Source organism: Virgibacillus sp. W0181, from assembly GCF_051846915.1.
Classification (GTDB): domain Bacteria; phylum Bacillota; class Bacilli; order Bacillales; family Amphibacillaceae; genus JBPYCR01.
This window is the reverse complement of sequence record NZ_JBPYCR010000019.1, coordinates 1-51,303: the sequence shown is the minus strand read 5'-3', so window position 1 is coordinate 51,303 and position 51,303 is coordinate 1. Positions and strand designations below refer to the sequence as shown.

46 protein-coding genes, 1 other RNA gene, 1 riboswitch and 1 other annotated feature are annotated in these 51,303 nt (G+C 38.7%); of the genes, 13 read left to right on the top strand and 34 right to left on the bottom strand.

All coding sequences use genetic code 11. The annotated features are described in order from the left end of the window. From ACLIBG_RS09935 to queG, 6 genes are all read right to left on the bottom strand, one after another. Positions 1–469: DUF4372 domain-containing protein (locus ACLIBG_RS09935; RefSeq protein WP_439312565.1), on the bottom strand; the 469-nt coding region annotated here is incomplete at its 3' end. Positions 470–682: 213 nt separating this feature from the next. Beyond that, positions 683–1,942: a 2-oxoglutarate dehydrogenase complex dihydrolipoyllysine-residue succinyltransferase gene (gene odhB / locus ACLIBG_RS09930; protein WP_439312606.1), complete on the bottom strand. Its 1,260-nt coding sequence runs from the start codon at positions 1,940–1,942 to the stop codon at positions 683–685. Continuing rightward, positions 1,929–4,796, bottom strand: a complete 2,868-nt coding sequence (locus ACLIBG_RS09925; RefSeq protein WP_439312605.1) for a 2-oxoglutarate dehydrogenase E1 component — start codon at positions 4,794–4,796, stop codon at positions 1,929–1,931. Before ACLIBG_RS09925 ends, odhB begins: the two co-directional genes overlap by 14 nt. 455 nt (positions 4,797–5,251) lie before the next feature. Continuing rightward, positions 5,252–5,725, bottom strand: coding sequence for a tRNA (cytidine(34)-2'-O)-methyltransferase (locus ACLIBG_RS09920; protein ID WP_439312604.1), 474 nt, complete (start codon positions 5,723–5,725; stop codon positions 5,252–5,254). Between the two features lie 51 nt (positions 5,726–5,776). After that, positions 5,777–6,646, bottom strand: coding sequence for an amidase domain-containing protein (locus ACLIBG_RS09915; protein ID WP_439312603.1), 870 nt, complete (start codon positions 6,644–6,646; stop codon positions 5,777–5,779). Between the two features lie 77 nt (positions 6,647–6,723). Then, the gene (gene queG / locus ACLIBG_RS09910) at positions 6,724–7,860 is read right to left on the bottom strand and encodes a tRNA epoxyqueuosine(34) reductase QueG (RefSeq protein ID WP_439312602.1); all 1,137 of its coding nucleotides are present in this window, start codon (positions 7,858–7,860) and stop codon (positions 6,724–6,726) included. A gap of 380 nt (positions 7,861–8,240) precedes the next feature. Between queG and dat the strand changes: the two genes are divergently transcribed. Next, complete coding sequence (gene dat, locus ACLIBG_RS09905) at positions 8,241–9,110, top strand: D-amino-acid transaminase (RefSeq protein WP_439312601.1); 870 nt, start codon at positions 8,241–8,243, stop codon at positions 9,108–9,110. 252 nt (positions 9,111–9,362) lie between these two features. Here the strand turns inward: dat and ACLIBG_RS09900 are convergent, their stop codons facing one another. The 3 genes from ACLIBG_RS09900 to coxB all read right to left on the bottom strand — a co-directional run bounded on the left by ACLIBG_RS09900 (position 9,363) and on the right by coxB (position 12,745). Then, positions 9,363–9,935 (bottom strand): cytochrome c oxidase subunit 3, encoded by a 573-nt coding sequence (locus tag ACLIBG_RS09900; RefSeq protein WP_439312600.1) that lies wholly within the window; start codon positions 9,933–9,935, stop codon positions 9,363–9,365. Then, positions 9,928–11,712: a cytochrome c oxidase subunit I gene (locus ACLIBG_RS09895; protein WP_439312609.1), complete on the bottom strand. Its 1,785-nt coding sequence runs from the start codon at positions 11,710–11,712 to the stop codon at positions 9,928–9,930. The genes ACLIBG_RS09900 and ACLIBG_RS09895 overlap by 8 nt, the downstream gene beginning before the upstream one ends. A 334-nt stretch (positions 11,713–12,046) precedes the next feature. Beyond that, positions 12,047–12,745, bottom strand: coding sequence for a cytochrome c oxidase subunit II (gene coxB / locus ACLIBG_RS09890; protein WP_439312608.1), 699 nt, complete (start codon positions 12,743–12,745; stop codon positions 12,047–12,049). Positions 12,746–12,995: 250 nt separating this feature from the next. Here coxB and ACLIBG_RS09885 point away from each other — a divergent pair, with 250 nt between their 5' ends. Beyond that, complete coding sequence (locus ACLIBG_RS09885; RefSeq protein WP_439312599.1) at positions 12,996–13,877, top strand: c-type cytochrome; 882 nt, start codon at positions 12,996–12,998, stop codon at positions 13,875–13,877. A gap of 190 nt (positions 13,878–14,067) precedes the next feature. Here ACLIBG_RS09885 and ACLIBG_RS09880 read toward each other — a convergent pair whose 3' ends face one another. The 4 genes from ACLIBG_RS09880 to ACLIBG_RS09865 form a co-directional block, all read right to left on the bottom strand. After that, a complete protein-coding gene (locus tag ACLIBG_RS09880) occupies positions 14,068–15,024 on the bottom strand; it encodes an alpha/beta hydrolase (RefSeq protein ID WP_439312598.1) in 957 nt (318 codons plus the stop codon). Positions 15,025–15,341: 317 nt separating this feature from the next. Next, complete coding sequence (locus ACLIBG_RS09875; protein WP_439312597.1) at positions 15,342–17,501, bottom strand: YhgE/Pip family protein; 2,160 nt, start codon at positions 17,499–17,501, stop codon at positions 15,342–15,344. 197 nt (positions 17,502–17,698) lie between these two features. Continuing rightward, on the bottom strand, positions 17,699–18,991 hold the full coding sequence (locus ACLIBG_RS09870; protein WP_439312596.1) for a M20 family metallo-hydrolase: 1,293 nt from the start codon (positions 18,989–18,991) through the stop codon (positions 17,699–17,701). A 481-nt stretch (positions 18,992–19,472) separates the two neighbouring features. Next, positions 19,473–20,312 carry an SAM hydrolase/SAM-dependent halogenase family protein gene (locus tag ACLIBG_RS09865; RefSeq protein WP_439312595.1) on the bottom strand — a complete coding sequence of 280 codons (840 nt, stop codon included), beginning with the start codon at positions 20,310–20,312 and terminating at the stop codon, positions 19,473–19,475. Positions 20,313–20,425: 113 nt separating this feature from the next. After that, positions 20,426–20,689 (bottom strand) — a binding site (T-box leader). 173 nt (positions 20,690–20,862) lie between these two features. Between ACLIBG_RS09865 and ACLIBG_RS09860 the strand changes: the two genes are divergently transcribed. Beyond that, a complete protein-coding gene (locus ACLIBG_RS09860; protein WP_439312594.1) occupies positions 20,863–21,810 on the top strand; it encodes a DMT family transporter in 948 nt (315 codons plus the stop codon). 237 nt (positions 21,811–22,047) lie between these two features. Here the strand turns inward: ACLIBG_RS09860 and ACLIBG_RS09855 are convergent, their stop codons facing one another. The 4 genes from ACLIBG_RS09855 to sspL form a co-directional block, all read right to left on the bottom strand. Further along, positions 22,048–23,481 (bottom strand): MDR family MFS transporter, encoded by a 1,434-nt coding sequence (locus ACLIBG_RS09855; protein WP_439312593.1) that lies wholly within the window; start codon positions 23,479–23,481, stop codon positions 22,048–22,050. Positions 23,482–23,711: 230 nt separating this feature from the next. Further along, positions 23,712–23,894, bottom strand: a non-coding RNA gene (gene ssrS, locus ACLIBG_RS09850) — 6S RNA. Between the two features lie 51 nt (positions 23,895–23,945). After that, complete coding sequence (locus tag ACLIBG_RS09845) at positions 23,946–24,206, bottom strand: sporulation protein (RefSeq protein WP_439312592.1); 261 nt, start codon at positions 24,204–24,206, stop codon at positions 23,946–23,948. Positions 24,207–24,222: 16 nt separating this feature from the next. Next, positions 24,223–24,363 (bottom strand): small, acid-soluble spore protein L, encoded by a 141-nt coding sequence (gene sspL, locus ACLIBG_RS09840; RefSeq protein WP_439312591.1) that lies wholly within the window; start codon positions 24,361–24,363, stop codon positions 24,223–24,225. A gap of 134 nt (positions 24,364–24,497) precedes the next feature. On the opposite strand from sspL, the gene ACLIBG_RS09835 reads away from it, so the two are divergent. Both ACLIBG_RS09835 and ACLIBG_RS09830 read left to right on the top strand, forming a co-directional pair. Next, entirely contained in the window at positions 24,498–25,682 is a 1,185-nt protein-coding gene (locus tag ACLIBG_RS09835) for an RtcB family protein (protein ID WP_439312590.1), read from the top strand. Between the two features lie 119 nt (positions 25,683–25,801). Beyond that, on the top strand, positions 25,802–26,197 hold the full coding sequence (locus tag ACLIBG_RS09830; protein ID WP_439312589.1) for a general stress protein: 396 nt from the start codon (positions 25,802–25,804) through the stop codon (positions 26,195–26,197). Between the two features lie 173 nt (positions 26,198–26,370). Here ACLIBG_RS09830 and ACLIBG_RS09825 read toward each other — a convergent pair whose 3' ends face one another. Together ACLIBG_RS09825 and ACLIBG_RS09820 are read right to left on the bottom strand one after the other, a co-directional pair. Continuing rightward, on the bottom strand, positions 26,371–27,024 hold the full coding sequence (locus ACLIBG_RS09825) for a lysozyme inhibitor LprI family protein (RefSeq protein ID WP_439312588.1): 654 nt from the start codon (positions 27,022–27,024) through the stop codon (positions 26,371–26,373). A 114-nt stretch (positions 27,025–27,138) separates the two neighbouring features. After that, positions 27,139–28,506 carry a hypothetical protein gene (locus ACLIBG_RS09820; protein ID WP_439312587.1) on the bottom strand — a complete coding sequence of 456 codons (1,368 nt, stop codon included), beginning with the start codon at positions 28,504–28,506 and terminating at the stop codon, positions 27,139–27,141. A 313-nt stretch (positions 28,507–28,819) separates the two neighbouring features. Continuing rightward, a riboswitch (SAM riboswitch) is annotated at positions 28,820–28,927 on the top strand. Positions 28,928–29,051: 124 nt separating this feature from the next. Between ACLIBG_RS09820 and ACLIBG_RS09815 the strand changes: the two genes are divergently transcribed. Genes ACLIBG_RS09815 through ACLIBG_RS09795 form a run of 5 tightly spaced genes read left to right on the top strand, consistent with a single transcriptional unit; the run spans position 29,052 to position 33,560 of the window. After that, on the top strand, positions 29,052–29,870 hold the full coding sequence (locus ACLIBG_RS09815; RefSeq protein ID WP_439312586.1) for a MetQ/NlpA family ABC transporter substrate-binding protein: 819 nt from the start codon (positions 29,052–29,054) through the stop codon (positions 29,868–29,870). Between the two features lie 56 nt (positions 29,871–29,926). Then, the gene (locus ACLIBG_RS09810; RefSeq protein ID WP_439312585.1) at positions 29,927–30,943 is read left to right on the top strand and encodes a methionine ABC transporter ATP-binding protein; all 1,017 of its coding nucleotides are present in this window, start codon (positions 29,927–29,929) and stop codon (positions 30,941–30,943) included. Beyond that, a complete protein-coding gene (locus ACLIBG_RS09805) occupies positions 30,944–31,615 on the top strand; it encodes a methionine ABC transporter permease (protein ID WP_439312584.1) in 672 nt (223 codons plus the stop codon). It abuts the gene before it with no gap. Between the two features lie 15 nt (positions 31,616–31,630). Further along, a complete protein-coding gene (locus ACLIBG_RS09800) occupies positions 31,631–32,407 on the top strand; it encodes an enoyl-CoA hydratase/isomerase family protein (protein WP_439312583.1) in 777 nt (258 codons plus the stop codon). Positions 32,408–32,414: 7 nt separating this feature from the next. Next, positions 32,415–33,560: an alpha-hydroxy-acid oxidizing protein gene (locus tag ACLIBG_RS09795; protein ID WP_439312582.1), complete on the top strand. Its 1,146-nt coding sequence runs from the start codon at positions 32,415–32,417 to the stop codon at positions 33,558–33,560. A 136-nt stretch (positions 33,561–33,696) separates the two neighbouring features. Here ACLIBG_RS09795 and wrbA read toward each other — a convergent pair whose 3' ends face one another. The 14 genes from wrbA to ACLIBG_RS09725 form a co-directional block, all read right to left on the bottom strand. Next, entirely contained in the window at positions 33,697–34,308 is a 612-nt protein-coding gene (gene wrbA, locus ACLIBG_RS09790) for an NAD(P)H:quinone oxidoreductase (RefSeq protein ID WP_439312581.1), read from the bottom strand. 628 nt (positions 34,309–34,936) lie between these two features. Beyond that, on the bottom strand, positions 34,937–36,586 hold the full coding sequence (locus ACLIBG_RS09785; protein WP_439312580.1) for a catalase: 1,650 nt from the start codon (positions 36,584–36,586) through the stop codon (positions 34,937–34,939). A 133-nt stretch (positions 36,587–36,719) separates the two neighbouring features. Further along, positions 36,720–37,157, bottom strand: coding sequence for a HicA family toxin-antitoxin system (locus ACLIBG_RS09780; RefSeq protein WP_439312579.1), 438 nt, complete (start codon positions 37,155–37,157; stop codon positions 36,720–36,722). Between the two features lie 153 nt (positions 37,158–37,310). Beyond that, complete coding sequence (locus tag ACLIBG_RS09775; RefSeq protein ID WP_439312578.1) at positions 37,311–38,759, bottom strand: ABC transporter ATP-binding protein; 1,449 nt, start codon at positions 38,757–38,759, stop codon at positions 37,311–37,313. Positions 38,760–38,763: 4 nt separating this feature from the next. Beyond that, entirely contained in the window at positions 38,764–39,618 is an 855-nt protein-coding gene (locus ACLIBG_RS09770; RefSeq protein ID WP_439312577.1) for an ABC transporter permease, read from the bottom strand. Beyond that, positions 39,618–40,610, bottom strand: coding sequence for an ABC transporter permease (locus ACLIBG_RS09765; RefSeq protein WP_439312576.1), 993 nt, complete (start codon positions 40,608–40,610; stop codon positions 39,618–39,620). Before ACLIBG_RS09765 ends, ACLIBG_RS09770 begins: the two co-directional genes overlap by 1 nt. A 671-nt stretch (positions 40,611–41,281) precedes the next feature. Next, on the bottom strand, positions 41,282–42,880 hold the full coding sequence (locus tag ACLIBG_RS09760) for an ABC transporter substrate-binding protein (RefSeq protein ID WP_439312575.1): 1,599 nt from the start codon (positions 42,878–42,880) through the stop codon (positions 41,282–41,284). Positions 42,881–43,023: 143 nt separating this feature from the next. Further along, entirely contained in the window at positions 43,024–43,848 is an 825-nt protein-coding gene (locus ACLIBG_RS09755) for an urease accessory protein UreD (RefSeq protein ID WP_439312574.1), read from the bottom strand. Then, on the bottom strand, positions 43,841–44,461 hold the full coding sequence (gene ureG, locus ACLIBG_RS09750) for an urease accessory protein UreG (RefSeq protein ID WP_439312573.1): 621 nt from the start codon (positions 44,459–44,461) through the stop codon (positions 43,841–43,843). The genes ACLIBG_RS09755 and ureG overlap by 8 nt, the downstream gene beginning before the upstream one ends. Before the next feature lie 37 nt (positions 44,462–44,498). Beyond that, complete coding sequence (locus ACLIBG_RS09745) at positions 44,499–45,185, bottom strand: urease accessory protein UreF (RefSeq protein ID WP_439312572.1); 687 nt, start codon at positions 45,183–45,185, stop codon at positions 44,499–44,501. Continuing rightward, positions 45,178–45,633: an urease accessory protein UreE gene (gene ureE / locus ACLIBG_RS09740; protein WP_439312571.1), complete on the bottom strand. Its 456-nt coding sequence runs from the start codon at positions 45,631–45,633 to the stop codon at positions 45,178–45,180. The genes ACLIBG_RS09745 and ureE overlap by 8 nt, the downstream gene beginning before the upstream one ends. Positions 45,634–45,644: 11 nt before the next feature. After that, positions 45,645–47,363 carry an urease subunit alpha gene (gene ureC, locus ACLIBG_RS09735; RefSeq protein ID WP_439312570.1) on the bottom strand — a complete coding sequence of 573 codons (1,719 nt, stop codon included), beginning with the start codon at positions 47,361–47,363 and terminating at the stop codon, positions 45,645–45,647. Next, positions 47,360–47,683 carry an urease subunit beta gene (locus ACLIBG_RS09730; protein WP_439312607.1) on the bottom strand — a complete coding sequence of 108 codons (324 nt, stop codon included), beginning with the start codon at positions 47,681–47,683 and terminating at the stop codon, positions 47,360–47,362. Before ACLIBG_RS09730 ends, ureC begins: the two co-directional genes overlap by 4 nt. Before the next feature lie 39 nt (positions 47,684–47,722). After that, positions 47,723–48,025 (bottom strand): urease subunit gamma, encoded by a 303-nt coding sequence (locus ACLIBG_RS09725; protein ID WP_439312569.1) that lies wholly within the window; start codon positions 48,023–48,025, stop codon positions 47,723–47,725. 328 nt (positions 48,026–48,353) lie between these two features. Here ACLIBG_RS09725 and purU point away from each other — a divergent pair, with 328 nt between their 5' ends. Together purU and ACLIBG_RS09715 are read left to right on the top strand one after the other, a co-directional pair. Next, positions 48,354–49,241, top strand: coding sequence for a formyltetrahydrofolate deformylase (gene purU, locus ACLIBG_RS09720; RefSeq protein ID WP_439312568.1), 888 nt, complete (start codon positions 48,354–48,356; stop codon positions 49,239–49,241). Between the two features lie 161 nt (positions 49,242–49,402). Continuing rightward, positions 49,403–49,951 carry a shikimate kinase gene (locus ACLIBG_RS09715; RefSeq protein WP_439312567.1) on the top strand — a complete coding sequence of 183 codons (549 nt, stop codon included), beginning with the start codon at positions 49,403–49,405 and terminating at the stop codon, positions 49,949–49,951. Between the two features lie 101 nt (positions 49,952–50,052). Here the strand turns inward: ACLIBG_RS09715 and ACLIBG_RS09710 are convergent, their stop codons facing one another. Next, positions 50,053–50,499 carry a CBO0543 family protein gene (locus ACLIBG_RS09710; protein ID WP_439312566.1) on the bottom strand — a complete coding sequence of 149 codons (447 nt, stop codon included), beginning with the start codon at positions 50,497–50,499 and terminating at the stop codon, positions 50,053–50,055. 335 nt (positions 50,500–50,834) lie between these two features. Between ACLIBG_RS09710 and ACLIBG_RS09705 the strand changes: the two genes are divergently transcribed. Continuing rightward, positions 50,835–51,303: DUF4372 domain-containing protein (locus ACLIBG_RS09705; RefSeq protein WP_439312565.1), on the top strand; the 469-nt coding region annotated here is incomplete at its 3' end.

Below are 51,303 nucleotides of genomic sequence, written 5' to 3'. Positions count from 1 at the left end.
CCATGAATACAAGCCGTAAATGTAGTTTGACACCCGCTTTTGTTTTCCGAAACTTCGCCCACTTATAATGCGTTAGATTAAGTGGCAGCGTACTTGAATCAATGATTTTCAATGGCACCCGCTGGGTGCAACTGTGGTGATAACTTTTGATTTGTGCCACCAAATCCATAAAAATTGTCGCAAGAATCGATGGATCCATTTCATTATTTTTACGGGATAACTGCGAAGCACTGATCGATGCAAACCCAAGTTCTTGTTGTAGTTCCCCATTCAAAAGCGCATCACTCATTGCATGCAGACTTTCCGTTTCATGTAGCTGCGCTAGCAGCATCATCTTAATGTAGGAAGCAGTGGTTAACTTCTTTGTGTAATGATCTTGTTTGGTTAAACTTACGTGCTCATCCAATTTTTTAAAATTAATAGGGCTTATCCATTTACCAAATGATGATTTTCGTGTATTCTTGTCCATATCTGTTATCCTTTGTAATGGGATTTGGACAGGAACCACCTGTCTCTCCATTATAAAGGATTTTTTATTGGAGAAAAAGCAAATTACTGATCATTGGGAATATTAGTAATTATTTGTTTTAATTAATGCAACGCTAGTGTTCGAAAGTATAAAAATCCTCGCCATAGTAGCGACGAGGATTTTATATAGTATTCATTATTGAAAATGTAATGATTAACCTTGTAATAATAAATCGTATGGGTCTTCAAGAAGTTGCTTGATGCGTACTAAGAACTGTACGGCTTCTTTTCCATCTACGATACGGTGATCATAGGAGAGTGCTAAATACATCATCGGGCGCACTTCAATTGAATCATCCGGCATTACAACCGCACGCTTAACAATATTATGCATTCCGAGTATACCAACTTGTGGTGTATTTAAAATTGGTGTAGATAGCATAGATCCGAAAATACCGCCATTTGTAATGGTAAATGATCCACCTTGCAGGTCAGCTAATTGTAATTGTTTATTTTGTGCTTTTGTGCCCAAATCAACAATTTCACGTTCAATTCCTGCAAAATCTTTTTTATCAGCATCTCGTACAACCGGAACAACAAGCCCATCATCAGTTGAAACGGCGATACCGATGTCATAAAACTGCTTTTCCACGAGTTCATTCCCTTGAATTTCAGCATTAATCAATGGGAATTCTTTTAATGCAGCCACACTTGCTTTTGTAAAGAAGGACATAAATCCTAGTTTGATATCATTTTTCTTTAGAAAATCATCTTTTCGCTCGCTACGAAGTTTCATGATCGCTGACATATCCACTTCATTGAACGTAGTCAACATTGCTGCTGTTTGCTGTGCTTCCACCAATCGCTTAGCAATTGTCATACGACGACGAGACATTTTTGTTCGTTTCACTGGCTTTTCAAACTCGGTTTTTTCAGCTTCCGAAGCTTCTTTTTTCGCAGGTGCAGATGATTTGGACTCATTCGCTTTTGCAGCATCTACATCTTCTGGACGAATACGCCCTAAAGGATCTACAGGCTGTACTTTACTAAGATCAATATTTAGTTCTCTAGCACGTTTTCTTGCTGCTGGTGAAGCTACAATATCTTGCTTTGCTCCTGTTGAAACTTCTTCTTCTTTTACTTTCGGCTGATCTTCTTTTTTAGACGCATCTTTTGGTGTTTCTTCTTCTGTTTTTTCTTTCGGCTTTTCTTCTGCAGGTGCACTGCTACCTGCTTCACCGTTCTCATCTACTTTCGCAATGACGTCACCAACCTCAACGTCATCTCCTTCTTCACTTAGAACTTCTGTAATAACACCTGCATGATCAGCGTTCACTTCGACATTTACTTTATCGGTTTCCAGTTCAACTACCGGATCTCCAACTTCCACTTTATCCCCTTTTTTCACTAACCATTCAGAAATCGTACCTTCCGTAATGGACTCTGCAAGTTCAGGAATCTTAATTTCCTTCATTAGTATTGCCTCCCTTGGACGGATTAATTGCTTTTTTAATAATCTTATTTTGTAACACTTTATGAATGTTCGGTTCTCCAACTGCAGGTGAAGAGCGATCTGGCCTACCGATATAACGCAAAGATTGTCCCTCTTTTAATAACTCGCGTATATGGTTTGCGACAAAATTCCAGCTTCCCATATTTTTCGGTTCTTCCTGGACCCAAACAACTTCATCTACATTTGGAAGTTTATTTAATACTTTTTCCAACTGTTTTTTCGGGAACGGATAAATTTGTTCAATGCGAATTGCCCGCAACCACTCGAAGTTTTCTTCCGATCCATCGATCGATTCTTCAATATCGACCATTACTTTACCTGAACCAAGCAATAGACGTGTTGCGGATTTATCGTTTACGGCTAGATTTGGCTGATCGCGCAGTGGCAAAAAGTTGCCTTCTGTAAATTCTTTTGCTTCGGATGCAACACGCTGATTCCGCAATAAACTTTTTGGTGACATTAGAATAAGCGGTCTTGCCTCTCCAAGTCCCCGCATTTTTGCTTGTCGGCGCATTAAATGGAAAAACTGTGCCGAGGAAGTTACATTTGCTACGATCCAGTTATTCTCAGCCGCCATTTGCAAGTATCGTTCCAGCCTTGCACTGGAGTGTTCTGGTCCTTGCCCTTCATAACCATGGGGCAGTAGCATAACCATATTCGATTTTTCGCCCCACTTGGCACGGGCAGATGAAATAAATTGATCAAAAATAACTTGTGCAGCATTGGCAAAATCTCCGAACTGCGCTTCCCAAATAACTAATGTTTCCGGCGATTGCACGCTATATCCATATTCAAATCCTAGAACACCCGATTCGGATAGTGGGCTGTTACGAATATCGAATGATGCTTCCGCTTCCTCAAGTCCATGCATCGGACAGTAAGATTCGTTCGTTTCCACATCATACAGTACGAGATGGCGGTGAGCGAAAGTACCTCTTTCCGTATCTTGACCAGTCAAACGAATCGGAATACCATCCTTTAATATCGAGGCATAGGCTAATGCTTCACCCGCTCCCCAATCCGCTTTATTTCCTTCTTCCAGTATATTTTCGCGTCTTTTAAACACTCTTTCAAGTCGCTTAAATCCTTTAAAGTTTTCCGGACGCTTCAACAGTCCTTCGTTTAATTTCTTTAAGTCTTCTAGAGGAACGGCGGTTTCGAAATGATCAAGTCCATTCGTAAGACTTTTCGGCATTTCTTTTATTTCAACTACCGATTCGTCTTCTTTCATGCTCTTATATAATTCTTGTAATTTATTTTCAGCTTCCTTTTTCGCTTCTTCAAAAAAGTCAGTTTCTACAATTCCTTCCGTCTGTAGCTTTTCTGCAAACAGGGTTGCAACCGTAGGATGATTATCAATTTCTTTATATAATAGCGGTTGGGTGGAGCGTGGCTCATCCATCTCATTATGCCCATATCGACGATAACCGACCAAGTCGATCAAAAAGTCCTTATGAAATTTTCTGGAATAATCATACGCCAACCGAACTGCTCGAATACAAGCAATCGGGTCATCCGCATTTACATGGACAACCGGAATTTCAAAACCTTTAGCTAAATCACTAGCATAGCGGGTTGATCGCCCATCTGTCTGGTTCGTCGTATAACCTACAAGATTATTCGCTATAATGTGCAGTGTTCCGCCGGTACGATACCCGGGCAATCCACTTAGATTCAACGTTTCTGCAACAACGCCTTCACCAATAAAAGCTGCATCACCGTGAATGAGTACTCCAATCGCCTTGCTCAAATCCTGTTTGGGGTATCCTTTTTCCTTGCGATTGTCCTGTGCTGCGCGCTTAAAGCCTTCCACAACAGGATTAACAAATTCCAAGTGTGATGGATTGTGCGCTAGTGTGATACGTGTTGTTGTTTCGTCATTATACTTTACTTCTTTCGTCGCCCCAAAATGGTATTTCACATCCCCGGTCCAACCATAATTAATGCCCATGGATCCTTCAGATGGAACAAGTTCCTTATCAGGTGAATGATGGAATTCAGAAAAAATCCGATCCAACGGCTTCCCCAACACATGTGAAAGGACACTTAAACGACCGCGATGAGCCATTCCCATCATAATATTGTCGATTTTATCCTTGTTCGCATGTTTGACGACATGATCAAGCATTGGTACCATCATTTCTAATCCTTCAATGGAAAATCGCTTTTGTCCTACAAATGTTTTCTGTAAGAATTCCTCAAAACCTTCAACAGAAACAAGGCGCTCCAGTAGATTCTTTTTGTCATCAACCGAAACAGCTGTTAGAAATTCGCCTGATTCAATGCGATTTAACAACCATTGACGTTCATCATCATTATTTACATGGTCATATTCAAACGATATTTTTCCTGTATATAATTCTTTTAAATAAGCAATTACATCCGCACCGGTATCCACTCCATGTGGTGATTGCTCCCATAACCAGGATGCGGGCATTTGTTGCAAGTCATTTTCTGTTATTCCATATGTAGAGGGATCTACTAGACCGGACTTTTGTTTATTACCTCCGACAGCATAAATATCCGCCTCTAAATGCCCATAACGACGAATAGCCTCAACAAGTTTCATCGCTGAGGTGAGTTTTTTCACTTCTGTATCGGTAGGTTTTTCAGATGTTGATTGTGTTTGCATCGATGCAGTTTGAGTTTGATACATCCATTCAGGGGCCCCGTATTGATCAAACATTTCTTTTAAAGAAGAATCAACAGTATCAGCATCTTCCTTGTATAATTCATATTGCTCTTCAATATAACCCATGTTGGGCCCGTAGAATTTCTTCCAGAATCTTTCATTGGATTCTTCACGCTGTGCCACGTCTTATACCCCCATTAGATAGTAACTTTCTCCGCCATAAAACGGTTAAATTTCATTCAATCCTCATTATAGAACTGACGGTTAACTTCATCAACTAATATACCTTAAAATATGAAAACATTATAGAATAACATGAATAGCTCCACTAAAATATGACAATTTTTATAATAAAGCAGCTTACACTTCACTTTCTTTTATTTATTAGGTATAATAAAATCACTATTTACGATACTATTACTTAGATACTATTTGTATTTTCAAGGAGGCTGCATCACATGAAGTTATTATTGCTATTTGCGGTAATTCTTACTTTCTTGACGTCTTGTTTAACGTCTGCTTATGAATCAAAACCTGGAATTCCTAAAGATGATCAATAACTAGGCCCGTCATGCAACCGTCAGTTGTATGACGATTTTTTTCGCTTTAAATCGCTATTTTTTTCTTAACCCCGTATATTATTTCAAACCGGGAAAATTTTGCTGCCGTAGCACTTCATAAATAATAATCGCCGCTGTATTGGATAGATTCAAAGAACGAACCTTTTCATTCATGTGAACCCGAAGACAATAATCTTCTTTTCCCTCCAGCAATTCTTTTGGTATTCCATCTGTCTCTCTGCCAAAAATAAAAAAAAGTTCTTCCTCCCTATTGCTAAAGTTAAAGTCAGTGTAATGTTTTGTACCAAAGTTCTCAATATAATAATAGGTTGCCTTCGGGTACGTATCATACAATTCATCAATCGATTTGTATTCTCTAATCTGAACATCTTTCCAATAATCAAGTCCCGCCCGGCGCAACATCTTGTCTTCCGTTGAAAAGCCTAGTGGATGAACAAGATGTAAAACCGTGTCAGTCGCCAGACAGGTCCGGGCAATATTCCCTGTATTAGCCGGAATTTCCGGTTGAAATAATACGACGTGCATACTCATCTGTCATTCTCCTTGCGATTGGTTCTATTGCTGTTGAACGTTCTAATTATATCATGTTTTTCCAATTTGAAAAAATTTGTACTGTATCTCTGGTGTCCACGCTGTAGAATCTTCATATGACCAATAACGGTGCCGGCTATTATCGGTATGGGCGTTTACGAGCGGCATGCCGTTTGCATCGTTAGCAACAACAATCGTATTATGATCCCATCTGCCATCTCCTTGAAAATCATAACAAATAATGTCCCCCGGAAGCAGATTTATAGCTGTATCCGTTTCCTTCCCTTTCAGACCCTCTGTTGAACCACTTAAATACCATCTTAGGGAATGAGCTACCGCCCAGCTGTAACTCCAGTTATCACCGTTATACCACCACCCCTTGTCACGAATTGGTGCACCGCGCATCGGCGCTCCTCCAGCACGTAAACATTGCGAAATATAGTTCGTACAATCAACTGAAAATGTTCGATATTCTGGGTTGTAATCATTCCACCAACGTTCCGCATACCTGACTGCCGCATGACGGTCATAGGAAAACCGTTCTTCCGTATGATCAGTCGTTCTCACAGATGCAACAAATAATTGTGCTTGCCCCGAATGTGTAGTAATCGGCTGCGCAGGATTGTTAAAAACTGTCTTATGATCCATCAATTTTCCATCCTTTAATTGATATTGATAAGGAATAGTTTGTTCTTCGATATAAAAATAGTCATTTTGTTTAATGAAAAATGATAGGTGCAGCAAATACTCATATGTTTTTTGCTGATCATATGCAATCCCCCGTACAAAACGCCCTTCACCACGTATACGGACGATCTCGGCGTTACGTTCATGAAAAAGTTCTTTTTTTCGTACCCACCAATTTTTATTCAGGTGTTCCTTCTGAAAGAAATCGAGCCACTGTGCTTGTATTTTCCCCATTAAAAATCCCTCCATACTATCTATATGAAGGGAAAGCTTGTATTAATGGCAAATGCCGTAATATTTCATATCACTTTTCAGGAATAGTTAATTAATTTCAGCCCATGCTCCAATTCAACGACAACCCGTTCATCGGATTCTTTCTCCAATGCTTGTTCCATTGCCTCATAAGCGTCTTTCGTGCCAATTTTCCCTAGTGCCCAAGCAGCAGTGCCACGAATAACCGGTCGTACATCTTCATGTAATACGGCAATTAATTCATCAACCGCTGTTTCATCTTTATAATGTGCTAGCCCGATAATCGCGTTTCGCTGTAGTGGTTTTTTTCCACGCCAAAATCCAGCAATATGACCAAACTTTTCCTTGAATTCACGATTGGACATTCGTAGCATCGGTTTTAATTGTGGTTTGGCAACCTCCCCATCCGGTTCGAACTCCGGATGAAGATGATAGTCGATTTTTTTATTTTTTGGACAAACTGCCTGACACGTGTCACACCCATATACACGTGTACCTATTTTTATCCGGAATTGCTCCGGTAAGAAGTCTTTCGTTTGCGTTATAAATGCGAGACACTTTTGCGCATTCAATTGACCCGCTTGCTGAAGTGCACCAGTTGGACAAGCATCAAGACAAATATTACAATCCCCACAGCTGTCTTCTATTGGGGAATCCGGTATAAAAGGAATATTTGTTATTAACTCGCCAAGATAAACGTATGAACCAAATTCAGGCGTAATAATTAACGTGTTTTTACCGCTAAATCCAACTCCAGCCCGCTCAGCAACCGCCCGATCCGAAAGTTCACCAGTATCGACCATTACTTTACCCATAAAATCCGGCACCTGTTCCTGTATATAGGAAGTGAGCTTATTCAGACGATCCCGCAACACATCATGATAATCCATTCCCCATGATGCACGGCAGAAAATTCCTCGTCTGTTGTCTTTCGTACTGCGTGGCGCATTTTCTATACGGGAGGGATATGCAAGTGCAATCGAGATAATCGATTGTGCTTCAGGCATTAGGCGTTCCGGTTCCGTTCGTTCCTCTAACGTTCCTTTTTCAAATCCGGACTGATAGCCAAGCTCCTGTTGACGTTTCAATCTTTCTTTCAATTCCGTAAAAACATCTGCAGACGCAAAGCCAATCTTATCAATCCCTATTTCTTTACTGTATGCTATAATCTTCTGCTTTAATTGTTCGGTTTGCACAGACAATACCCTCCCTTCTTTTTTCCTTATCGTTTTTCATATAAAATCAGCATACATTATTATATAATGCAAGTGCAAGCAACGTCTAATGTTAAGAAAAGTACTTATCAGTTAGGCGCCGAGGTAAATCGACCAGGTTCTGAGCGCTGTCAGGATTAGACGGCTGTGCCCTTAGGCTGCGTAATTGCTTGTCACACCGACAAGATTTGCACTAGAAAACTCTGGGATTGTAGCTACGCTTTCGCCCCGCTGAAAAGAATTGTACGTCGAAGCTAGACAACTGCGAAAAAACATATACTATCTACCCTCTGAAAAATGAGTTTCATTTACAACTTTTGCCGGTAAGGGTAAAATAGTTAATAGGTAAGGAGGAGATTTGATTGTCGGTTTATCCTATCATGATGTCACAAGGTAAATTTGTACACAGCGACAGTTTAAAATACCCATATGAAGAACGAGGCGCGCAGTTTGGAGATGGCATTTACGAAGTCATCCGAATTTATGAGGGTAATTACTATTTGTTAAATGAGCATGTCGATCGACTATTTCGCTCTCTTGAGGCAATTAAAATTTCGATTGACTATACGAAGGAAGAGATCATCGCCTTATTGGAGCAACTAATTCAAAAAAATTCCATGGAAAACGACGGAATGGTTTATTTACAAATCACACGTGGTTCGGCTCCGAGGGTTCATACGTTCCCGGAAAATGTAACACCGAATGTATATGCATACATGGATGATTTTCCTCGATTCTTAAATGAAATGGAAAATGGAGTTTCTGTTATTACACATAAGGATACAAGGTGGGATTACTGCTATATTAAAAGTTTGAACCTATTACCAAACATTTTGGCAAAGCAAGAAGCATTGGAACAAGACTGCTATGAAGCAATATTGCACAAGGATGGGATCATAACAGAATGCTGTTCTTCCAATATCTTCTTAATTAAAGACGGAAGCATCTACACTCATCCAGCCACAGAACAAATTTTACATGGATGTGTGCGACTTGCCGTCAAGCGACTTGCCAAGCAACTCAACATTCCTTTTGTAGAAGAAGCTTTTACGCTGGATGACATCGCAACTGCAGATGAATTATTTCTCACGAGCAGCATGTCGGAAATAATGCCAGTTGTTCAAGTGGACGGAAGACAAGTTAAAGATGGATCACCGGGAGAGATAACGAAAAAATTGCAGTTAGCTTATGAAAAAGATGCTAATATCGCATCCAGAAAAGTTAATAGTTAAACGCAACTTAAGATGCCCCTTTTGCCCTGTGCAAAGGGGCGTTTACGTAGCTGATCATTTTGGGAACTTAGTCGACAATTAGCTAAACCTAAAAAAATGGGAAGATATCCGTGGTTGAGGAGTTATATATCCGTACTTGAAACGATATATCCGCACTTGCCGCGCAAAATCATTGAATTTCAGAAATCCCCGCATTTGCCGAGCAATATCAAGCACAGGGATTTCCAAATTAATTAACACGATAAAGTTTTCTCAAACTACATACCGTGCATATACAATAATTAAAATAAGCACCCAAATCGCGTCCACAAAGTGCCAGTAATAAGAAAATATTTTAAACTTCTCCATATATAAACCATGAGGTATCGATCGTTTTAACTGTATAAATAAAATGATCATCCAACCACAGCCAAATGCGACATGAGCCGCATGAAGCCCAACGAGTACATAATAGGAACTTAAAAAAGAGCTTGTACTTAATCCATAACCTGCTTGCACATAGCTATAAAACTCATTTATTTCCAATCCTAGAAAGATGAAAGCAAACAGTAAAGTAACCGCAAGCCAAGGAACGATTACTTTTAATTTTTGTTCTTTTAGCCCCCGCTCCGATAATATTAGCGTCCCGCTACTGGATAACAAGAAAACGGAAGAAAACACTACACTTTTCCATTCAAATACATCAGATGGGTGCGGCCCTTCTGAGGAAGGGGTAAACACAAGATACGTTGCAAACAACGTTAAAAACATAATCGATTCGACAAATAGATAGATGAAGAACCCCATTTGCTTATCTTTAAACAATGCTGCTTCATAATTATTCATGTGCTTTTTCCTCCTTGCCGTAAAACAATTCCCTCTCATCATGAAAAGCGCGCACAACAAAACAAGCCAATTCTGCAATCCCTGCTAACACGGCGATTATATACCAGTCGTACATGAGACCGAATGCTAGCACGCCAAGTAAAAGTGCCATTACTAAAGGAATAATAGAATCTCTTGAGAGCGGTTCCGCACGTACGTCAGTTGTCGTTTTCAACTTTTCACCTCGCTGTTTCGCATACCAAAAAGGATCCATCTCTTGCACAGCAGGCATTGGCTTAAAGGAGTTTTCCGGTGCTGGTGAGGCAACCGTCCATTCGAGCGTACGACCATTCCATGGGTCCGGACCAACACGCTTCTTTGCTCGTAATGTAATAAATAAATTTACAAACAAGAACAAAATACCGATACCCATCAGAAACGCACCAACCGTGCTTATAAAATTAGTTTTAGACAATCCTTCACCGATATCATAGGTGAACGTCCGGCGCGGCATACCTTTTAGTCCAGTTATGTGCATGGGGAAAAAGGTTACATGATAGCCGATTAAAAACAGCCAAAAATGCCATTTTCCTAGCGATTCATTTAGTTTATAACCAGTCATCTTTGGAAAATAATAATAAATTCCCGCAAAAATACCAAGAATCGTTGATGCCAAAATAACATAATGGAAGTGAGCCACAACAAAGTGTGAATCATGAAACTGAAAGTTAGCCGCTGACATTGAAAGCATGACACCTGTTACCCCTCCCATCACAAAGGACGGGATAAAACCCAATGCGAAAAGCATCGGTGTGGTCATATGTAGCACTCCACCACGCATCGTGAACAACCAGTTAAATACCTTGATGCCTGTTGGTACAGCAATTGCCATCGTTGCTAAAGCAAAAAAGGTATTTACTACAGGACCTAGCCCTACAGTAAACATATGATGCACCCAAACCATAAAGGCAAGAAATCCAATTAAAGCAATGGAAGTAACCATCATCGGATAACCAAAAATTCTTTTTTTCGAAAAGGTCGTAATAATGTCGGAAAACAATCCAAATGCCGGCAACGCAAGAATATATACTTCTGGATGCCCAAAAATCCAAAATAAATGCTGCCAGAAAACAGGGTCTCCATCCGGTCCGATAAAAAATTTTGTACCAAACATTCTATCGAACATAAGTAAATAAAGACCCATTGCCAGCACGGTAAATGCGATTAAAATCAAGAAAGAAGTTATTAAAGTAGACCATGTAAATAAAGGCATTCGCGTCATTTTCATACCTGGTGCCCGATGTCTGATGATTGTTATAATCAAATTTAATGCAGTAAAAATAGTTCCTAGGCCAGAAATTTGCACACCAAAAACGTAGAAATCCGAGTTAACGTCCGGTGTGAATAATGAAGTCGATAATGGCGCATAGCCCGTCCAGCCAATTGCCGGTGCACTGTCAAAAAAGAAAGCGAGGTTAAATACCATTCCACCCGTGAAAAACAGCCAAAAGCCGAGCGCATTTAGAAAAGGAAACGCTAAATCCCGCGCACCAATTTGCAAAGGAACAGCAACATTCATTAACCCGAGCAACATTGGCATCGCTGCAAAGAAGATCATCATCGTACCGTGTGTCGTAAATACTTCATTATATTTCTGGAATTGAAATACCCAGAATTCATTGTTCGGCAAAGCGAGCTGTGAACGAATAAGCAACGCATCAACCCCTGCTCTGATAAAAAATAAAAATCCGAATAACATATAAAGTGTTCCAATTTTTCGGTGGTGGGTTGTGCGCATGTACGTCCAAATGAGAGGAAGTTTCTTCTTTTTTAAAATATAGATAAGAAGAAGTACACCCGCTATTATTACAGAAGCCCATGCCGCTATAACGTCGGAAGGTATGTATTTCGACAACCCAAAAATTGAGATATGCAACACTCATCCATCCTTTCTGTAATTTATCCTCGTGTTAATAGATTGTAAGAATCAAGAAGCAGGTAAAAGATTAATAGGGGAAATCTTCCTGTAAAACCCCAAATTTATTTAACTACCGTCCCGTAAAAGTGAAATAAAGACCCTGTTCAATGAAATTCCTCTACTAGTAATAAACCTATGTTTAACTGAAATAAGTTTATTTCCCCTCCTGATTGTCGGGTTTTTTCAAGTATGCTGCATAGTCTTCCTTTGAAACGACAGTTGTTTCAAACACCATGTTTGTATGCTGAATACCACAGTACTCTGCACACTTCCCTTCATACTCCCCCTTCTCCGCATTTTCAATGACATAGGAGTGGGGTTTGTTTGGTATGACATCAACCTTTCCGGCAAGCTGTGGGATCCAAAAAGAATGAATCACGTCATTTGACTCCAATTGAAAAACGATCGACTCCCCTTCAGGAATAACAAGCTCATCATGTACTGTTTTTCCATTTTCATGTTCAAACGTCCATGAAAATTGTTGCGCAGTTACTTGGATATGAACTCCTTCCTTACTTGAAATTGCTTCCGTACTTGGTGATTGTTCATAAGTCATTTTAACGGTCGGTACAGCAAGAATAGCTAGCAATATAAAAGGAATAATCGTCCATGTTAGTTCAAGTTTTTTGCTACCTTTCACATCTTTAGGTATGAAATCTGCCTTTTCTTTTGTATACCGATATTTAATAACAAATCTCGCAAATAAAATAAATACAGTTAATAATACGATCGCCATTACGCCTAAACTAAGCCAAATTAAAAATGCCTGATCTTTACCAGTCGAACTTTTCGGATCTAATACACTAATTTGGCTGCAACCGGTTACGAACAAAAGAACAAGAAAAAATAGCACACGTTTCAAGCTGTATTTCCCCTTTCTTTCATAGACAAATAGACACCTCTATTTTTTGTTCCCAGTTCGTTCACAAATTAAACAAATGTTTTTTTACACTATTTTTCGGGAAAGGATTTTCAAATCGCATTCTAAGATTAACTTTTAAATAAGCAATAGACGGTACTATATTTGACATCGAGGGTCAATACCTACTGTAGAGATGCAGGCTTGACAATAACGATATAAAAAATTAAGTTGGAGGGGTTGCATGCTCAAGGAGCGAAATATTTGGATACTTTTTATCGGCTTATCACTATTGGTTGCATGTACAAACCAGACAAATAGTGACAACAAAATGTATAATGCAAAGGACATTCGTGCATCTATTAATGAATTGGATTCGGACAGCGACATTATTTATGGTAAAAAGATCTTTGACGATACGAATACGATGGTACCGGAAAATGTAGGTAACAAACTGTCTTGTTTAAGCTGTCATAGTGATGGTGGACTTTCACAAAATTCACCAATGGTTGGTATTACCGAAAAATTCCCAATGCAGCGTCGCGGGGAACATACAACAATTGAAGACCGTATTAATGGATGTTTTGTTCGTAGTATGAATGGAGAAAAACTTGATGAAGACAGCAAAGAAATGAAAGCGATGGTTGCTTATTTTGAGTTCATTTCACAGGATGTGGCATCAGAAGAAGATATAACGTGGCGGATGACAAATGATATGAAAAAAGTACCCGAGCCGGATGTGACAAGAGGTGGGGAATTGTTTGTAGAAAAGAATTGTATTTCCTGCCATGCGACAGATGGTTCAGGCACGGGAGATCATACAGGTCCTGCACTATGGGGCGATGGGTCGTTTAATGAAGCTGCAGGCATGACAAAGATTGAAAAAGCAGCAGGTTTTATACGGAACAATATGCCAAAAGATCAACCAGGAACTTTAACGGATCAAGAAGCAGCTGATATCGCCGCATTTCTACTATCGCATGAACGGCCAATTGCTGATGAAAAAGTGGGGGATTACCATTTGAGTCCGGATCGTACTTATATTACAAAAGAACGAAGAGAACAAATTAGAGAAGGAACTTTCGATTGGTCCTCCTTAGATGTCATTGTACCGAAAGATGATTAATAAAAGTGCTAGCGTCCTGGTCAGCCCCGACAAGCTTAAGCAAGAAATAGTAGTGGCGGGTATTGTCACGGAGAGTTATTTCTTAAGACCTCGAGGGGCTGGGCGCTAAAGCTAGACAGCTATGCGCAAAAATTTATACTTTCTTACCTTTTAGAAAATGCCGGCGCTATCTTAAACGCCGGCATCCTTTTTATGAAATATACTTTTCTAAAAATCCACTTAATGCATTTACATATTTTTCTTTATTTAAAACAAAACCTTCACCATGACCTGCTCCATCGATTGTGATGATTTCTTTCTCACTTTTCGTATTTTCATATAACGTTTGTGCCATATTCGTAGGTACAAACGAATCCTCATTTCCATGAATATACAGAATGGGGACTTCAGCTTTTTTAACTTGATCCAATGCCGATGCTTCGGTTAATGAATAGCCGGCTCTAACTTTGGTGACGATACTTGTACTTGGCAATATTGGAAACGCTGGCAAGTGGTACATCCGTTTCATTTGATAGGCGAACAGGTCATATACACTCGTATAAGGACTATCGGCTACAATAGCTTTTACGTGATCAGGCAGCTTCTCACCGCTTGCCATAAGAACTGTTGCTGCTCCCATCGATAGTCCATGCATAACAAGTTCACTGTCTTGACCACGCTTTTCTATAATCACATCAAGCCAATCTATTAAATCAAGCCGATCATGCCAGCCAAATCCAATGTAATCTCCTTCGCTTTTTCCGTGACCGCGCATATCAGCATAGAATACATTATAACCAAGCTCTTCATAATAATATTGACCATACAAGCCCATATCACTACCACGTCCGAGATATCCGTGCGTAAAGACGACCGTTTTATTTGTCGGAACTTCAGCCTCCAAATAATACCCTTGTAACGTGAGCCCGTCATTCGAAGTCATTTCCCATTGTTCAAATGGTTGCTCTCTTACCCATGAGCGCCAATCGCCTTCCAAGAAAACGTTCATCGCTTCTGCGGATACCTCCAGATCGGAATTGCCCTGCAAAAAATCCTTTACATTTCGTTCAATTGCTAGGTTGTAAAAATAAAAACTAGCAATAATATCTATAACTAAAAGAACACCAAATAGTCCTGCAATTATCTTGATCCACCTCTTTTTTTTCATGAACTCCCCCCTTGAAAAAAATGAGTCTGTATATCTAGTATATATGATTGTTCGGTGATTTTTCTATGGTACATCTTAACAACACATAAGAAAAACGCAAGCGCCCTGGTCAGCCCCGACAAGCTTAAGCAAGAAATCGTAGTGGCGGTTTTTGCCACGAAGAGTTATTGCTTAAGACCTCGAGGGGCTGGGCGCTTAAGCTAGACAGCTATGCACAAAATTTTATTCTTTCTGACACAATTACAAAAATCTAAATAGCCTCACACTCAAATTGAAAAAGTGTGGAATACTTCGGTCATACACAGTCGTGTATTTTATCAATGAAACAGTCCTGTTTCTTTTGACTTTTGCATAAGCTTTTGCGTTTGTTTATTGATCGGATCTTTTAAAAACAACCCGATAACAATTGCCGAAACCCCAAAAATTCCCAGTATTGCAAGATCATGCAATGCTCGTTTCCATACAATCCCACCGACAGCTTCTCTCATGAGATCGACTGCATATGTGAACGGTAGAAATGGACTAATCGTCTGAAAAAACTCCGGCAGTAATACAACCGGGTATGTTCCACCCGAACCGGCAATTTGCAGCACGAGCAATATAATGGCCATTGCTTTTCCAACATCCCCAAAAACGGATACGAGCGTATAAACGATAGCCATAAATACCATGCTTATGAACAAGCCGAATGTAACAAACCAAAATAGGCTGCTTACATCTACACCGACGAGAAAATGATCCCCTAAGGTTACAATTAATGTTTGTAACAGACCAATCGTTGCAAAGGTGAGATAACGCCCGAAATAAACTTGTTTTCCTGTGAAAACTTCACGATTCACTTCTGTTGATAATAACGAAATAAGCAGTAAGGCACCAACCCAAAGCGATAACACAGTGTAAAAAGGTGTCATTCCAGTTCCATAATTTGGGATAGAAAAGATTTTGGTTTCGCTTAGTGTTACTGGCTCAGCAAAAAATCCTTTTTCTTGCTCCGGATCATTCTTCAGTAATTCAATTATTTCATTAATATCTGTTTCTGCTTGCAAGTTGCGAATTCGATTTGCAAGTTCATTTACTTTATTATTCACATACGGAAGTTCGCCCACCACATTGGCAAGTGTTTGTTTTCCTTCTGTTAAATTATTTTCTGTACGTGATAATAACTGTTCGACTTCTGGAAATGTGTCTTCTATTGTGTTTAAAATCCCTTTTGCTGAATGTAACGTTTCTTTTGTATTTGTAATTTCCTTCAAAACGAAGGGGTGGATTTCTTCTTTATATTTTTTTACAAATTGATCTACTTGAACGGAAGTGTCTGCTGCTTTTTCCTTCAAATCAGAAAAAACTTGTTCCGCCTCTTCTGATTTTGTGTTTATAAATTGATCTATTTCAGCGTTTTTCTTTTTCACCAAATTCATTTCCGCTTTTAATCTCGCTATATTTTTAAGTGCTTCATCAATTTTTTCACTGTTAGAGTTTTCTTCTGTTTGCTGTGCTTTTATTTGTTGCAATGTTTGTTCAATTTGATTGATTGTATCCGTTGCAGATTCAACTTTTTCATTCGTTTTCTTAATTAGTGGCAGACCTTCCTGCAAATTCAGATGCGAATTTTGAACTTCTTTCATGAATTCATCAATTTCAGTTGTGATTTTTTGTACTTTCTCAAGATCTTTTGTAATCTTCGGTGCTATTTCTGTTAATCTTTCTTCCGCTGTATTTAAAAAAGATGTCGTTTCATCGATTATCTGTAATCCTTTACTTGTCGTTCGTTTTGCTTCTGGTAGCAATCCACGGGCTTTATGAATAATATTTTCTCCGTTGGTAGCATCAGACATCGCATCATGCAATAATTGATTTATTTCCGGAAGATTGTCTTCAAGCGTAAAAACATACTCCTCAAACTGTTTTATGTCAGGCAGATCCTTCTCCATTTCGATTCCAATTTTGTTGAATAAATCAAAAATGACCCCATTTACGGTAGCTATGAACTCACTACTTATTTGGTCAACGATATAGGATGCGCCTTTTTCCGTAATTTTAGGAGCAATAGCATTTATTTTTTCATTTACATAGTAATCCACATTTGCTTTTTGCGGTGATCCTTCAATGACAGAGCTTAAATTTTTCGAGAAATTTTTCGGTATAACAATAGCCGCAAAATAATCTCCATACTCTACTTTATCCATCGCTTCATCGCGACTGACGAAATGCCAATCCATATCCTTGTTTTTCTTTAAGGTGGCTACCAATTCATCGCCAACCTGAAGTTCCTGATCACGAACCATTGCACCTTCATCTTCATTGACGATCCCGATCGGTATTTGATCTGTTTGTCCATACGGGTCCCAAGAAGCTTTTATATTTAACCAAGCATATAAGGATGGCAATAGAATAAGTCCGCCGATTAAGATAGCCGCCACCCAGTTAGTTGCTATGTTTTTTGCATCAGATGAATAAATACCCCAGATGTTTTTCATGTATAACGTCCTTGCTGTATGTAATGTGTCAATTTTATAGAACATAGTACTGTATTATAGCAATGTTTATTTTATATTACCATTTACACATACCTTATCCACGTGTTGGTGTATCAAATTTCATTGAATGAATAAAATCAAATAAGATTGGCCTAGTTGTTGGCCAACCTTATTCATCGAAGTTTAACGAGATATCTCTATGATTGCATCTTTTCAATAAACGTTTTCAATACATGTACGCCTTGAACACAATCAGATAAATCGGACCATTCTGCCGGGTTGTGACTTATACCATCTTTGCTTTGCACAAATAACATAGCAACTGGTGCTTTTTCTGCAATGATCATCGAATCATGTCCTGCACCACTTGGTAATTTATAGCTATTTATATTATTGGCCTTAAACGCTTCCTCCAGTTTGTGTTGTGTATTTTCTTCGATTGGAACCGGGGACGTACGCATGCTTTCATATGATTCCACATGAACACTATTTTTCTCTGCTATTTTCTGTGCGGCAGTAGTAACTTTTTCAATTAAAGCATCTCGAGTTTCTTTGAATATATCCCGAATATCAACATATAACTTTACTTCACCCGGGATTACATTTACCCCATTTGGTTTAATAAATTGCTTTCCTACAGTTGCTACTGCTGAGTCACTCACTTTCGGAGCCAATTTATTTACCTCTAAAATAAATTCACTCGCCGCGACAAGCGCATCTTGACGATCATTCATCGGTGTGTTTCCTGCGTGACCAGCTTGTCCATAAAACGTAAATTCCGTCCATGATGGCCCGGCAATACCTGACACAATTCCACAAGGAAGTCCGGCCTTTTCCAACCGTTTCCCTTGTTCAATATGCAGCTCTATAAAGAGTTCAATATCTTCAAAATTCCGGACGGCCGCTTCGTAGCTTTCAATAGATAGTCCGATTTGGTTTAATACTTCCTCGAAGCTGCTACCAGAAGAATCTTTTAATTTCAGCTTTTCCTGAATATCACCTTTTCCGACAACCGCTTCACTTCCATGAAACCCGCCATTGAAGCGAGAGCCTTCTTCATCTGTGAAAATTGCTACTTCAAACGGTTTATCCGGCTCATAACCTGTTTCTCTCCATGCTTCTACTACTTCCAGTGCTGATAAAACACCTAGTGGACCATCAAAATGACCACCATTTGGCACACTATCTACGTGAGAGCCGCTAATAATTGTTTTCGCTTCTTTATTTTTTCCTTCTAAGCGACCAAATACGTTTCCCGCTCCATCTTGCCATACTTTTAACCCTGCTTCTTTCATCCATTGCTGAACTAACTCTTTTGCTTGCTGCTCTTCTTCTGAAAAACCTGGACGATTGGAACCATGATCAGCGGTTAGACCAATCTTAGACAATTCCCCAAGCCGTTGTGCTAACCGTTCTCCTGAAACGCCATTATAATTATATTCTGTTGCATAATTGCTTAATAATTTTTCCTGTAAAGAAAATTGAGTCATGTAAACACTTCCTTTCCGTGTATATATTTAATGGTAATCGTCTTATTAAAGTTTTACAATATGTTCATACGGGCCGTGTTCAAATTTCTTATATTATCACCTATAAATCATATCCGTATTTAGAATAAAAGTCTTATGGTCGATAAGATGATCGGAACAAATAAAGTTCTGAAATTAATGCTCCTACTATTAATATCGTTCGCTATTGTAAAGAAAAGCGCAAGCGCCCCGCCTATAAACGTCGCGACTGCGCCAGACGGGAGCTGGTGGTTCGATGTTGGGACTGTAGCTCCGCTTTCGTCCCACCGAAAATATTTGTACGTCGAAGCTAGACAGCTATGCACAAAATTATATACATTCTTATCTTTAAAAAAAGTGGCATTGATGCCACCTTTTCATAAAAAAGAACGATTGTAGCTATAGATAATCATTTTATTTTTCTTCTACTGCTTATGATTCACCTGTCATTTGTACGTTTTTGTTACTTTGTTTGAATGGTTATTTTCCAGTTTGCACCGGTTGAAATACGGTACGCTTCCGCAAACGAGCCTTGGTTAATGGCCACACCAATTTTATCAACTGAATTAACGTATAATAGCGCCTCGCCTAAATGGCTGTCAGCAAAAGAACGTCCGAATACCATTTTGTTTTTATATACTTCACGTCGGTTATTCTTAATTGTCACTTCTAGCAAGTCGCCATACTCAATATGAGCCTGCTTAAAAAAGGTTCGATCAATATTTGTCCATAGATTCCCAAACCGAATATCGAGAATATCAATATGTCCAAATATCTTCCCCTCTTTCACCTGTGGATTTGACTTCTGTAATGCTTTTATATTTTTTACATCTAATTCCGTACCAACTTCTTCAAAAGCAATGATTTCGGATGCAAGTCGCGCAGCCGTGTATGCATATACATCACGCCCGTGAAACGTATAGGACTCCCCTGATCTAGGAAGTCTGTTCACCGTCTCATCAATAATCCTGGCTGCTTTAATACCGACACTTTCTGCTATATGTGTCAAAGTACCGTTATCCGGTGTAACAATATATTTATTATCCTTCGTTTTGACAACAATACTTAACCGGTCAGACCCCACTCCAGGATCTACAACAGAAATAAATACGGTATCTTCCGGCCAATAGGCGATCGTCTGATACAAACGATAGGAAGCTTCCCATATATTATATTGTGGTATATCATGTGTAAGATCAAATATTCTTAATGAGGGAGCAACAGATAGTGCTACCCCATACATAGCACTTACAGCACCATCGCTTCGACCAAAGTCTGTTTGAACAACTACGTTTTTACTCATGAAGAACCCTCCTAATAGCTGATAAATTATTTGTATGAAAAGACGACACAAATCGTTTTGTATATATTCTTTCCCATTTATAAAATCAAAAAACCACGCCTTTACCGAAAATCGATAAGGACGTGGTTGGATTTACGTGGTACCACCTTATTTCACCAAATGCTTGCACATTCAGTCTCACCTAGTACGCAAGTCTGTTGACTTTGAATACTGTGGCGGGATAACGAGCGCCAATTCGTCGGAACCTACTAGTAACATACGTTCAGTACGAAACTCCAGGGCCATTGTTCAGATTCGTATTTTTGCTTCCTTTCAGCTACTGGGAGCTCTCTGTTAAAAAATAACTGAATCCTACTTTTCCCCATCAACGTTTTTCATTAATCTATTTATGTTACGTCCAGTATACGAAACATACTTAGATAAAGCAAGATTGATGAATAGCCTGATTTTTTCTATGGAGTGTTATATCCACTCGATTTCGTATGCTGATAATATGCTATAATGGATGCGTTGTCTTCATATATTTATTTTTCCGAATAGGGGTGACGTATTGCGACCGATCATTATTGGTACTCTAGGTGCGCTATTTTTTTCTGCTGCCTTTATTTTTAACCGTTCAATGGAGCTTGAAGGTGGTAGCTGGGCTTGGAGTGCATCACTCCGCTTCTTTTTTATGCTGCCAATGTTAATCTTAATTGTCGGTTACAAGAAAAACGTGAAACCAGTTCTTCTTCATATTAAAAAAAGGCCACTTCAATGGATAATTTGGAGTACGGTTGGTTTTGGATTATTTTACGCACCGATAGCTTTTGGAACAGTATATGCTCCCGGGTGGCTCGTAGCTGCTACATTTCAGCTAAATATTATTGCCGGCTCTTTGCTTGTCCCCTTTATTAATAAGGAAAACAGGCATATTCCGATGCAAAGTATCTTTATATCCATTATTATCCTTATTGGTGTATTTATGATGCAGATCGAACATGCTAACAAAGTTTCTTTCATCGCTGTTATATGGACTGTTATTCCGTTACTCGTTTCTTCCGTTTCCTATCCATTGGGAAATCGAAAAATGATGCAGTTAGTAAATACAGACCTAAATACATTTCAGCGTATTTTAGGAATGACGATTGCATCCATGCCTTTTTGGATTGTTCTGGGAATTTATGCGCTCGTCACGCATGGTCCGCCAAGCACCGGACAAATGACTCAAACATTTATCGTTGCACTTTCCAGCGGTGTTATCGGCACCGTTTTATTTTTCTATGCAACCGAACTCGTGCGTCATGATAACCACAAACTGGCAGGGGTTGAAGCTACTTCTTCCGGCGAGGTCGTATTTGCGCTCTTGGGTGAAATGATTTTGCTTGGCATGTTATTGCCAAGTTGGACTTCAATTATAGGAATGACGTTTGTTATCGTCGGTATTATCCTGCACAGTATGCTCTCTACACTTTTGGATTATAGAAGAAAGGTACTTTATAACAAAATGGCCAAGTGAGAAAAGCGCAAGCGCCCTCGTAGGCTAAAAGCGCAACATCCTAGGACTGTAGCTACGCTTTCGTCCCACCGAAAAGAATTGTATGTCGAAGCTAGACAGATATGCGCAAATTATATACATTCTTATCTTTTTAAAAAACTGCTATTGCTCATACAGCCAGCAATAGCAGTTTTGTTAATTTACTCGTAAGAACAACGCTTTTGAGTCATCAACCGTTCCTTTATTATCCGTAAATTCTCATGATTTGGCCATTGTCGCTCGTTCCTCTGTTGGTGATGTCCCTTTTATATAAAACGAAAGCAATAAAGCAAAAAAGGCTAAAGCCGTTGCAACATAAAAAGCAACATTTACCCCGCGTATAACTAATTCTGGATTTTCAGTTATAGCCCCAGTATCCACAGCGCTTGCAGTCATAATAGTAACGAGCACTGCCGTGCCAATGGAAGCTGCTATTTGTCGCATTGTATTATTCATTGCTGTTCCATGAGGGATTAATCGATCCGGTAATTGATTAAGGCCTGCGGTTGTTGCCGGCATCATAATCATTGATATTCCAAACATGCGCACAGCAAAGACAATCATTAAGTACGCTAGTGAAGTCGTTGAAGTTAGGTTCGTATACAAAAAGGTAGTAATGGTCAAAATCGTTAATCCCACGATAAGCAACCACCGCGCACCGATCCGATCATAAATTCTTCCATTAATCGGTGACATCAGGCCCATAACTAAGGCACCTGGCAATATCATAAGTCCGGATTCAAAAGCGGTAAATCCCGCCATTGTTTGCATATAAATCGGTAATATCGTTTCAGCAGCAATCAAACTTAAAAAAGCAATCATTCCAATAACCGTCGTAATCGTAAATGTTTTATATTTTAGAACTCGGAATTCCAACACGGGATGTTTTAACTTGAACTGACGATAAATAAACACAACCAAGGAGCAAACGCCTATGATGAGCGATAATCCTACGACCTTGTTGGACCAACCTATATTTCCAGCTATACTAAACCCATACAGAAGCCCGCCGAAACCAGCCGTTGATAATCCTATGGACAGGAAATCAACTTTTGGAAAGGTTCGCTTAATCACATTTTTCATTAGAAAGTAAGCAAAAATAATATCAATAATAACTAAAGGGAGTACGACAAAAAATAGCGCTCTCCACTGAAAATATTGTAACAGCCAACCGGAGAGTGTCGGACCAATTGCAGGAGCAAAGGAAATAACCAACCCTACTGTACCCATTGCGGTGCCTCGTTTTTCTATCGGAAAAATCAGTATAAAAATAGTCATCATCAACGGCAGCATCACTCCTGCTCCCATCGCCTGAATTACCCTCCCGATCATTAATACAGGGAAATTTAATGCTATGCCGCATATAAGCGTACCAATTGCAAAAGCGGACATTGCCACTAAAAATAACCTTCTCGTTGTAAAAGTTTCCATTAAAAAAGCCGATATTGGAATCATAATCCCGTTTACTAGCATGAAAATGGTTGTTACCCATTGTGCCGTGTTTTCAGTTAAATTCAAATCATTCATAATAGGAGGGATCGCGGTGACAAGCAAAGTTTGGTTTAGTATGGCTAGAAAAGCACCGGAAAGTAAAACAGCAACAAGAGGTATTTTTTTATGAATCGTTTGTTGGTCAGACGTAGCATCAGTCAATAGTCATTCACTCCCTTTTTAACATTTACTATTTGACATATGTACATAACTGGAGGAGTACGAGGATTTATGGGATGATTAAAAGCACTTTATCAATCGTACTATAGAATCTTCCAATAAAATAATAGACTGCTCAAAATTAGTTAGGGTGTTCTTCTCCAAATGCATTTTTTATCCACAACAAAATAGTCGGCCTCTTTATAAAGAGACCGACCTACAGCATCACAAATTGATGAGCCACATTTGCCGTTATCAATTAAAAAGTTTTAACCACCACTTAGACCAAGTGGGTGTTTGCAGAAACATTCCTGTCTTCCACACAATCGAGGCTTGACATTCCTGTTTCAATATTAAAACTCCCTAATAATTGTTTAGAGGTTAAACTTAAATTATAACGTACAATGTAGCTTGTAATTATATAGTACATCTTTTCCTCTTCTATTTCAATGGTAAAACATTCCAATTTAAAACAATAACGAATAAATTTCTGTAAGTTCCTGTGCACGCAGTTCGTCGCTCGCTTGCTGCGCGTACTTTATCTCCTTTTCCAGAAAACCGTCCAAATATAATATTTCATCTTCTTCCAGACCTTCAATAAATACTTCTATATCTTCATAATTATTATGTTCCATTTTATCATAAATTCGTGAAGATATGTTATCTTCTTCTGTATAATTGGATAGCGATTCCCTAAGATAACGAATTGAACGTTTGATTTTAATCACCTTCTTTTGTTCAGTACTAAATTTTTGTATTCTTTTTTTTAGCTCTTTGTTCCAACTGTGATTTCGGTTGCTGTTTTTTCTCATTTTCTTCTTCACCTTGTGGATTGACACTGCTATTTACCTTCTTTTTGCTCCATAAATGATTGTCTTTAGTCATTACAAACACCTCCACTACTATTATTTCAAGTTTCAGTGGAACTATGCCTATAATAAGGTACAGGTTTATTGCACTAAATCTGCGTTCTTTGTTAAGAGTAGCGTATTGAAAAAATATAAAGGAGTATGATGAGCATGCATCAGGTTATTTTCGGTAATCATGAGGAAAACACTTTAGAGCAATTTGAAAATTGCCTGCAAAAAGGACAGACTGTCGGTGGGGCCTTATGTGCAGATGGACATTACGGCTACAGTCAGCCGGTCGGAGCAGTAATTGTCTATGATGGACAAATAGCTCCTTCCGGTGTCGGATATGATATTGCTTGTGGGAACAAGGCAGTGAAAACCAATTTAACACATGCTGATATTGCAAAAGATATGCCTACAATAATGGACGAAATCAATGAAAATATTCCTTTTGGATATGGTAAAAGCAGCAAGGTAAAATATGATCACGAATTGTTTGATGATCCAACTTGGGATGTATTCCTGGAATTGGGACAACAAACACATGACAAATTAAAAGCCTTGGCTCGTCAACAGTTAGGTACAGCTGGCTCAGGTAACCATTATGTTGATCTTCTTGTTGATGAACAAACAAACCACGTTTGGGCAGCCAATCATTTTGGCAGTCGGGGACTTGGACACAGAATAGCAACTGGTTTTATGAATTTGGCGCAAAACCGCGAGTTTTTTGCAAAAACGAAGCAACAATCCATGGAACAGTCACCTATTTTATTAGATATGAATAGCGAGTTAGGGAATATGTATTACCGGGCAATGACTTTAGCGGGTCGCTATGCTTATGCCGGACGGGATATTGTTATTGATCAAGTTCTTACTATTCTTGGGGCACATGCTAGAACTGAAGTACATAACCATCACAACTATGCTTGGAAAGAAACACATCACGGGAAAGATTGTATCGTTGTGCGCAAAGGTGCAACACCTGCATTCCCTGGCCAGCTAGGCTTTGTCGGCGGCAGTATGGCTGATATTTCTGTTATATTGCAAGGGATTGATTCAGATAAAAGCAAGGATGCTTTCTACAGCACTGTTCATGGTGCCGGCCGGATTATGAGCCGTACAAAAGCTGCCGGCAAAATGAACTGGAAAAAGCGGAAACGTACAGGTGGTGTCATTCGACCTGAACAAATGGATGATGCGGTACATAATTATGGGGTTGAACTGCGTGGCGGCGGAACCGATGAAAGTCCTTTTGTCTACCGGAAATTAGAAGAAGTATTACACGCCCATCGTGGAACTATTGAAATTCTGCATACATTAAAACCAATCGGTGTTTGCATGGCGGGAGATTAATCGTTTACGAAGGTCGATAGAAAACTTCTCCTTTTTCACATTTAAAACATCTCCATCTTCTGGTTTTTCAAGCAAATAAATCGGGTATCGTTAATGAAGAAGATGAAGGAGGTGTTTTCATGACTATGCAGCGAATCGGAGCTTATCCAACAGTTGAGGAAGCCATACATGCTGCAAATAATCTGGAATTGAAGGGCTATAAAGCTGCCAATATTGTTATTTTCACAAATAAGCGCAGTCAAGAGGATATTAAGAAGTATACCGATGTAAATATTAATCATGATATTACAGAGCAAGATGAAAATGATTCACTCATTGATAAAGTTAAAACGTTGTTTACGGATTCCGAAAGTGATGAGGAAGAGCGTAGCAATTACGAAAAACTCGTGAATCTTGGATTTTCGGAAAAACAAGCAACAAAATGGACTGCTGAATTAGAAGCTGGCAGCACGATGATTTTTGCCGATGATGAGATACGAATGGGTCATCCGATTTCACAGCCCGAAATCCAATAATACCGACCGTCTATGCATGGATACGTAAAATCCAAGAAAAATTACACATTTCGCGACGGTTCACACGACTTCTACAATTAGTTCCACATTTAATTTACATTAAAGAGCTTAAAGAAATTATTTCTTTAAGCTCTGACTGTTTATAATCAATTCAATGAATACATTTGCTTTGGTCAATTCATAAAGGTTTCAACTAATTCATAGCATCTTTCTTCTGTAAGATTTGCTAGCACAGCAACATATTCTACACGTTCCTGTGTACCACCTTTATATTTTTCGGACGCCTCTAATGCAGAATCATCTCTATATTTTATCCAATTCCTTTGTTTCTTTCTCAGCTGGTCCATCTTTTCGGCAGATAGTTGTTCTTCAAGGATTCCATACATTTCATTCAACAAATCATCCCAAGCATCCCAACGATCGTTTTCCAATTTTTTCAACGCGTATGTTGATGAATCTGTTGCTTCCATTTCATCGACTTCTTTTTTAGTATCGTTTATTTTGTTGAGATACTCTTCTTTTAGACCCGAGGTAGTGTTATTAGTAGATGAGACTTCTTTTCTCACAGGTACTTTGTTTGATATTTCCTTTTTTTCGTTTGTATCATGATCACCTGTATCAAGGCTATCTGTATTAGTATTGTCGGTATTTGAAACATCTTCTGACACATCCGCATTAGAAGACTCGCTATTCGAGCTTTGAGGTGCAGCGTTATTTTGTGTCTGATTGTTCACCTTAGACTCTTCAGATGAATTTTCACAAGCATTCAATAAAATTACAAATACTACTGTGAACATTACCAATAAAAACTTCTGGGTGTTTTTCAATTTTGAATCCCCTTTTTAAAATTATACTAATGCCGAAATGATTGTTTATATAGCAAATTTACTTGGTTTAGAAAATATTAATCATTACACAATAATCCGAATACCTGTGATTTTTCATAGTAAGAAATAAGCTACCATAATACCTACAGATCCCATTAAAAAAGTAAAAGGTAGGTTTCTTAGCGTAATGCGGTAAGGACTTTGTTTGGTATTTATTGACGTCATGGTCACAGCAATTCCGTACGTACCTGATCCCGACGTGGCTAGAGCAGAAACAATTAACACAATTCCGATACTAATGGGATTGAATACATTAAACAGCGGTGACAATACTTCCAGTAATATACCAATTGTTGCAATTGGATGAACACCTAACATCGCCATAATGAAATACGTAAATAACACAAAAATAAAGATGATTAATGGATATTCGCTAAATATGAAGAATGGTTTTTGAATGACATCTAATACTGCTGTTGCATTTAAGCTGTTTGAAAAAAATGCAAGAGACGTAAATAAAATAACAAAATTTTGCATATGATTCATGTGGCGTTTCCAAACGTCCCACGCCAGAACTCGAAAATAATTCCATCTTTTCATCACAATTGCCCATAAAGCAGAAAACGGAATAATAACGAGCGTTACAGTTAAAATAAAATTTAATTGAAATAAATGCCCGACACCGATGACAGTGGATAGAAATAATAGTAAGGCAAGAAACAACTTTAAAACCTTTTTATAAATATCCATTGAAGACAATTCGTTTTCGTCTGTATATGGTGCTTCATAAGGAATAGATTGGTACGTTAATTTTCCGATGGCACGATCAATAAATAAAACAATGATGGCAATTAGCAACAACCAAGGTAAATAAATCAAATAATTAACTTCCGTATAATCAACAATAATCGCAACTGCAATCTCCATTGGACTCCAAATAAGCGCTAAACAAAAAGCTCGCAGCGTCGTTTTACTTATAAAAGAATTTCGTATCTTTTCATCCACTTTTTCCAAGTTTTTACTTAATATATTTTGGGATAAGTTGATGGCCGATAGATTCAAGAAGGTAACGAGTGTAAAAGAAGTTAATAAACTTCTCCCATACAATTTTCCTAAATGATCTACATTTTCTTTCAAAAGCTCATTTACCCGTTGATCGTACTTTCCGACATGTACAGCACTGTTAATCCATGGCAATACTGCGAAAAAGGCGAGCAATGGCATATTTGACGTCATAAACAATGGGAGCTTTATTAATGGAACTTCTGCTTGAATGTACATTGCTCCACCACAAATTAAAAATATACTGCCTAATATTTTAAATAGCTTACTGGCATCGATAAAAGAAATGGCAATCATAACAATAGCCAAAAGTCCAATGACATATTCGAGTGAATGGATGTTTAAAAAAACATTACTAAGATGCAGTAATAATACCGCAGCATAAAAAATATATAAATGATTACGCATATGTACCTTCATTCTCGTTGATTCCCTTCAAGTCTCTAATAAACTCCTTACCCACTATACCATAATTGATTCCATCCTTTTCAAAAAAATGGTTCAAATTTTTTTACATTATCGCTTATGAAATATACTTTTATTGTGGATTATCTTTTCTAATTTCCTACACGATAATCCGCACACTATAAAAATTGTTTCATCATATAACGACTAAGATTATGTAATTATTTGAATATATAATCTTTATAGTTTTTCTTATTTTTGCGTTGACAGCTTTGAACTTCTCGTGTAGATTAATGACACAGTAATTTTCCGACAATTAAATAGTTTTCTCTTATCAAGAGTAGCTGAGGGACTGGCCCGATGAAGCTCGGCAACCATCTATCAAAGGATAGAAAGGTGCTAATTCCTGCAAAACGTATGTTTTGAAAGATAAGAGAGGAAATCTTGTAATCTTAGAATCCTGGATTTATATTTTTACAAGCCTCTCTTTCTTTTGATAGAGAGGCTTTTTTCATTGTCGAATGAATTACTGAAAAATATTATCCGGGAGGAAAGAAAACATGAAAAGAACAGTATTTATTTTAAGCATTATATTATTTATTGGAGCACTTGCTGCTTGTGGTGGAGATGATTCAGAAAGCAGTACATTAAGTGAAGATAAATTGGTAATTGGAACGACATCCGGCCCACAGGAACAAATATTGGAAGTAGCGAAAGAAGTGGCAGCCGAAGATGGGCTTGAAATCGAATTAAAAGTATTCTCAGACTACATTTTACCTAACACTGCTTTGGCAGAAAATGAATTGGATGTCAATTGTTATCAGCACGAACCATTTTTAGCCGCTTTTAACGAAGACCATGGAACAGATTTAACAACCGTTGGAAAAACGATTTTAAACCCTATGGGCGTTTATTCGGAGAAACATAAAAGCTTTGAAGACATCCCGGATGGTGCATTGTTCGGGTTGCCGAACGATCCGACAAATGGTGCCCGGGCATTGTTCATTCTTGAAGAAGCAGGATATATTACGTTGGATACTGACAATAAGGAAAACGCAACGATCCATGACATAAAAGACAATCCTAAAAATCTAGAATTCATCGAACTGGAAGCATCACAAATTCCGAAGCAGCTTCCTGAATTGGAGGCCGCTGCAATCAATACGAACTATGCCTTGGAAGCTGGTCTTGTCCCGACAGATGATTCGATCATATTGGAATCTACTGACTCCCCATACGTGAACTACATTGTGACACGAACAGAAAACCAAGATGATCCTGTAGTTGAAAAGCTAGTAAGTGCATACCAATCCGACAAAGTAAAACAATTCATTGAAGAAGAATTCCAAGGATCCATGATTCCAAGCTGGGACGAATAATACAGCAGGGAACATTGCGATTCCGTAATGTTCCCTTTTGAAAGGAAGGACAGTAAATGATCGTTCTTGACCATGTTTCAAAATTTTTCTCATCAAAAAGCGGCGATATCAAAGCAGTAACCAATGTGAGTTTACATGTAAAACAAGGAGAAATCCATGGAGTTATTGGGTATAGCGGAGCTGGCAAAAGTACATTAATTCGCTGTGTCAATCTGCTGGAACAACCGACGAGCGGAAATGTGTTTATCCAGGGAAAGGAATCGACCTTCCTTTCCCCCGATAAACTACGATCCGTCCGGAAAAACATTGGAATGATTTTTCAAGGATTCAATTTATTAAAAACAGCTTCTGTATATGACAACATTGCCATTCCATTAAAATTACTCGGGTTAAAAAAAGAAGACGTGCATAAACGTGTTGAAAAGTATTTGGATATTGTTGATTTGGCAGATAAGAAAAACGCTTATCCGAATCAATTATCTGGTGGACAAAAACAGCGTGTTGCCATTGCAAGAGCACTGGCGCAGGAACCTGATATTTTACTTAGTGACGAAGCAACGAGTGCCCTTGATCCGGAAACAACGGATGCTATCCTTGATTTACTTCTAAAAATTAATGAAGAGTTTGGGATTACGATTTTACTTATTACACATGAAATGAATGTTATTCAAAAAATTTGTGACAACGTAACAGTTCTGGAAAAAGGTGAAGTAATCGAGCAAGGGACTGCCGTACAATTATTTGCCAGTCCTAAAAATAAAACTACACAAAAGTTTTTAAATACAATCTCGCAGCGCAAGTTATCTTCGTCGCTTATTTCACAGTTAAACTTAAACGGTACGGTTGTCCGTCTTACTTTTATTGGTGAAAATACTGGGGAACCTTTACTCGCACAATTAACAAAGAAATTTGATGTTCAGCCTAATATTTTAACAGCAAATATTATTGAACTGAAAAATGATATTATCGGCAATCTCGTCATTCATTTAACAGGTGATCAAGAAATAATCGAGCAAGCTTTACAATTTTTACGCAAGCAAAACGTCGGCATTGAACGGTTGGAGGGAAATTAAATGGATCGATTTGACACTTTTATTCATCAATGGACCCCAATAATTTGGCAAGCCATTATAGAAACATTTCAAATGGTTGGTGTATCCCTTCTGTTTGCCATCATCATCGGGATCCCACTAGGAATTTTACTAGTGATCACCCGTCCTGGTATGGCGTTGCAAAACAAATGGTTATATCAAAGCTTAAATCTATTCATCAATGTTGTCCGCTCTGTTCCATTTATCATTTTATTGTTTTTTATATTACCATTCACGAAAATTATTGCCGGCACAACGATTGGAGTAAAAGGAGTTATTGTTCCACTCGTAATTTATACTGCCCCATATATTTCCAGACTGATAGAAACGGGACTCTTGGAAGTAGAGCATGGGATCGTTGAAGCATATACCGCAATGGGAATTAAAACACGTCATATTATATGGCATGTCATGCTTAGAGAAGCGAGACCGTCCATTATATTAGGCTTGACTATTGCAACCGTCAGCCTCATTGGTGCAACCGCCATGGCTGGACTAGTCGGTGCTGGTGGACTTGGTGACTTGGCTTATCGGTATGGACATTTGCGTTATGAAGTGGATGTAATGTATGCAACTGTATTTATCCTTATTATACTCGTACAGCTTATCCAATCTATTGGCAACCGATTGGCAGCCCGATTGAAGAAAGATTAAAGAAGGAGAAATATGATGACAAAAAATTTATATGTAGAAGTAAACGAAGCCATTGCAACAATAGTAATCAATCGTTCGATAAAAAAGAATTCCATCACACTTGCAATGTTCAAGCAGCTTGCAAACTTATTGGATGAACTAAAAGAAAATGAAGCTATTAAATTATTACTCGTTCGAGGTGTCGATGAAACGGCTTTCTCTGCAGGTGCCGATATTAGTGAATTTTTGGAGATACGTTCCGCTCCTAAACAGGCAAAAGCGTATAACGATACCGCTCTCGAAGCGATTGAAAAGCTTTATCGTTTTCCAAAACCAACAATTGCACTCATTCAAACGTTGGCCATTGGCGGTGGACTTGAACTGGCTAATGCGTGTGACTTCCGCTTTGCCACACCAGAAAGCAAACTTGGAATTACAGCTGCAAACATCGGCATTGTATACAACTTGACAAGTACTAAGCGCCTGCTTAATTTGATTGGTCTGTCCAATACAAAAGAATTGCTTTATACAGCAAAGCTCATTACAGCTGAAGAGGGCTTGGAAATTGGTTTAATTGATTTTGTTCATCCAGCGAATGAAATTGAAGAAAAATGCATTGCATTTGCTGGCCGAATCATCGCGAAGTCATCCGTTGCTAATAGTGGGATAAAGCAAGTCCTTCAAGCAATTAATGATGGGGCAACTAATGAATCAGAGCATATTTCCAACTTAATTCTAGAGTCATTTATGTCAGAAGATTACAAAGAAGGCATTGAGGCGTTTCTAGAAAAAAGAAAACCTCAATTTCGATGAGGAGTGAATGACTTTGGTACTAATAAATGAAATAGACTCCTTAATAAAAGGTATGAACGTTGCAGATAATTTTCCCTGTACATTTGAACAACTGGAAGCTGAAGCAAAAGATAAACTATGTCCTCCCGCTTTTGACTATATCCAATCCGGAGCAAGCGCTGAGGAGACATTGCGCAAAAACACAGATGCTTTTGCTTCTTTCTCTATCGTTCCCAACCTTCTAAAGGATGTTTCAAACGTTGATACTACAATCAAATTATTCGAAAAAACGTACGCGCACCCTTTTTTGCTTGCACCTGTCGGTATGTTGAAGATCGCACATGAAAATGGGGAGCTAGCAGTTGCCAAAGCAGCGGCAAATCTGCAAGTTCCTGTTATTCAAAGCACAGTATCTAGCTATTCTATTATAGAAGAGGTATCTAAAGCGGTACCAGATAGCCCTAAATGGTTTCAATTATATTGGTCAAATAATGAAGCAATTACTTTCAGCATGGCAAAACGCGCAGAAAATCTTGGATATGAAGCTATCGTACTGACGGTTGACACGTTCATGTTTGGCTGGCGGGAAAAAGATATGGGCAACCGTTTTTCTCCTTTAAAGGAAGGATTCGGAAAAGCAAATTATGAAACAGATGAAGTATTTTTAAAGCATTTGTCTGAAGAAGGTGACACCGCGATAATTAAAAGCATTCTTGAAAACATCTACCACCCGAGCTTAAACTGGGAGCATGTGAAACGATTGAAAGAACAATCGAATTTGCCCATTTTGCTAAAAGGAATATTACATCCGGAAAATGCCCGTGAAGCAATTGCTAATGGCATCGACGGAATTATCGTATCGAATCACGGCGGCCGTCAGCTAGATGGTGTCATTTCCAGTATAGAGACACTTCCTGCTATTGCGGAAGCTGTTGCGGGGAAAATACCCATTTTGCTCGACAGTGGTATTCGCCGTGGTACAGATGTAGTAAAAGCAATTGCATTAGGTGCGGATGCTGTATTGATTGGTCGGCCTTATGTTTACGGACTTGCACTTGATGGCCAAAACGGCGTTGGAAAAGTACTCGAGCAATTCATTCAGCAAACAAAAGTATCCATCTCCCTAGCAGGAGCAACGAGCATAAATGATGTACAACAATTGATGATTGTATAACCAATTGAGGGTATTTGTTGCCTGCATTAAGTTACTTTATGTAAATATCCTGAAGCCGTAAAATCCCACTCATTTAGAAGTGGGATCCATCGGTTTTTTCTTTTGTAATTTCTTAAAATTAATTTTCTTACTTTATTTATTGATTTCCTTTTTTAACCCATTCCGTTACTGTCACTGTGCGTTTAGCTTGATGTTTTGCTGCGGCTTCTACATCTTCAACCATCTTACCAGATTGATCGACTGTAACACTCGTTCCGTAAGGATTTCCTCCTGCAGTAAAGATTGCTGAATCTGAATATCCCGGTGGAACAATAATAGCACCCCAGTGCATCATTGAAGTATATAAAGATAAAATTGTTGCTTCTTGTCCACCATGTGGATTCTGTGCTGAAGACATGGCACTCACAACTTTATTAATTGTCTTCCCACTTCCCCATAAACCACCTTGTGTATCCAAAAATTGTTTCATTTGAGATGCCATATTCCCAAAGCGTGTTGGTGTACTGAAAATAATAGCATCTGCCCACTCTACATCATCTGATGTTACTAATGGAACATTTTTCGTTGCTTCAACCGTAGATTTCCATAGTTCATTTCCTTCAATTACTGAATCTGGAGCTAATTCCTGCACCTTTAATACCCTTACCTCGGCACCTGCTTCTTTCGCGCCTTCTTCTGCCCATTTAGCTAATTGATAATTTGTTCCACCCATGCTATAAAAAACTACAGCTACTTTTACATTTGACATAATATCCGTCTCCTTCGATTCACCATAAAGTTGTCATTTATACTACCTTTTTTATCTTTTCTTTTTTCCCACATCTTATACGATCCATTCAACGCCCATTTAGCTAAACAAACTTTAGCCAACAAAATAGAAAATCATTAATTCAAGATGTATATATTTAAATAAACTGCATGCTACATTAATTGTTTTGAACAATTAAACAGGCATTTCCATACTCTCCAAAAAACAACCTTTCCATATAGTTCTATACTTTTCATACACATGATTTCATTCTTTATCTCGAATTCGAGATAAATTAATTGTATAATACTGATTAAAAAGTGTCAACCATTACTTGATTATTTATAAATGTAGATTACATTATACGGCTACTAAAAACCGGATCTTGACAAGGGGCGTTCACTGAATAGTCGCATGAAGCGAACAGTAAGTCTTTTTCCCTAGAGAAGACACGTGAATTGATTGCAAAGACCGGTTCTAGTATGCCAAATTTTTTTGCCAAGTAGGATCTTACCGATTTCTTGCTTACTACAAGAAGTACGTCTGCCGCTACTGTTACTGATGTTAATATACGGGGACTCACAAATGCATTAATGTACGGATTATTTATTTTAAACAACTATACTCTTTAATACGGATCGGATTCTCGCCCCTTTTCTACTGCTTCTTTTGTCGCTTTATTTGCATCGGAAGAACCTTGGCCATATTTAGTCTGTCCAGATGCACGGCCAATGTCGGGCTGTTTTTGTTGCATGTCTTTCATTGCAGCTATTTGTTTCTCCATGCTTTCCTTTACCCGTTTACCATAATCCTGATCGGCTTTTGTGAAATGGTCAATCATTGTCTCTTGTATCTTTTTATCGCATACCGCTAGTGCATCAGCCAAATTGTTAATTAATTCATCACGTTCCCAGTCCTCAAAACTTCGATACGTGTCGCCTGCTTGTCCATAATTATTCGGTCGATCAATCGGTGCACTCATTGCTTTAGCATTATATTCCGGGCGATGAGGTGGATACTTATTTTCACCTAACTCTTCGTAACCACCGAGCATGGAAGGCTCATAGTTAATATGCGGATTATCAGCAAAGTCTTCAGACTTACGAAAATCCATTTGCCCACGGCGTTGATTTGTTCGTACTGGCGTTTTTGGAGCGTTAACAGGTAATTGTAAGTAGTTAGAACCGACACGATAACGTTGCGTATCGGAATAAGAAAAAGTACGTCCTTGTAACATTTTATCATCTGAAAAATCCATCCCATCGACAAGCACACCTGTCCCAAAAGCAGCCTGTTCAATTTCAGAATGGAAGTCAACAGGGTTTTCATTTAGTACCATTCGACCAACTGCCAACCAAGGAAATTTATCTTCTGGCCATAATTTTGTATCGTCTAGTGGATCAAAATCAAGCTCCTCATGATACTCGTCCGACATGATTTGCACGAATAACTCCCACTCAGGATAGTCGCCACGTTCAATTGCTTCGTACAAATCCTGTGTCGCATGTCCGACATTTTTAGCTTGTATGTTATCCGCTTCTTCTTGAGTTAAATTACGAATTCCTTCTTTCGGCTCCCAGTGATATTTTACTAACACAGCATCCCCATCAGCATTCACCCATTTATAAGTATTCACACCAGATCCTTGCATATGACGATACGTCGCTGGAATGCCCCAAGGAGAAAATAAGAAGGTAATCATATGAGTGGCCTCAGGCGTTCTGGACACAAAATCAAACATCCGTTGGGGATTCGGAACATTCGAAGATGGATCTGGTTTGAAGGCATGGATCATATCCGGAAATTTCATCGCATCACGAATAAAAAATATCTTCAAATGATTACCGACAAGATCCCAATTGCCATCTTCTGTATACATTTTTATCGCAAACCCTCTAGGGTCTCGTGCTGTTTCAGGTGAATCCTTTGCACCCGCAACAGTGGAGAATCGAACCATTAACGGCGTCTTTTTTCCGGGGTTTGAAAACACTTTCGCACGTGTATATTTTTCAACCGGCTCCTCTCCTACCTTCCCATACGTTTCGAAATAACCAAAAGCTCCTGTCCCTCTCGCATGGACGACTCTTTCCGGCACTTCTTCGCGATCAAAATGCGACATTTTCTCGATGAAATGATAATTTTCTAATGTAGCTGGACCCCGGTCCCCGATTGTGCGTATGTTTTGATTATCCTCGACAGGTCGTCCTTGACGCGTCGTTAATATGTCACGTTCACCATTTGTTGCTTTGGATGTATTTTTATCTTGTTGATTAGCCAATCAAAAGGCCTCCTTTTTGTCTAGTTCCTATATACCTAAAAGTATTGTCACCTTCCTGCTCTAGTTTATGCGTATAAAAAAGGGGATCTAAGTAAAAAAAACGTGATCCCAACTTATAATTGGGACACGTCTATTATTCTGCAAATTTTTCATTCATCTTTTCTTTGACTTTTGCCTCGATTTTTTCAACTCGGTCGCCCTTTAATTTTAATACCGGCTTTGGGTGAAACCATTCGATATATCCATGGCGGAAAGTACCTTTAAATTCTTCGCCTTGAATTTTCAGTTTGAACATATGCATCTTACGAGATTGGTTATTTTCAAGGGATTCAATTTCGATGTTATCTGTATCGTCTCTTACCCCATGTTCACCTAACAATTCGTATACTTCATGTTCTAGTGCACGTAATTCGCTTTTCGACACGACTTGTTTTGGATGTGGGTTCAACCAATGAATTTCACCTCCATGATAATCCCCCTTATAATACTTTCCATCAATGACTAATTTAAACTCATGCCGTTCATATGGTCTTGCTTTATATTTCGAATCTACCTCAAAATTGTCAACCACTAAAACACCTCCTATAATATTTAATGCGTTTATTAACCACACTATTTCTGTGCAAATACATGCTTACATAGCACGTTAATGAACATAAGTTATTTAATACATTCCTTATTTCCAGCTAATTTATGCCTCTTTTTAGATAAAACTTCAAAATAACTATGTAATCTCTGCAAAATCGATGGTTCGATCTGAGATTCGGTTTAACAAATGCACATCATGACTAATTGCCAAAACACCTATATTCCGTGTTTTCGTAATGTGTAGTGCTGTCTGCCATATTTCCGCTTGTGTAACTGCATCCAGCATCGTCGTTATTTCATCCGCGATTAAAAACTCTACTTCCCCTGTCAAAGCACGCGCTAGACAAAACCGTTGTAATTCTCCCCCCGATAATTCGCTCGGCCAGCGTGATAGCCACGTTTCTTTGATTCCTAATGCTTGAATCAACTCCATATCGATTTCTCCTACTTCTTCTAACATCCGACGCATTCGCCACCTTGGATTAATTACTCGTTCAGGATGCTGCCCTATTAGTTGGACAGGATGAACCGAACGAACTGGAATTTCACCGCCATCAATTGTTACTTTTCCCATCACTTGCTGTTTATATCCGCTCATTATTTGTGCCAATGTTGATTTACCTGAACCACTCGTACCAAATAACCCAACTACTTCTCCTGATTTCAACGTCAAATCAAGATCTTTAAATAAGAATGTGCTATTAGGATACTTGTAACTAAGCTGCTTTACTACTAATTCGCGTGGAGACTGTTGTAATGACATGTTTTTTATATCACCTTGAACAGACTTTTTGGGTGCAGTGAAATTATTTTGTGGTAATGCGTTCCACAACACTTTGGTGTACGGATGTTGGAGCCGTTCCCCTTCATTCGTAAATTGCTCAACAGATGCAACTTCAATCGTTTTCCCTTCATTAAATACGACAATTTTATTTGCAAGTTGTAAAGCAACGTCGATATCATGCGTAATTAGCATCATCGCTTTATCTCTCGTCACTAACCGTTTCATTTCGTGAACTGTTTCAGCAAGTGACTTGGGATCAAGTCCAGGTGTAGGTTCATCAGCTATAATCAGCTTACTTTCTGTACCCAACACTGTGGCTGCAAGAACGCGCCGCTGCATCCCTCCTGATAATTCAAATGGATATTTATCGCCTACTTCTTTTCCTAAGCCAACTTTGTTAAAAATCGCTTGCTGTGTTACCCGTTTATTTTTTGTATGAATTGTCGTCTCCACTTGTTTTCCTGTTTTCATTAACGGATCTAGCGCATTAACAGATTGAGGGATAAGCGAAATTTCTTTGCCGCGTAGCTTCTTTTGACGATTTTTCGTTAAAGGCTTACCACGGTAGTTGAGCGTTCCGGTCGTTTCGGCATGGTTAGGTAAAATACCTAAAATCGCATCCGCTAATAAGCTTTTTCCGGAACCACTTGCACCAACTACAGCAACGATTTCACCTTCATGAATTAAAAAATTAAGTTTATGAATAACGGTTAACTCGGCCTCACGCAATCCACGTTCAAATTGACGAAACGTTAATGCAAAATCCTTCACTTCAAGTAATGGTGTTTTCGCTTGCAGCATCCTCTCACCCCCTAGACCCATCAAACGGATCCATTAATAAACGAATGTTACGTCCAAGTGCATCAAAAATACCAATCATCAACAATAGCATCAATCCAGGAAAAAAGGCTAACCACCATAATCCAATCGATAAGTATTGCATTGATTCGGATAAAATAATTCCAATAGCGGGGCTTTCTGAAGATAAGCCGAACCCTAAAAAGGTGATCGCCGCTTCATGTAAAATTGCATGTGGGAATAATAATATAAATCCGATTACAAGTTGTGGAATTAAATGAGGCATAAAGTGATGCCGCGCAATCCACCATTTCGTTTTTCCCAATTTCTTTGAAACTGCCACATATTCAGCTGTTTTTACTTGCATGATTTCAGCACGGAATAAACGAGCTAATGCCGGCCAGTGCGTTAAAGCAAGTCCAATCACAACTCCTTTAAATCCTCCACCAAAAACAAACGAAATTAAAATCAATGTAACAAGATGTGGTACACTAAGAAATAAATCTATTAACCACGTCACAATCGTGTCCGCAAGCTTATTCCATGAAGCAACTAAACTTAACAGTAAAGCGAGTATCGTACTGGAAAATGCCGCTATAATACCGACCAAAAAACTAAGTGTCAACCCCTTTAGCGTGCGTAACAACATATCACGTCCTAGCCAATCTGTGCCAAAGACATGTTGCCACGAAGGCGCTTCATTTTTGGCAAGAATATCTAACGTAATGCTTTCGGAATCAATGAACATTCCACTTCCAATTAGTATTACTAAAAAGATAGCGGCGCCTACAATAATGATTATGGTACGTTTTCTAATGTTTGTCGCAAAAGACTTTTTCCTCTTCATCGTTTGTTCTACCATTACATCCCCCAATCCTTTCGAAGGCGTGGGTCAATCATTCGATAGATTAAATCGGCGAGTAAATTTCCCGTAAATACTAACACCGTACTAAATAAAACGATGCCTAATAATAAAGGGACATCACTTCCTAATCCAGCTTGCACAATCGCTTGGCCTAATCCTGGATAGGAGAAAACTTCCTCAACAATTACTGTGCCACCAAATAATTCTCCAAATGAAGCAAAGTGTAAAGAAACAGCCGGTAAAGACACATTTCTCAATCCGTGTCTCCATAGCAAAGTAAACCCCGATTCGCCTTTTGCTTGGGCAAATCGGACATATTCACTTTTAAGCACATCAATTAATTTTTGCCTCGTATGCAATGCAACATTCTGAACGCCTAATATACTTAACGTAACGGCAGGTAAAACGAGATGACGTAATCTATCTACAAGCGTTACTTGGTCCGCAAGCACACCTGCGGGAGAACCTAATCCAATTGGTAACCAACCTAACGATACAGCAAAAACACTTAACAACAAAAGGCCGACCCAAAATGCCGGTGTCGACGCAAGGGTGAAACAATATGCTTTTATTATTCTGTCGATCCACGTCCCATGTTTCATTCCTGCGATGATTCCTAACACAAAACCGAACACACCGGAAAACACCCAGGCAATTGCCATTAATGCGATGGAGGCAAAGAATCGTTCACTAATTACGTTGATTACCGGGCTACGGTATAATAGTGATATACCCAAATCCCCCTGTATGACCACTTTGCCCCAATTTAAAAATTGCTGTACTTTTGGCTCATTCAATCCCCAATATTCCGCAATATTTTCCCTTTGTTCCGGACTCACCCGGTTCATCTCCGCGCCAATGTATGATTGAATAGGGTCAACTGGTGAAAAACTAATGAGAGTAAAGGATAGAATGCTAACTGCAATGAGTAACGTTATTAATTTTAACGCGTTACGAATAATAAATTGGCTTATTCGATTAACTGACATACTACCCCACTTTCCCTTCTCTACCCCTGATTGATTTCTTTTTAATAAACCATCTATCTTCGAATTAACATGCAGGATATTACTTACATGCAATGCCTCGTTTTTTTCTATGATAAGTTATTGCAGCAAGACCACCGCATTTCTACGATGCGCTATGTATAAGGATCTTCTTTAAGAAAAGCGCTAGCGCCCTGCCTAGAAACGTAGCGACTGCGCCAGCTCATAGCTGGTGGTTCGATGTCGCCACGCAAAGTGGCGGTTTTAATCGAACATTCCCATATACTCTGAGATAAAGGAATCATGCCCCTTCATAGGGGATACGTGAGTTGGGCGCAAAGCCCGTTTTTAGTCGGCCTTCCTTTGCCTTACCGAATCGATGATGACTTTCACCCAAGGGCATAAGTGCGACTAAGCCTCTGTCTAAAGCCAATCGGAAAGTCTTCTTTATCGTAAGGCGCTACGGGAAGTCGCCTAGTTTCTGGGCTAGCAGGCTTAGAACGCCACGTCCTGGGACTGCGCATAAATGCTCGCCCCACCGAAAAGATTGCACTAGAACATCCTGGGACTGTAGCTACGCTTTCGTCCCACCGTAAAGATTTGTACGTCGAAGCTAGACAGCTATGCGCCAAGATTTTAAACTTTCTTATATCTTTAAAAAAACTCCTATTTGTTTACTCTTTCCATTTCCAATCATTGATAAAATCTGTTATCGGCCAGCCGTGACCGTGTGGCTGTACTCTTTGTTCTCCTATATCAAGATTTTCATTAACTAAGTATATATGATTTACGTTCACTAACCAAACCCAAGGAGCATCTCCTTTTGCTGAAAATCCTGTTTCCCCATCCCATTGCGCTTTTTTCCAATGTCCATTTGCTTCTTCCTGTGTTGTTGAGCGCATGGCTTCTTCCATGTGTTTATCTACGACAGGGTTAGAATAATAATTTATGTTATAAAAACCTTTTCCACGTGTTTTACTACTATAAATGTTATACATCTCGATTGGATCATGGCTTCCCCACCCCATCATGACAGGGTTGGAGTACATTGTATTCTCTAAATTAGCCCAATTTTGATCTTTCGTTCTTACTTCAATACCAAGTTCTTTTAATTGATCAGCGACGGCTAATGATAAAGATTGACGAATGTCATCTCCGGATGGATACAATAAATCGAACGATGCTTCTAAATTACCTTTGACACGAATGCCTTCTTCATTTTGTTCCCAACCTGCGTCATCTAAAATTTGCTTCGCTTTTTTAATGTCCGCATCCTTGATTTCCGTTTCCGCATTCCACCATGGTAAATGATCGGCAACAGAAAATGCCTTCGTACCAAATCCATTTAGTACACCTTCTACTAATGCTTCACGATCAATACCTACGTCAATCGCTTTTCGAATCGCTTTATCAGACGTTACATCATTTCCGATTGGTACCCCGTCTTCTGTCTCTTCACCTTCTTCAACGAATGGAAATACAATTCCACGGTTATCGATGGTGTCTAATTCAACTAAGTCCATACCGCCGACTTCTTGTGTTGCAAATCCTGGTGTAATCGCAACGACATCAACTTTTCCTGCCTTCGCTGCAGCAAACGCTGCGTCTTCTTCATAAAATAGGAACGTCAGCTTTTTAAATTGTGATATGTTGCCATAATAATTCGGGTTTGCTTCAACAATTAACTGTTCACCTTTGTCCCACTGAACTAATTGATATGGTCCGGAACCAATTGGGTTTTCATTATACGTTTCGTCGTATGCGTGCTTTGGTACGATACCTGTAGTTGCTAATAACGTTATAAATGTTGAGTCAGGGTGCTCCAGTGTAAATTCAACTTGAAAGGCTTCCATTGCTTCCACTTGTTTAAGATTACTTAAATCAAGGACTGAGCCACTTTCTTGCGCAGTTGCATATGTAAATACTACATCTTCAGCTGTTAGTTTTTCACCATCTGAAAACAAAACATCATCACGCAATTCAAACGTATACGTTAACCCATCTTCACTCACTTCATAATTAGTTGCAAGATCATGTTGAACATTAAAATCCTGATCGTATGTTAACAACGTACTTTGGAACAATGGAGAACCATATAACCCCCAGCCTGTCGTCGGGTCGAATCCATCATCTACTTCGCCGCCAATTGATAAAATTAATTCATCCTTTTTAGCATCGCCATTCTCTGTAGTTGTACTGGTGTCGTTATCGTCTGAACAAGCGCTTAACACTACTAAAATACTAATCAAAAAATATAAAGCTATTCTTTTCATATCGTTCGCTCCCTACCTAAATATACGGAAATTGTCTGATTAATTATACTGTTGGATTAGGGAAATATGTAATAAAATTCATTTGCCCATGAAGCTCTATCACACATAATACCCGACAACTCCCACTAATTGTCGGGTATAAACTAGTACTTTCTTAAGAAGCTTGGTTTTGTTTGATACCATTCTTCAGAGATGACATGGTGACAAGCAGTAATTATTTGTTCGATCACTTGCGTGTAATTTGCCATAATTCGAATGGTAAATCCGGGTACTGTTAACTGAGATAAGCCAAAAGAAAAGTCCCCTTCGCACACTTGAATTGTTTCGTACAAACGATCGAGTAACGCACTGTCTGTCTTCTCCCCAACAACAATAAATGAACCTAGATGTGTGTATCCTTCCATAAAACCTAATCCAGTCATTTGTTGTGTATCCGGTTCTAGCTTAATATGATCAAAAGCGACTAGTTCATTTTCTAAATAAATTTCCGTTTTCAGCCGAAGCATATCATAACTAAATTGGATTTCTTTGGGCGACCAACCTGGTGTTAAAATATCCGAATATAGTAATGTGGCTCCTTCTTCCATATGTATCGTGTTTAATTGGAAATACCTAGCATGTTCATAAGCGATTAACGCATCCGGAATATATTCTAAATAACTATCTTTCTTTAGATGAAAATTCGCTTCTTGATATACTTGTTCGTTCGGTGTTTTATAAACCTTTGTTGAAGATTGTGTCGTCAACGTTAACGCAGCTGCTTCTTCTAATGTGATATTCATGCGATAGGAATCTCCATCTAAAAAACCGCCACCTGGATTTAACAAGTAGTAACAGGGGATATTCCCGTTGTTGTGATAAATAGGGCGCATTACTTTGAATGCACCCTTATAGTACACATTTTTCGCGACCGTTCTTCCTTGACGATTTTCCATGTCAAGTTCCAGAACACCTGTCCAATTAGACATCTTGACCTAACCCTTTTAATAAAGCATGTTCATTTATCCAATTTACGACTTCATCCAGTCCTGTATCATCTTTTAAATTCGTAAAGATGAAAGGTTTATCACCACGGAATACTTGTGTATCAGCTTCCATTACTTCCAAGCTTGCGCCAACGTAAGGGGCTAAATCTGTTTTATTAATAATAAATAAATCAGACTTGATCATTCCTTGTCCGCCTTTTCGTGGAATTTTTTCCCCTTGAGCTACGTCGATAATATAAATTGAGAAATCAACTAATTCCGGACTAAATGTCGCCGCTAAATTATCACCGCCACTTTCAACAAAAATCAATTCTACATCCGGATGTTGTTCTTTGATTTCGTCAATTGCGGCAAAATTCATCGAAGCGTCTTCTCGAATTGCTGTATGTGGACAACCGCCAGTTTCTACCCCTACAATACGGTTCTCGGCCAATACGCCATTATCTACTAAAAACTTTGCATCTTCTTTCGTATAAATGTCGTTCGTGATGACAGCCATACTTACATCATCCTGTAAAGCGCGCGTAATTTTCTCGACTAACATCGTCTTCCCTGCACCTACAGGGCCGCCAACTCCAATTCTAATTGGTTCCATCTTATCTACATCCCCTTTTCTATCTACATCAATTCATTTATGAGCTGAAAATTCGAATACCGACCCGCTCGTGTTGCATTTGAGATAATTCTAAACCTGGTGAAACAACCCCTAATTCAGTCTCATCCAATTGCATAATCTTATTTGTTGCCTCTTGTAATTGTGCTTGAAATGAATGAATGATTTTTTGTCCCGTTGTTTGCCCTAATGGAATTGCTCGAACCGCGTTTTGGACGAGACCAACAATCGTTGAATACAAATAATACGAAATTGTTGTTTCTTTATCGACTTGCAAATGATATCCAGCAATCGCAAACACAATGGCTGGATGTCCGAATGCCCGTTTATCACGGACTCGATTTCGATACATTTTTAATAAATCCGATTCATAAATTGATGTTGCGATATGAAGCATTCCATCTCCCATTCGCTGCGTCCCTTCTCTTGATTCGCGTGCTAAATTTTGTACGCGTAGAAGGCGATCAAGCTCCCAGACAGTGTCCAAGTCATCTTCTTCAAGTGCTTCATATACGAGTCGTACTGCCAATCCATCTGCATGTGTAAGCTGTTCCTTTACGTATACTTCAAGCCATTCTAAAAAACTATCGGCATCATGAACAATGTCTATTTGAATATATGTTTCCAACCCAAATGACTGACTGAATGCCCCATTTGGAAAGTTCGAGTCACACAGTTGGAATAAAGATAACGTATTATTAATCATGGCTATGACCAATATGACGAAAAGGTTTTTCTACTTTACGCTCTTCACGAGCAAATGGAATGTTCATTTCTAGCAGCAATTCTTCTACAAGATAGTCGTATTGGACAAGCATGGCATCCTCATCAAACTGAGCTGGTAAGTGACGATTTCCCAATTCGTGAGCAATCGTCCCCATTTCATTCATATTGCGTGGGCGAATCACGAGTAGATCATCTGACAGCACATCAATAATAATCATATTTTCGTCATCCATAAATAGCACATCGCCCGCTTCTAAGTCTTTTGGATTTTTTAGTCGAATACCTAGTTCACGGTTATGGTCCGTCTTAACACGCTGAATCCGTTTCATTAAATGCGCACTCTCTAAATACACTTTTTCTTTATGGCGCTTTTCTAATTCAGTTGCATCCAAATCGTCTATATTTGCTACGATTTCTTCTATAATCATTGCTTTTCACCTCAGAATAAGAAATAACGTTGCCCTATTGGTACGACATCAACAGGATCGCATGAAATTACTTCTCCATCGATTTTCACTTCATATGTTTGTGGATCGACGTCGATATCCGGTGTTGCATCATTTAATTTCATATTTTTTTTCGTCAGATTACGAATATTATGTACAGGTAAGACCATCTTCTGTAAGCCTAATCTACCTTTAATATCGTTATCATAAGCATATTGTGAAACGAAAGTAATCGAACTGTTTTTCAACCCTTTTCCCATCGCTGCAAACATTGGGCGATAAATCATTGGTTGCGGTGTTGGAATCGTTGCGTTCGGATCCCCCATCAAGCTTTGTACAACCATGCCGTTTTTCACTATCATTTCTGGTTTCGCTCCGAAAAATTTCGGTTCCCATAAAACTAAGTCAGCCATCTTTCCAACTTCAATCGAACCTATATAATCATCCATACCATGTGCGATTGCAGGATTGATGGTGTATTTCGCAACATAACGTTTTGCACGATTATTGTCATTATACTCTCCGTCGCCTTCCATCGAACCGAGCTGATGCTTCATTTTGTGAGCTGTTTGCCACGTACGTAAAGCAACTTCTCCAATTCGGCCCATCGCTTGTGCATCTGAACTCGTCACACTAAAAACACCCATATCTTGTAAAACATCTTCTGCTGCAATGGATTCATTACGAATTCTAGAGTCAGCAAACGCAATATCCTCAGGAACGGATGGATTCAAGTTGTGTGCCACCATTACCATATCTAAGTGTTCATCAATTGTGTTTACAGTGTATGGTAGTGTTGGGTTGGTTGACGCTGGTAAAACGTTCATATAGCCTGCAGACTTAATTAAGTCAGGAGCATGTCCTCCACCTGCCCCTTCCGTATGGTACATATGAATCACACGATCTTTAATTGCTGCCATCGTATCTTCAAAAAAGCCACTTTCATTTAGTGTATCTGCGTGAAGTGCGATTTGAACATCAAATTCATCTGCGACTGCTAATGCGTGGTCGATTACAGATGGGGTTGCTCCCCAGTCTTCGTGGATCTTTAAACCAATTGCACCTGCCATTATTTGTTCTGCTAATGGGCCTCTAGCTGCAGCATGTCCTTTTCCGGTTAAACCAACATTAATCGGTGCATCTTCCAGCGCACCTAACATTTGCTCTATATGCCACGGACCAGGTGTTGCCGTTGTCGCTCTTGAACCAGCACCGGGACCTGCTCCTCCGCCAACTAATGTTGTCGTTCCAGCTGACAACGCAACATCAAATTGGTCTGGATTAATAAAGTGCACGTGCGTATCGATTGCACCTGCTGTCACAATTCTTCCCTCACCGGAAATGATCTCTGTGCTTGCACCAATGATAATGTCGACCTTATCTTGCACTAATGGATTTCCCGCTTTTCCAATCATCGATATTTTCCCGTCGCGAATGGCAATATCCGCTTTATAAATACCTGTATAGTCTAAAATAAGCGCATTTGTAATCACTGTATCTGGCACACGCTCATCTTCTTCCCGTGTAATTAAAGGGTGTTGACCCATTCCATCACGGATTACCTTGCCTCCACCAAATACAACTTCTTCTCCATATTTAGTATAGTCTTTTTCTACTTGAATATATAAATCTGTATCTGCCAACCGAACGGAATCCCCTGTTGTCGGGCCATACATTTGTGCATATTGTTCTCTCGTCATCTTAAAACTCATGTGTTATCCCTACCTTTCAATGGGCCTTCTACTTTATTATGAAAACCATGAATTTTTCTTTCGCCTCCATAATCAATGAGTTGAACTTCCTTTTCATCGCCTGGCTCAAATCTAACTGCGGCTCCGGCCGGGATGTTCAATCGTTTACCATAAGCAACATCACGATTAAAATACAATGCGTCATTTACCTCATAAAAGTGATAGTGAGAGCCTACTTGTATTGGTCGGTCGCCTTTATTTATTACAAATACTTCTATGCTTTCATCATTTTCATTAATAATAATTTCTTCATTTTTTAAAATATATTCGCCCGGTAGCATACGATTCATTCTCCTTCCTACTGTTTATGATGAAACAATTTAACGTATTGGATGGTGTACGGTCACGAGTTTTGTACCATCCGGGAATGTTGCTTCAACTTGTATGTCATCAATCATTTCAGCAACTCCATCCATTACATCTTCACGCTTTAAGATGGTTGCTCCATATTCCATTAACTCTGCGACAGTCTTCCCATCTCTTGCACCTTCAAGCATTTCATATGTAATAATAGCAGTAGCTTCCGGATGATTTAATTTCAATCCACGTTCTTTTCTCCTTCTAGCAAGATCTGCAGCAACAACAATAAGTAACTTATCTTTTTCACGTGGTAATAATTGCACGGACAAGCCTCCTAAAAGTAATTATTTATTATCTTATACTTAAATATCAGTTTTCCCTTAAATTTCATTTAAAAACCTACTTTTTAACAATTTGAGAAATGAAAATAATATCGTTCATAGCTTCATAACAAATGATTAAAAATAACTTACCGTGATTTCGAGGTGATTATATAATATTGATTTAGATGCCTCATTCATTACTTGGTTAGTTTATCAGCAATTTGGAGGGTATAATGTTCCAACCACTCGAAATGAATAATGTTTTAAAACAGAAGAAAATTCGTATATAATAGATAAGATTACGAAATGCAATAGGAGATGTAGATAAATGGCTGTAAATGAAGGTAGCATTAATACTAATAATAATCGAGGACGATTGCTTGTAAAATGCCCTGATAAACCAGGCATCGTGGCGGCTCTTTCCAAATTTTTATATGATCATAACTCAAATATTATTGAATCCAGCCAATATTCAAGTGATCCGGAAGGCGGGACATTCTTCATTCGAATTGAATTTCACTCCGAAGGCCTTCAGGAAAAGCGTCAAGTGTTGGAAGATGACTTTAAAACGCTGGCCTCCACTTTTTCCATGGAATATCGCTTTACTTATAGCGACAAAAAAAAGCGAACGGCGATCTATGTTTCAAAAGAAGTTCATTGCTTAATGGAATTGCTGTGGGAATGGCAAAGCGGTGACCTGGATACGGAGCTTGTTGTCGTTATCAGCAATCACGAGACAGCTCGACCAATCGTAGAATCACTCGGCATACCCTTCTACTATATACCGGCGAGAAAAGATATTCGTGAGCAAGTCGAGGAAAAACAAATTCAACTAATGAAAAAGTACCAAGTTGATGTTCTTATCCTAGCACGTTACATGCAAATCTTAACACCAAATTTTGTCAATCACTTTCCTAACCAAATTATTAATATTCACCATTCCTTTTTACCGGCATTTATTGGTGCAAGACCATATGAACGTGCTTATGACCGCGGGGTCAAACTGATTGGAGCAACTTCCCACTATGTGACGAACGATCTAGATGAAGGGCCGATTATCGAACAAGACATCGAGCGGGTAGATCACCGCGATCGTATAAACGACTTAAAGAAAATCGGACAGCAAGTGGAACGACGCGTACTTGCACGAGCTGTTAAATGGCATCTAGAAGACCGCATTATTGTTCAAAGTAATAAAACAATTGTATTTCGCTAACGTAAAGCTTGAATCCTGACAATGGTTTTAGAACTTTTTACCTTTGTCAGGATTGTTAAATATTATGACCTCTTCGTTTACCAGGCTTTGAAGAAAAGCATATACAGAACTAAACAAATATATTATAATAAAGCCGATAAACGAAGTGAGGGTGCTTTCAAATGAATAATAGTGAAATTTCTTTGCGTGAAAAAAGCATTGTTTTTATCGGCTTTATGGGCGTCGGCAAGACAACCGTAGCAAAACTCGTCGCGGAAAAACTATACCGCAGCTTTATTGACATTGATGCGGAAATCGAAAAAAAATTTCAAATGGCGACGACTGAAATTTTTAAAACGTACGGCGAACAAAAGTTTAGAGAAAAGGAAAAAGAATACATATTAAAATATACAAATGAACGTCTGAAAGTAATTTCTGTAGGTGGTGGAGCATTTCTGCAAGATGATATTCGACAAGCTTGTATGGAAAATGCAATTGTTTTTTATTTGGATATTTCGTGGGAATCTTGGAAAGACCGGTTAAATATGCTGGTTGATAGTCGACCAGTTTTACAAAATCGTTCCATTGAAGATATTGAAACGTTATTTCACGAACGGAAAAAAATTTACTCGGAACATAATTCACGTTTAGAAACGGATAACTTTAACCAAGAGGAAGCAGCAACATATATTATCGACTCATTAAAGTTGGCGTGGGAGCTGTATGACTAAAAAGAATCAACAAATGATGAGAGTTTAAGTTGAATTTCGATTAATAAACAAAATTGAAACATTCATTCAATTAAAAAGTATTAAATTTAATCCTTCAGTTCTTATTTCATCATTTTAAGTGGAAAATTAAAATAAATGATTATGAAGGCTGCAATCGGAATACATAGCAACCATGCTAATAATGGTCTGCTATGGTGAAGACGTAATATAGGAAACATGATACAGTTCAAGGCGATAGACCAGCCGAAATCCCAGCCGTTATAATAACTCCCTAATCCGGTTATAATCGAAACATATTCAGTCACACTAAAAATAACAACCCACAATAAGATCCAGCCAGTTTGTCTCACCTTCTGTTTTGGATAATTGGCAAGGAAAATCAAAACAACAGTTGGATACATAAAAAACGCAATTAAAAAGTCAGTTAGTGTATGGTTGGGAAGAAAAAGAGATTCTTCAAACATCCAAAGTGGATGCTCGTACATTAAAATGGCACTAAAGAAATCCAAGCAAATCATAAACAAAATGGTTGGATAATACTTTTTCAAAGCTTTCCAATTCCCCTGTATAGAAGCAGTTATTATAAACATTAAAGGTTGAACTATCTGCAGAAAAATTGAGCCAAGGACAAACTTCATTCTAAGACTCACCCACCAAGCAATCGCATATTTTACACAAAAAAGCGAGATTTAAATAAAAGGGATCTATATTATTTTTCCTCTAAATAGTTTTCATATCCCTATTCACTAGCGTTGCATTAATTAAAACAAATAATTACTAATATTCCCAATGATCAGTAATTTGCTTTTTCTCCAATAAAAAATCCTTTATAATGGAGAGACAGGTGGTTCCTGTCCAAATCCCATTACAAAGGATAACAGATATGGACAAGAATACACGAAAATCATCATTTGGTAAATGGATAAGCCCTATTAATTTTAAAAAATTGGATGAGCACGTAAGTTTAACCAAACAAGATCATTACACAAAGAAGTTAACCACTGCTTCCTACATTAAGATGATGCTGCTAGCGCAGCTACATGAAACGGAAAGTCTGCATGCAATGAGTGATGCGCTTTTGAATGGGGAACTACAACAAGAACTTGGGTTTGCATCGATCAGTGCTTCGCAGTTATCCCGTAAAAATAATGAAATGGATCCATCGATTCTTGCGACAATTTTTATGGATTTGGTGGCACAAATCAAAAGTTATCACCACAGTTGCACCCAGCGGGTGCCATTGAAAATCATTGATTCAAGTACGCTGCCACTTAATCTAACGCATTATAAGTGGGCGAAGTTTCGGAAAACAAAAGCGGGTGTCAAACTACATTTACGGCTTGTATTCATGG

Bases quoted from the DNA above. Each gene is read 5' to 3' on its own strand.
- odhB (WP_439312606.1), bottom strand. From the start codon at position 1,942: ATGAAGGAAATTAAGATTCCTGAACTTGCAGAGTCCATTACGGAAGGT.
- ACLIBG_RS09920 (WP_439312604.1), bottom strand. From the start codon at position 5,725: ATGAGTATGCACGTCGTATTATTTCAACCGGAAATTCCGGCTAATACA.
- ACLIBG_RS09915 (WP_439312603.1), bottom strand. From the start codon at position 6,646: ATGGGGAAAATACAAGCACAGTGGCTCGATTTCTTTCAGAAGGAACAC.
- ACLIBG_RS09900 (WP_439312600.1), bottom strand. From the start codon at position 9,935: ATGAATAATTATGAAGCAGCATTGTTTAAAGATAAGCAAATGGGGTTC.
- ACLIBG_RS09895 (WP_439312609.1), bottom strand. From the start codon at position 11,712: ATGCGCACAACCCACCACCGAAAAATTGGAACACTTTATATGTTATTC.
- ACLIBG_RS09885 (WP_439312599.1), top strand. From the start codon at position 12,996: ATGCTCAAGGAGCGAAATATTTGGATACTTTTTATCGGCTTATCACTA.
- ACLIBG_RS09880 (WP_439312598.1), bottom strand. From the start codon at position 15,024: ATGAAAAAAAAGAGGTGGATCAAGATAATTGCAGGACTATTTGGTGTT.
- ACLIBG_RS09875 (WP_439312597.1), bottom strand. From the start codon at position 17,501: ATGAAAAACATCTGGGGTATTTATTCATCTGATGCAAAAAACATAGCA.
- ACLIBG_RS09870 (WP_439312596.1), bottom strand. From the start codon at position 18,991: ATGACTCAATTTTCTTTACAGGAAAAATTATTAAGCAATTATGCAACA.
- ACLIBG_RS09865 (WP_439312595.1), bottom strand. From the start codon at position 20,312: ATGAGTAAAAACGTAGTTGTTCAAACAGACTTTGGTCGAAGCGATGGT.
- sspL (WP_439312591.1), bottom strand. From the start codon at position 24,363: ATGACTAAAGACAATCATTTATGGAGCAAAAAGAAGGTAAATAGCAGT.
- ACLIBG_RS09835 (WP_439312590.1), top strand. From the start codon at position 24,498: ATGCATCAGGTTATTTTCGGTAATCATGAGGAAAACACTTTAGAGCAA.
- ACLIBG_RS09830 (WP_439312589.1), top strand. From the start codon at position 25,802: ATGACTATGCAGCGAATCGGAGCTTATCCAACAGTTGAGGAAGCCATA.
- ACLIBG_RS09820 (WP_439312587.1), bottom strand. From the start codon at position 28,506: ATGAAGGTACATATGCGTAATCATTTATATATTTTTTATGCTGCGGTA.
- ACLIBG_RS09815 (WP_439312586.1), top strand. From the start codon at position 29,052: ATGAAAAGAACAGTATTTATTTTAAGCATTATATTATTTATTGGAGCA.
- ACLIBG_RS09810 (WP_439312585.1), top strand. From the start codon at position 29,927: ATGATCGTTCTTGACCATGTTTCAAAATTTTTCTCATCAAAAAGCGGC.
- ACLIBG_RS09805 (WP_439312584.1), top strand. From the start codon at position 30,944: ATGGATCGATTTGACACTTTTATTCATCAATGGACCCCAATAATTTGG.
- ACLIBG_RS09800 (WP_439312583.1), top strand. From the start codon at position 31,631: ATGACAAAAAATTTATATGTAGAAGTAAACGAAGCCATTGCAACAATA.
- ACLIBG_RS09795 (WP_439312582.1), top strand. From the start codon at position 32,415: ATGACTTTGGTACTAATAAATGAAATAGACTCCTTAATAAAAGGTATG.
- wrbA (WP_439312581.1), bottom strand. From the start codon at position 34,308: ATGTCAAATGTAAAAGTAGCTGTAGTTTTTTATAGCATGGGTGGAACA.
- ACLIBG_RS09775 (WP_439312578.1), bottom strand. From the start codon at position 38,759: ATGCTGCAAGCGAAAACACCATTACTTGAAGTGAAGGATTTTGCATTA.
- ACLIBG_RS09770 (WP_439312577.1), bottom strand. From the start codon at position 39,618: ATGGTAGAACAAACGATGAAGAGGAAAAAGTCTTTTGCGACAAACATT.
- ACLIBG_RS09765 (WP_439312576.1), bottom strand. From the start codon at position 40,610: ATGTCAGTTAATCGAATAAGCCAATTTATTATTCGTAACGCGTTAAAA.
- ACLIBG_RS09760 (WP_439312575.1), bottom strand. From the start codon at position 42,880: ATGAAAAGAATAGCTTTATATTTTTTGATTAGTATTTTAGTAGTGTTA.
- ACLIBG_RS09755 (WP_439312574.1), bottom strand. From the start codon at position 43,848: ATGTCTAATTGGACAGGTGTTCTGGAACTTGACATGGAAAATCGTCAA.
- ureG (WP_439312573.1), bottom strand. From the start codon at position 44,461: ATGGAACCAATTAGAATTGGAGTTGGCGGCCCTGTAGGTGCAGGGAAG.
- ACLIBG_RS09745 (WP_439312572.1), bottom strand. From the start codon at position 45,185: ATGATTAATAATACGTTATCTTTATTCCAACTGTGTGACTCGAACTTT.
- ureE (WP_439312571.1), bottom strand. From the start codon at position 45,633: ATGATTATAGAAGAAATCGTAGCAAATATAGACGATTTGGATGCAACT.
- ureC (WP_439312570.1), bottom strand. From the start codon at position 47,363: ATGAGTTTTAAGATGACGAGAGAACAATATGCACAAATGTATGGCCCG.
- ACLIBG_RS09730 (WP_439312607.1), bottom strand. From the start codon at position 47,683: ATGCTACCGGGCGAATATATTTTAAAAAATGAAGAAATTATTATTAAT.
- purU (WP_439312568.1), top strand. From the start codon at position 48,354: ATGGCTGTAAATGAAGGTAGCATTAATACTAATAATAATCGAGGACGA.
- ACLIBG_RS09715 (WP_439312567.1), top strand. From the start codon at position 49,403: ATGAATAATAGTGAAATTTCTTTGCGTGAAAAAAGCATTGTTTTTATC.